Origin of the sequence: Kamptonema sp. UHCC 0994 (assembly GCF_029167235.1) — a bacterium.
Lineage (GTDB): Bacteria > Cyanobacteriota > Cyanobacteriia > Cyanobacteriales > Microcoleaceae > Kamptonema.
Window position 1 is genome coordinate 1 of sequence record NZ_JARFTR010000221.1, and the last position, 57671, is coordinate 57671.

At 43.9% G+C, this 57671-nt stretch carries 45 protein-coding genes (1 of these 45 running past the window's edge); 22 read left to right on the forward strand and 23 right to left on the reverse strand.

What is annotated here, in order from left to right:
* Positions 1-189: 189 nt before the first annotated feature.
* On the reverse strand, positions 190-1392 hold the full coding sequence (locus PY364_RS19625) for a helix-turn-helix domain-containing protein (protein WP_275525030.1): 1203 nt from the start codon (positions 1390-1392) through the stop codon (positions 190-192).
* A 442-nt stretch (positions 1393-1834) separates the two neighbouring features.
* Here PY364_RS19625 and PY364_RS19630 point away from each other — a divergent pair, with 442 nt between their 5' ends.
* From PY364_RS19630 to PY364_RS19640, 3 genes are all read left to right on the forward strand, one after another.
* Positions 1835-3151 carry a GNAT family N-acetyltransferase gene (locus PY364_RS19630; protein ID WP_275525032.1) on the forward strand — a complete coding sequence of 439 codons (1317 nt, stop codon included), beginning with the start codon at positions 1835-1837 and terminating at the stop codon, positions 3149-3151.
* A gap of 1 nt (position 3152) precedes the next feature.
* Positions 3153-3599: a Holliday junction resolvase RuvX gene (ruvX, locus tag PY364_RS19635; protein ID WP_275525034.1), complete on the forward strand. Its 447-nt coding sequence runs from the start codon at positions 3153-3155 to the stop codon at positions 3597-3599.
* Between the two features lie 110 nt (positions 3600-3709).
* Positions 3710-4288, forward strand: coding sequence for a DUF3727 domain-containing protein (locus PY364_RS19640; protein WP_275525036.1), 579 nt, complete (start codon positions 3710-3712; stop codon positions 4286-4288).
* A 75-nt stretch (positions 4289-4363) separates the two neighbouring features.
* On the opposite strand, the gene PY364_RS19645 is transcribed toward PY364_RS19640, so the two are convergent.
* Complete coding sequence (locus PY364_RS19645; protein ID WP_275525038.1) at positions 4364-4531, reverse strand: hypothetical protein; 168 nt, start codon at positions 4529-4531, stop codon at positions 4364-4366.
* A gap of 6 nt (positions 4532-4537) precedes the next feature.
* On the opposite strand from PY364_RS19645, the gene mltG reads away from it, so the two are divergent.
* The 3 genes from mltG (at position 4538) to proB (ending at position 7446) form a co-directional block, all read left to right on the forward strand.
* Positions 4538-5662, forward strand: a complete 1125-nt coding sequence (gene mltG / locus PY364_RS19650; RefSeq protein WP_275525040.1) for an endolytic transglycosylase MltG — start codon at positions 4538-4540, stop codon at positions 5660-5662.
* Between the two features lie 77 nt (positions 5663-5739).
* Positions 5740-6261 carry a YqeG family HAD IIIA-type phosphatase gene (locus PY364_RS19655; RefSeq protein WP_275525042.1) on the forward strand — a complete coding sequence of 174 codons (522 nt, stop codon included), beginning with the start codon at positions 5740-5742 and terminating at the stop codon, positions 6259-6261.
* 75 nt (positions 6262-6336) lie between these two features.
* Positions 6337-7446: a glutamate 5-kinase gene (gene proB, locus PY364_RS19660; RefSeq protein WP_275525044.1), complete on the forward strand. Its 1110-nt coding sequence runs from the start codon at positions 6337-6339 to the stop codon at positions 7444-7446.
* A gap of 18 nt (positions 7447-7464) precedes the next feature.
* On the opposite strand, the gene PY364_RS19665 is transcribed toward proB, so the two are convergent.
* Positions 7465-7839 (reverse strand): hypothetical protein, encoded by a 375-nt coding sequence (locus PY364_RS19665; RefSeq protein WP_275525046.1) that lies wholly within the window; start codon positions 7837-7839, stop codon positions 7465-7467.
* A 328-nt stretch (positions 7840-8167) separates the two neighbouring features.
* Here PY364_RS19665 and PY364_RS19670 point away from each other — a divergent pair, with 328 nt between their 5' ends.
* Together PY364_RS19670 and PY364_RS19675 are read left to right on the forward strand one after the other, a co-directional pair.
* Positions 8168-9523 carry an ATP-binding protein gene (locus PY364_RS19670; protein WP_275525048.1) on the forward strand — a complete coding sequence of 452 codons (1356 nt, stop codon included), beginning with the start codon at positions 8168-8170 and terminating at the stop codon, positions 9521-9523.
* A gap of 358 nt (positions 9524-9881) precedes the next feature.
* Entirely contained in the window at positions 9882-10454 is a 573-nt protein-coding gene (locus PY364_RS19675; RefSeq protein WP_275525050.1) for a hypothetical protein, read from the forward strand.
* A gap of 212 nt (positions 10455-10666) precedes the next feature.
* Here PY364_RS19675 and cruF read toward each other — a convergent pair whose 3' ends face one another.
* Positions 10667-11605: a gamma-carotene 1'-hydroxylase CruF gene (gene cruF, locus PY364_RS19680; RefSeq protein WP_275525051.1), complete on the reverse strand. Its 939-nt coding sequence runs from the start codon at positions 11603-11605 to the stop codon at positions 10667-10669.
* 428 nt (positions 11606-12033) lie between these two features.
* Here cruF and PY364_RS19685 point away from each other — a divergent pair, with 428 nt between their 5' ends.
* Complete coding sequence (locus PY364_RS19685) at positions 12034-12294, forward strand: hypothetical protein (protein WP_275525053.1); 261 nt, start codon at positions 12034-12036, stop codon at positions 12292-12294.
* A 660-nt stretch (positions 12295-12954) separates the two neighbouring features.
* Positions 12955-13572 (forward strand): ATP-binding protein, encoded by a 618-nt coding sequence (locus PY364_RS19690; protein ID WP_275525055.1) that lies wholly within the window; start codon positions 12955-12957, stop codon positions 13570-13572.
* A gap of 140 nt (positions 13573-13712) precedes the next feature.
* On the opposite strand, the gene PY364_RS19695 is transcribed toward PY364_RS19690, so the two are convergent.
* Positions 13713-17297 carry a response regulator gene (locus PY364_RS19695; protein WP_275525057.1) on the reverse strand — a complete coding sequence of 1195 codons (3585 nt, stop codon included), beginning with the start codon at positions 17295-17297 and terminating at the stop codon, positions 13713-13715.
* A gap of 54 nt (positions 17298-17351) precedes the next feature.
* On the opposite strand from PY364_RS19695, the gene PY364_RS19700 reads away from it, so the two are divergent.
* Both PY364_RS19700 and PY364_RS19705 read left to right on the forward strand, forming a co-directional pair.
* Positions 17352-20948 carry a response regulator gene (locus PY364_RS19700; RefSeq protein WP_275525059.1) on the forward strand — a complete coding sequence of 1199 codons (3597 nt, stop codon included), beginning with the start codon at positions 17352-17354 and terminating at the stop codon, positions 20946-20948.
* A 49-nt stretch (positions 20949-20997) separates the two neighbouring features.
* Positions 20998-22212: a hybrid sensor histidine kinase/response regulator gene (locus PY364_RS19705; RefSeq protein WP_275525061.1), complete on the forward strand. Its 1215-nt coding sequence runs from the start codon at positions 20998-21000 to the stop codon at positions 22210-22212.
* A 29-nt stretch (positions 22213-22241) separates the two neighbouring features.
* Here the strand turns inward: PY364_RS19705 and PY364_RS19710 are convergent, their stop codons facing one another.
* Positions 22242-23816 carry a GMC family oxidoreductase gene (locus PY364_RS19710; protein WP_275525063.1) on the reverse strand — a complete coding sequence of 525 codons (1575 nt, stop codon included), beginning with the start codon at positions 23814-23816 and terminating at the stop codon, positions 22242-22244.
* A 392-nt stretch (positions 23817-24208) separates the two neighbouring features.
* Between PY364_RS19710 and PY364_RS19715 the strand changes: the two genes are divergently transcribed.
* Positions 24209-25114: an SMP-30/gluconolactonase/LRE family protein gene (locus tag PY364_RS19715; RefSeq protein WP_275525066.1), complete on the forward strand. Its 906-nt coding sequence runs from the start codon at positions 24209-24211 to the stop codon at positions 25112-25114.
* On the forward strand, positions 25111-25662 hold the full coding sequence (locus tag PY364_RS19720) for a DoxX family protein (RefSeq protein WP_275525068.1): 552 nt from the start codon (positions 25111-25113) through the stop codon (positions 25660-25662). Before PY364_RS19715 ends, PY364_RS19720 begins: the two co-directional genes overlap by 4 nt.
* A 15-nt stretch (positions 25663-25677) precedes the next feature.
* On the opposite strand, the gene PY364_RS19725 is transcribed toward PY364_RS19720, so the two are convergent.
* From PY364_RS19725 to PY364_RS19765, 9 genes are all read right to left on the reverse strand, one after another.
* Positions 25678-26520, reverse strand: coding sequence for a hypothetical protein (locus PY364_RS19725; RefSeq protein WP_275525070.1), 843 nt, complete (start codon positions 26518-26520; stop codon positions 25678-25680).
* Between the two features lie 194 nt (positions 26521-26714).
* The gene (locus PY364_RS19730) at positions 26715-28010 is read right to left on the reverse strand and encodes a transposase (RefSeq protein WP_275525072.1); all 1296 of its coding nucleotides are present in this window, start codon (positions 28008-28010) and stop codon (positions 26715-26717) included.
* Positions 28011-28308: 298 nt separating this feature from the next.
* Positions 28309-29769, reverse strand: a complete 1461-nt coding sequence (locus PY364_RS19735; RefSeq protein WP_275525074.1) for an NAD(P)/FAD-dependent oxidoreductase — start codon at positions 29767-29769, stop codon at positions 28309-28311.
* Positions 29770-29780: 11 nt separating this feature from the next.
* Complete coding sequence (locus tag PY364_RS19740) at positions 29781-30023, reverse strand: hypothetical protein (protein ID WP_275525076.1); 243 nt, start codon at positions 30021-30023, stop codon at positions 29781-29783.
* A 179-nt stretch (positions 30024-30202) separates the two neighbouring features.
* Complete coding sequence (locus PY364_RS19745) at positions 30203-30868, reverse strand: heme-copper oxidase subunit III (RefSeq protein ID WP_275525078.1); 666 nt, start codon at positions 30866-30868, stop codon at positions 30203-30205.
* A gap of 68 nt (positions 30869-30936) precedes the next feature.
* On the reverse strand, positions 30937-32598 hold the full coding sequence (ctaD, locus tag PY364_RS19750; protein ID WP_275525080.1) for a cytochrome c oxidase subunit I: 1662 nt from the start codon (positions 32596-32598) through the stop codon (positions 30937-30939).
* A 7-nt stretch (positions 32599-32605) separates the two neighbouring features.
* Positions 32606-33391, reverse strand: a complete 786-nt coding sequence (locus tag PY364_RS19755; protein ID WP_275525082.1) for a cytochrome c oxidase subunit II — start codon at positions 33389-33391, stop codon at positions 32606-32608.
* Between the two features lie 181 nt (positions 33392-33572).
* Positions 33573-34178, reverse strand: coding sequence for a DUF2231 domain-containing protein (locus PY364_RS19760; RefSeq protein WP_275525084.1), 606 nt, complete (start codon positions 34176-34178; stop codon positions 33573-33575).
* A complete protein-coding gene (locus tag PY364_RS19765) occupies positions 34178-34666 on the reverse strand; it encodes a DUF2231 domain-containing protein (RefSeq protein ID WP_275525086.1) in 489 nt (162 codons plus the stop codon). Before PY364_RS19765 ends, PY364_RS19760 begins: the two co-directional genes overlap by 1 nt.
* A gap of 488 nt (positions 34667-35154) precedes the next feature.
* Here PY364_RS19765 and PY364_RS19770 point away from each other — a divergent pair, with 488 nt between their 5' ends.
* The 7 genes from PY364_RS19770 to PY364_RS19800 all read left to right on the forward strand — a co-directional run bounded on the left by PY364_RS19770 (position 35155) and on the right by PY364_RS19800 (position 44414).
* On the forward strand, positions 35155-35967 hold the full coding sequence (locus PY364_RS19770) for an SDR family oxidoreductase (protein WP_275525088.1): 813 nt from the start codon (positions 35155-35157) through the stop codon (positions 35965-35967).
* 217 nt (positions 35968-36184) lie between these two features.
* The gene (locus tag PY364_RS19775) at positions 36185-37174 is read left to right on the forward strand and encodes a mechanosensitive ion channel family protein (RefSeq protein WP_275525090.1); all 990 of its coding nucleotides are present in this window, start codon (positions 36185-36187) and stop codon (positions 37172-37174) included.
* Between the two features lie 54 nt (positions 37175-37228).
* Positions 37229-38512: a DUF389 domain-containing protein gene (locus PY364_RS19780; protein ID WP_275525092.1), complete on the forward strand. Its 1284-nt coding sequence runs from the start codon at positions 37229-37231 to the stop codon at positions 38510-38512.
* Positions 38513-38559: 47 nt separating this feature from the next.
* A complete protein-coding gene (locus PY364_RS19785; RefSeq protein WP_275525094.1) occupies positions 38560-41190 on the forward strand; it encodes a glucosidase in 2631 nt (876 codons plus the stop codon).
* Positions 41191-41495: 305 nt separating this feature from the next.
* Positions 41496-42707 (forward strand): hypothetical protein, encoded by a 1212-nt coding sequence (locus tag PY364_RS19790; RefSeq protein WP_275525095.1) that lies wholly within the window; start codon positions 41496-41498, stop codon positions 42705-42707.
* Between the two features lie 227 nt (positions 42708-42934).
* Entirely contained in the window at positions 42935-43435 is a 501-nt protein-coding gene (locus PY364_RS19795) for a cupin domain-containing protein (RefSeq protein WP_275525096.1), read from the forward strand.
* A 13-nt stretch (positions 43436-43448) separates the two neighbouring features.
* The gene (locus tag PY364_RS19800) at positions 43449-44414 is read left to right on the forward strand and encodes a VOC family protein (protein WP_275525098.1); all 966 of its coding nucleotides are present in this window, start codon (positions 43449-43451) and stop codon (positions 44412-44414) included.
* 130 nt (positions 44415-44544) lie between these two features.
* Here PY364_RS19800 and PY364_RS19805 read toward each other — a convergent pair whose 3' ends face one another.
* The 7 genes from PY364_RS19805 to trpB all read right to left on the reverse strand — a co-directional run bounded on the left by PY364_RS19805 (position 44545) and on the right by trpB (position 56305).
* On the reverse strand, positions 44545-45105 hold the full coding sequence (locus PY364_RS19805; RefSeq protein WP_275525100.1) for a hypothetical protein: 561 nt from the start codon (positions 45103-45105) through the stop codon (positions 44545-44547).
* Positions 45106-45470: 365 nt separating this feature from the next.
* A complete protein-coding gene (locus tag PY364_RS19810; RefSeq protein WP_275525102.1) occupies positions 45471-49238 on the reverse strand; it encodes a DNA polymerase III subunit alpha in 3768 nt (1255 codons plus the stop codon).
* Positions 49239-49550: 312 nt separating this feature from the next.
* Positions 49551-50750: a tetratricopeptide repeat-containing serine protease family protein gene (locus PY364_RS19815; RefSeq protein WP_275525104.1), complete on the reverse strand. Its 1200-nt coding sequence runs from the start codon at positions 50748-50750 to the stop codon at positions 49551-49553.
* Positions 50751-50825: 75 nt separating this feature from the next.
* Positions 50826-52025, reverse strand: coding sequence for a tetratricopeptide repeat-containing serine protease family protein (locus PY364_RS19820; protein ID WP_275525106.1), 1200 nt, complete (start codon positions 52023-52025; stop codon positions 50826-50828).
* Positions 52026-52367: 342 nt separating this feature from the next.
* Positions 52368-53975: a uroporphyrinogen-III C-methyltransferase gene (gene cobA / locus PY364_RS19825; protein WP_275525108.1), complete on the reverse strand. Its 1608-nt coding sequence runs from the start codon at positions 53973-53975 to the stop codon at positions 52368-52370.
* A gap of 498 nt (positions 53976-54473) precedes the next feature.
* Positions 54474-54995: a CAP domain-containing protein gene (locus PY364_RS19830; RefSeq protein ID WP_275525110.1), complete on the reverse strand. Its 522-nt coding sequence runs from the start codon at positions 54993-54995 to the stop codon at positions 54474-54476.
* Positions 54996-55057: 62 nt separating this feature from the next.
* Complete coding sequence (gene trpB, locus PY364_RS19835; RefSeq protein ID WP_275525111.1) at positions 55058-56305, reverse strand: tryptophan synthase subunit beta; 1248 nt, start codon at positions 56303-56305, stop codon at positions 55058-55060.
* 90 nt (positions 56306-56395) lie between these two features.
* On the opposite strand from trpB, the gene PY364_RS19840 reads away from it, so the two are divergent.
* Positions 56396-56650 carry a hypothetical protein gene (locus PY364_RS19840; RefSeq protein ID WP_275525112.1) on the forward strand — a complete coding sequence of 85 codons (255 nt, stop codon included), beginning with the start codon at positions 56396-56398 and terminating at the stop codon, positions 56648-56650.
* 115 nt (positions 56651-56765) lie between these two features.
* On the opposite strand, the gene PY364_RS19845 is transcribed toward PY364_RS19840, so the two are convergent.
* Positions 56766-57671, reverse strand: partial view of a phosphoribulokinase gene (locus tag PY364_RS19845; protein ID WP_275525114.1) — the 3' portion only. Its footprint extends 99 nt past the window's final position; only the last 906 of its 1005 coding nucleotides appear in the window; the start codon falls outside the window, past its right edge — the gene reads right to left on this strand; its stop codon occupies positions 56766-56768.

Below are 57671 nucleotides of genomic sequence, written 5' to 3' on the forward strand. Positions count from 1 at the left end.
GCCATCTTGGCGGTCAAGTCACCGCCAAGATGGCGGCGTTACTTGGAATGGTACATAATCCTATATATTAAGACTTCCGCACTGTAAAGCAAGGCTTTGAGATTGCTTCGCTGGGCTCGCAATGACAGAAAATTGTAGTAATTGCGTAAGTCCTAATATATGTTAAATCTGTATTCAAATAATAGCTTCCTAAGCCAAAATCATTTCCGGCGGAGCCATATCAGACCCCACAATAATACCTCCGTGACTTGACTTTTTAATCCCAGGTTTCGGCGTTGGAGCTTGACGCTTCTGAGAAGGCGAAACAGAAGCCGGTGAAGGAATAGGCTTATTAGGAACCGCAGTCGCCCCTGGTATAGATTGCTGAGATAACCAAGCAATACCACCCACAGCCCCGGCCATTAAAGCAGTATAGCCGACGTATAAATGAACTGGGCGTAAATCAAATCCTACCATCTCCGTTTCCGGCAAAGACCAAGACGGTATCATAGTTTTGCTAGCATCGGGTACAGGTAAAGAATTAGCCATAGCATTACCATCAAGACCTAAAGCATTTCCGAGGCGGCGAATAAACCCTCGAATATAAATATCTTCCGGTAATTTTTCAACCTGACCTTTTTCTAGAGATTCCAAGTGATGCAAAGGCACTAAAGTTTGACTATGAAGTTGCTGGAGAGAGAGAGAGCGCACTTGTCTAGCTTTTCGCAATTCAAGACCTAATTCTCGCAATCGATCTTCTCTTTGTTGAACAGCCAAAGCCGCTTTTTCAGTCTTAGAAAGCCTTTTTTTTCTAGGAAAATCAGGCATTATCAGTGAAAATTTGCTATCAGTAGGAGCTGGTGCAGCTATCCCGATTGCAGGAGGATGTACAACGTCTTTAAACTCCTCTTGGGGAGGTTGATTATCTCGCTCGGAAGTATCAATATCTGTGTCAGAATTGCCCGAATCAGGTTTGGCAATTGTGGTAGTTGAAGTATCTTCTAAAGTTTGACGCTGATACATAATAGATACAGGTAGCAGCGGCGGTGGCGGAGCCGGCCGATCGGAGACGCGGGAGCGATTAGGAGTTGCTGTTATTTCCTCAATACCGGTATTGGAGATATTTGTAGACGAATTTCTCGCGTCAAGAATTTGCTTTTGAGCTTTGTTTTGTTTCGGTGCTCGTTGGAATGCGAGTCGCAAAGCTTCGCGGCTAACAGCCTTGATCAATATCTCCGCAGAGGAAGCTGCTTCGCCTAACATTGTTTGTAAACTAGCTAAAGCACGGCTGTAGATTTCGCTACAGTGGAGTTCAGCTTCTATTTGTCCGAGAATAGAGCGAAAGCTTTCTTGTGAAATTTCAACAGTAGTGTTTTCAGAAGCGCCGAAGTAGGTCACAGGTTTCAGTACCATGATTGTTATCCTCTTTTGTTGCGAGGTATCTCTGTAACTTCTTCTACAAATCGGTACTGATTCCGGATGCAGGAGAGAGGGAGAGCATAGAGCCCATGAGTAGCGAGGGGCTAAGGGATCGAAATCTTGCGATCGCGCTCAGGGTGAAGCTTTGTCTTACGTTTAATTAGGTGGATTTACTTAAATCAGCTTGGGAGTAAGCGACGTGGAGAATACCCAGAAAACCCTAACAGGCTTGAATCTCTAAATTAAGAAACAAAAGGGTATTTGTTCGCACTGTGAGCTATAATTTTATGAGTAGAGACATTTTAGAAGTCCCTCGCATCTTGCCAACTGCATTAGAAGGCAAGAATGTATATTCCCACCTTCAACTGTCACATTAAGTATTGTCACGACACAAAGACGGCATTAGACGGATTCCTCCCTTCCCCCCGCTTTCGATATGAACCCATTTCTGTCCCAAAACCAAAATCAAGTTGTCATCCGCCCGTTTCAATACCGCGATCTTGATGCCATTGAGCAGTTGTGCGTCCAGACAGCCGATTTACAACAAGATAATAAGGTCGCAAGTAGCGATTTGGGACTCAGCAGAAAGTTACAGCAGATTCGTCGCTGGTGTTGGCTGCTGAAATTTTTGAGCCTATTTCCTAACCCTTGCCAGTACCTTTTCCGCGCCCACGTTGCTGAAGAAAGCGGTCAAGTTAGGGGCGTTGTTCAGGTTTCGCCCTTCAACCGTACCCGTAGCACTTGGCGAATTGATAGAGCTTTCGTAGACGCAGAAGCTCGGAGCAAAGGTATCGGCTCCTTACTATTACGCTATTGCTTTGAAAGCATCTGGGAAGCCCGCACTTGGCTGCTAGAGGTGAATGTTAATGACAAAACAACTCTGGCACTTTATCGGCAAAATGGCTTTCAACCTCTGGCTCAGATGACTTACTGGGCGATTGAGCAACAGCGCCTCAAAGAATTAGCCGAAGCAACACCGGATTTACCCAACCTCTTGCCTGTCAGCAACGCTGATGCTCAGCTACTCTATCAATTAGATACTGCATCAATGCCGCCCTTGGTGCGCCAAGTCTTCGATCGCCACATTCAAGACTTCAAATCCAGCTTTGTAAGAGCTTTAATTGAAGGTGTCAGACAGTGGGCTGAACATACTGAGGTAGTGAGCGGCTACGTATTTGAACCCCAGCGGAAAGCCGCGATCGGCTATTTTCAGGTGCAATTATCCCGCGATGGCGATCGCCCCCACGTCGCCCAATTGACAGTACACCCAGCCTATACCTGGCTTTACCCAGAGCTACTTGCCCAAATGGCCCGTCTCGCCCAGGATTTTCCAGCCCAAACCCTACACCTCGCCTCCGCTGACTATCAGCCAGAGCGAGAAGCCTATTTAGAGCAAGTCGGAGCCAACCGCATCGAAAATACTTTGCTAATGTCCCGTTCAGTTTGGCACAAGCTCCGAGAATCTAAGTCAGTTTCTCTCGAAGGGCTCCAGCTATCGGAAATGCTGCAAAGCTTCCAGCCAGCTCGTAAACCCGTACCGAGCCGAATGTCTTGGTTAGGCCCGATGGAAGAGCCACCAAATGGGACACCGGGAACTCAATCAGATCAGCCAAAATTGTTAGAAGGCTTAGGTTCCCAACCTAGTGCAGTATCGGAAATCCCAGCACCTGATGCTAAAAGCATTTCGCCGCTAAAATCAGATGTTCCTTCTAATCTTCCTAATCTTAATCAGTTAGGAGAATCTAATTCTTGAGATGGATTATGAGTCTAGAATTTCAGCACTGGGATTAGATATCGGTCAAAAGCGTATTGGCGTAGCTGGATGCGATGGCACGGGTTTAATTGCTACTGGTTTGGGAACGATCGCACGTTCGTCCTTTGATAAAGATGTAGCTCAATTCCGGCAGCTTGTGACAGAACGAGGCGTACAAGTTCTAGTCTCTGGCTTACCCTATAACATGAACGGCACTCTTGGTTTCCAAGCTCGACAGGTGCAAAAATACGCCTCCCGCCTAGCATCAGCCCTTTCTTTGCCTTTAGAGTACGTAGACGAGCGGCTGACTTCCGTGCAAGCAGAGCAATTAATGCTAACAGAAAATATCTCACCTTCGAGAAACAAAGCTTTAATCGATCGCAAGGCGGCGGCCATAATTTTACAGCAATGGTTAGACGAGCGGCGGGACTTGCCAACCGCTACGTGATATCCTGATTGTGCAAAGAAAGGTTCGCAGGTCGTTTCCGAGCTGTTGCCAAAAGCGAGAAAATTTCCCAGTACCTTTGCGTACTGTGGAGTGCAAACAACATATACGCAATGTTCTCATCCCCATCCTCCAAACGGAATGGACATTCCGACGAAGATTCCGTCGTCACCCTGACTGATGAAGCAGGGCGATCGCTGACTTGCAGCATTGAACATTCTATGGACGTAGAAGACCAAGAATACGTCCTGCTGCTTCCCGTTGACTCGCCAGTAGAAATTTTTACTTGGCAAGGAGACGATGCGGACGAAGCAGCCATCCCCGTAGAAGACGAGGCCGAAATCGATCTAATTTTCGACACTGCTAAAGTTGTCCTGCAAGAGCATAACTTAAAGCTCCTGCGGACGGCTGTAACGCTAACTGTGGTCGGAGAGTTGCCAGAATTTTCCGAAGAGGATGCGGCAGAAGATTCCGAAAGCGAAGATGAGTCGGATTTTGAGGAACTTATGTGGTTAGCTAGCTTCTATCACGAAGAACAGGAGTATGCTATCTACACGCCTCTCGATCCGTTCTTTATCTTGGCGCGGATGAATGAAGCAGGCAAACCGGAACTGCTATCAGCAGAAGAGTTTGAGAAGTTAGAACCGCTGTTGCCGATGCTGGAAGACCAATTCTTTGATGAACTGGAATAGAGCAAGCACGCGCCAGCCGATTTTAGATTTGAGATTTTACAGCGACTCAATATCTAAAATCGGCGATTCTTTGATCTAAATTTTTTCTGCCATTAGTTTTCCTGCCATTAAGTAAATCCACCTAATTAAACATAAGATAATAATGGCTAAAAAGCTGAATGTATAAACATTCTTCCTTCTTCCTTCTTCCTTCTTCCTTCTACTTAGTAAAGTGCCAAAAATCTCGACAATTGACTTCGACAATTGACAATGAATACAGAATCACAGACAAAAGGCAACGAGCGAAATGGGACGAAAAAACGCCGCGGGCGTTTTTCTAAGGCGCTATTTTATCTGATCTTGCTGCCTGTAACCTGGGGCTTTTTTGCTTGGCAGGGCTGGGCTTGGTGGAGTTGGGTTAGTTCCCCACCGAAAACGGCAGGGGCAAATGCAGAACCTAAGCAAAGTGCTGTTTCGATCGCCATTCCTCCTGGTACTTCGAGTCAGCAAATCGGCAAAGATTTAGAGGCTGCGGGCCTGATTCGTTCTGCTACTGGCTGGAATTTGTGGGCCCGGTGGTTGACTTTGCAAAACCGTGAGGGTGGTTTTAAGGCGGGGACTTATGAATTGTCACCAACTGTACCGCTGACTGCGATCGCTGACAAAATCTGGAAGGGAGAGGTGATGCAGTTAAGCTTCACTATTCCAGAGGGTTGGTCTTTGCAGGATATGGCGAGTTATTTTGAGGCCCAAGGCTTTTTCCCGGCTAAAGACTTTCTGGCGGCGGCGAGTCAAGTTCCTTATGGTTATTATCCCTGGTTGCCGAGTGGTTTGCCTCATTTGGAAGGATTTTTATATCCTGATACTTACCAAATAGAAGGCGATCGCGTTAATGCCGAAGCTGTGGTTAAACAAATGCTCAGCCGTTTTGAGCAAGTAGCTCTCCCCCTCTATCAAAAAGATCAAAAGCAAACTAAGCTGGATTTGAAAGACTGGGTAACTCTAGCGAGTATTGTGGAAAAAGAAGCTGTGATTGCCTCTGAACGCAAACGTATTGCAGGCGTATTTAGTAAGCGACTGCAACAACGGATGAATTTGGGAGCCGATCCAACAGTTGAGTATGCCCTCGGCATCCGCCAAACTCGCGAAACGCCTCTAACTTTTAAGCAGGTAGAAACTCCCTCTCCTTACAATACCTATATCAATCCCGGTTTGCCGCCAACACCGATAGCTGCTCCGGGAATAGCAAGTTTAGAGGCAGCTCTTTATCCTGAAGATACAGAATATCTGTATTTTATGGCTCGTTACGACGGCACTCACATTTTCAGCAAGACGGCGGCTGAGCACGAAGCGGCGATCGCTCAAGTGGATAAGCAGCAGCGCAAATCTCAATAAATGGCTAATAGGTAATCGCTAATAGTAGAAAAAACAATTAGCAATTAGTAATTAGTAATTAGTAATTAGCAATTATTATGTCTTGGGGCAAACTTCTAGAGCCTGACTTAGTTCTCGGCAATTCAGTAGTGCATCTCACTCCTGATATCCTTCAGGAAAATCAACTCAGGGGATTAGTTTTAGATGTAGATGAAACTCTTGTGCCGATGAGGGCGACTAACGCTTCTGCGGAACTGTTAGGCTGGGTGGAGGAAATTAAACCAACAGTAACTATTTGGTTGGTTAGCAATAACGTGAGTCAGCCTCGAATTGGTCGCATTGCTGAGTCTTTGAATTTGCCTTACATTACTGGGGCTGTTAAGCCTTCCCGCCGCAAGTTGAGACGGGCAGTGGAAGCGATGAATTTGCCTGTGGAACAGGTGGCGATGGTGGGCGATCGCCTTTTCACTGATGTTTTGGCCGGGAATCGTTTGGGTATGTTTACTATTCTAGTGGAACCAATGGTTAATATTGGTGAAGCAGTCCGAAAATATCCTATGCGTTCTTTTGAAGTATGGGTTTCTCAAGCTTTAGGAGCATCTTTAACAATTAAAAGTTAAAAATTAACAATTAAAAAATTAAAGATATAATTAATTAGGAATTACCAATTACCAATTACCAATTACCAATTACCAATGCCTCAAACTATTGTTATTAAAATTGGTACTTCTAGTCTCACACAGCCAGAAACAGGACATTTGGCTCTTTCAACTATTGCTAGTTTAGTTGAGACTGTGGCTAATTTACGCTATCAAGGTCATAGAGTTGTTTTAGTTTCCTCTGGGGCTGTGGGAGTTGGTTGTGCTCGCTTAGGCTTGACGGATCGCCCTCGTAATATTGCCCTAAAACAAGCTGTTGCGGCTGTTGGTCAAGGACGGTTGATGCGGGTATATGATGACTTATTTACAACACTACAACAGGCGATCGCGCAAGTTTTATTAACTCGAAGCGACTTAGTACAACGTCATAGTTATGTGAATGTTTATAACACTTTTCAACAATTACTAAAGTTAGGTGTTATTCCCATAGTAAATGAAAATGACACTGTTGCCATAGATGAACTTAAGTTTGGTGACAATGACAACCTTTCAGCTTTGGTAGCTAGTTTAGTAGAGGCTGACTGGCTATTTTTGCTCACAGATGTAGACCGACTTTACTCAGCAGATCCTCGCAGTAATCCTGATGCTAAACCAATTAGTTTGATAGAAAATATGGAACAGTTAGCAACACTACAAGTGCAAACTGGAAACTCAAAAAGCGGTTGGGGAACTGGAGGAATGGTAACAAAAATTGAGGCGGCGAGAATTGCGACGGCTTCAGGAGTTCGCACTGTAATTACTCAAGGGCGTTTTCCCCGCAATATTGAGAAAATACTTAAGGGAGAGATAATTGGTACTCAGTTTGAACCTCAGCCTCGCCCAGTTAATGCTCGAAAACATTGGATCGCAAATGTTCTCATGCCTGCTGGTAAGCTTTACTTAGATGCGGGTGCTGTTAAGGCAATTTCTCAGGCTGGCAAATCGCTTTTAGCTGCTGGTATTACTCAAATTGAGGGAGAGTTTCAAAGCGAGGATGCAGTACAATTATGCAATGCTCAAGGTAAGGAAGTTGCCAGAGGACTTGTTAATTATAGCAGTTTTGAACTCAGACAAATTCAGGGCTGCCATTCCGAGAAAATTGCTAATATTTTGGGCTATGCTGGTGCTGAAACTGTCGTACATCGAGATAATTTGGTGATTACCTAAGTAAGTAGTTTTACTCACTTAGACATCGGACAAGACTTTCTGAGCAGCTTGATATCCATCCCTGTTATTTTGTTTTAAGTATTGTGAGGCTGCTTGTTTCAAATCTGCGATCGCACCTTCTCGTTGACCTAATTGTAGTTTAGCTTGACCCCGTATAAAATAGGCTTCAGCTTGGTTGGGATTTAAGTCAATAGCTTTGTTTGCTTGATAAAGGGCATTACGGTAGTCTTTAACTTCCATCGCATTTGCGGCTAAAGCCACAAAATCATCAGCTACAATTATAGAGTCAGAGGGAAGTGAGAGACGTTCTTCAGCTAGGGTGACAGTAGGTGCAGCGAGAGCAACCGTCAGGGCTATGCTTAAGAATCCTAAAGTTTTGTAAAAAGCTTTCATGGCTTTTCTCCTAAATGCTCTACTTTATATAATAAGGTTAAAGATAATAGTATTGCTTCATCCAAATTAGGTATTTTTAGCTCATTCTTTTGGATGAGTTATAAAGAAGGGGCTAGGGGCTAGGGACTAGGGACTAGGGAAAGAGGAAGAGGAAGAGAGGAAGAGAGGAAGAGAGGGGGAGAGGGGGAGATGAGTAATTAGCAATTAGCCTAATGCCATTACCAATTAGCCATTACCAATTACCAATTACCAATTACCAATTACCAATTACCAATTACCAATTACCAATTACCAATTACCAATTACCAATTACCAATTACCAGGTGTTATGTTTCAAGCTACTCGCCGTCGCCTCGCTATTTGGTATACAGCCGTTACCGCCGTTCTCTTACTACTATTTGCCACAGGTTTCTATATCTACGTTCGTAGTACCTTAATTGAACGCATCGACGACACCCTCAACCACGTAGTAGAAGTAGTAGAAAGATCGCTAATTATCGAACCTGTAGAAACTCCCCCCGCTATGTCTCCCGCCGTTCTCAACGGCCAATTTCAAGTTAATGTTCTTGCTAGCTTTCGAGACAATGATGCTGACGTAGAAGACGATCATATTGACTTAGAATGGTTTAGTCCCACAGGAGAATTACTCTGGTCTACTCTCGCCGAACCCTTGGATATTCGCCTCAATCCTAACCATACTGGTGAGACAGTCTCTAAAAAAACAAAAGATTCATCTTACATCCTTCGACAGGTTACAGACCGTGTAGAAATTGGTCGCCAAGTGCTAGGATATTTGCGGGTTAGCCATCCCTGGTTTGAAGTTACCAAACCCATTCGTCAATTGATGCTAGATTTAAGTCTGGGTACTGGTTTAATGGTCATATCTGTTGCTGCTATTGGCTGGTTATTATCGGGGTTAGCGATGGAACCGGTACGAGAGTCTTACCAACATCTGAAACAATTTACGGCTGATGCTTCTCACGAACTTAGAAATCCGATCGCAACTATTCAAACTAACGTACAGGTAGCTTTAGCAGAACCAGATATCGAACCTCAACAACAACAACAGCTACTACTTATAGAAAGGCTGACTCGCAGGTTGGGAAAATTAGTTGATGATTTGCTATTCTTGGCTAGACAAGATAGCGGTATTGTACAGCCACAATTACTTCCAGTTCCCTTAGACGCTTTGTTAATGGAGGTAATTGCAGAACAAAAGGCGATCGCGATCGCAGCAGGTATCAATTTCTCACTAGAAATACTCGATCTGGACGAGGATAATTTTACGCTCTGTGGGGACTGGGATCAATTAGCTCGTTTGTTCACAAATCTTATCAGCAACGCACTGCATTACACCCCTTCTGGCGGTAAAGTTGACATCGAATTGCAACTTGCAGCCAAAGGTAAGAAGCATCACTCAGCGCTGAATGGGGCTTTACAGCTTAAAATTAAAGATACTGGTGTTGGTATTTCACCAGAAGCTATACCTCATTTGTTCGATCGCTTCTATCGTGCAGATCCCGCTCGTACTCATCGTACCGCTGCGGGGTCAGGATTGGGATTAGCGATCGCTCAAGCAATTGTACAAAACCATCACGGTGAAATTCGGATCGAAAGCCAACTCAACCAAGGTACTATCGTTACAGTTGTCTTACCTGCATACAGATCCGAAGAATCCCGTTAAATCAAGAATCGCAACTAGAACTCCCTAAGCAACAGTAAAATATCTTACCAGGAAAGGAGATAATTTTCATACTTTCATGCTCTAATATTTGAGTTGACAGATTAACTCTCTAAAAAGCGCACATTTTACGATACAAACGGATGGTGTTGAGCAATCTGAGTTCGATGAGGGCTAAAAGCATTGATTTTGCCTAGATCAGGCTTTGAGGCTGTTCAACGAAATAATCAAGGTTTCAATGATTTTTGTCCAACTCACATTGAGCAACAAATAACCTTTGTTCTACCAGAAAACACTGGTGAATACTTCACACCGTATAACGATTAGGCGCATAACTGCCATCGAAGCTTATAGGAGATATATGATTTCACAGAATAACCCTCTCAAAATAAATCTCAATTGGCTAGGAGCTCTCAGCGCTAGCTTACTTGTCAGTCTAAGTACAATTGCCCTCGCAGGTGGGCCCCCACCTCAAGAGAAACCGACAGCCCAGCCCGCTACTACTGAGCCTGCGACGGCCCAACCGGCTACCACCCAACCCAATGCTACCCCAGCCGCACCGCAGACAACCCCGCAGACAACCCCGCAGACAATGGCCCCGGCGCGATTCCCCTTACCTAGCGCCAGAGTTGAACCCTCAGAAGGCGTAGTCACAATCAAACTGGTAAATACTACCAATGCTGTGATTAGTTATCAAGTAGTTGGGGATACGCAACCGCGAACCCTAGGGGAACAGTCAGAAATTCAGCTTAAAGGCTTGAAAACCCCTGTTACTATCACTTACCAGCGCGAAGATGGGGGATTATTAATGGTGCGTCCCCAAGCAACCGCTACACCTGGATTCTTGCAAGTAAGTTTTAGCGCCACTACTGATTTGAGCGTTGATACAAAATCGATGAACGTTCAAGCAGAAGGCGGCGTATTTTTAAACTGAGAACCTGTCAGGGGTTTTAACCCCTGACTAATAGCTGAAGTCGTCTAAAGACGACTAAATATTAGTAGGACTACGATCTTTTTGGTCGGTTTTAACCGACTTTAGCTATGAGACAGGGGTTTTAACCCCTGACGGACTATAGTTTTAAAGAAAATGAAACATTCCTGCTTACTAAAGAAACAGGAAGTAATTGCTCGATCGCAATTTTTTCTTTATTTCGGCAATCCCACTGGCTGAGGTGCAATTTCAGCCTTGAGAGGGGATTGATCCTGATATGAGATTGTTTCAGCCCCTTCTTTAGTTTGAGGCTTGGCAATCCACGACAAAGCGACAGCCGGAACTACACCCAGAAATACGGCTAGTAATGTTGGGAACCAGAACCGCGAATCTAAGGAAGTGATGGTAATAATTGCTCCAAAAGCGAAGTTAATCAGATAAACAGCTAGGGGCAAACCCAATTGCGATCGCACTAATACATTGGGTGTCTTTCTCCAGAAAAATGCCGCCACACTTATAAACAGTGCTCCTGTACCCATCCACCCTGCTAGGTTACGGTAGGGCATTCCAAAGAAGGCTCCCGGCTCTTCAAACTCCCAGAAAGGCACGATCGTCTGGCTCATGGCGGGATCGAGAACAAAATCCCAAGATGTTAGTAGTAATGCACCAAGGGCGATCGCTGCGAGCTGACGTACCCAGTTGAGTTCGCCATCCCTACCAGCTACTCCCGCCCGCGCGATCGCGTAGCAAACCAATCCTAAATAAAACCATGACAGCGGAATTGTGAAAGGGACTAGCCCCGCAATCTTATAGCCCAAACCACTGAGATAGTGGTAGTGCCCAAAGGGAAAACCTGTACTCGTTCCTAGTAACTCGCTCCCCAATGATAAAAACACAGAGGGCAGCATAAAGCTCAAAGTCGCCCCTAGCCCTAATGTTCGATAGGCATAGAGAGCAACTGCTGCTGCACCGAAGATGATGTAGACTACTCCACCCCCAGCCATCCCCCACTGAAAGAGAACTTGTCCAGCAGGGGGCAAGCTCATAATCAATTCGGGGCGGGGTATAACCACCAACAACCCCGCCAGTCCAAAAGCCATTGAGGCGATGTGGGCAATGAGGCAGAAACGCTCGGCAATCACAAGTTGCTTCATGGGACTCCTTAAAAAAATATGATAGGCGTAAAGGACTCCCTAATAGTTTACAAATCTTTAAGAACAATCTGCCGATAAGTAATAGTTTGCGAAGGGATGATAAGTTTTGTTAATGCTTTTGTTAACAAATCTAGAACTTACGTATTACGGTACCGTCCCATCTCAGCATTATCCTTATCGCCAAAGGGCACTCGTACTGCGCTCCGTAAGTCTTTTTCCTTCGACCTTTTTCCTTCGACCTTCTGCCTTCGACCTTCGACCTCCTACCTCCTACCTCCTACCTCCTGCCTTCGACCTTCGACCTCCTGCCTCCTGCCTCCTCCCTCCTTCTAAGCAATTCAGCTTAGTCTTTTTAGGTCTAATACACAATGTATAGAAGAGAAAGTAGAAAGACAATTGAATAAGCAACAGAAAAGGAGTTGATTAAAATGATGTCCACCACAACCCACCTCCTCCCGCTACAAGAAGTAATCAACAAAATTTTAAGATCCCGCCAAGTTACAGGCATCGACTTCAACCTGTTGAGCTTAGTGTTGTTATCGGATGTCCTGGACGAAGAAGAGAAAAACTCAGTTCACAGAGTATTTTATGGTTTGCGGAGAGACTGGTTAGTTTTAATTGATATCTCAGATGAACAACTGGACTCTATCAAGTCTTGGCTCCAAAGTAATGTGTTTGTTAAAGCCTAGTTTTTAAGCGCTCTTAATTGACACCGCTCGATAACTTTATTTTTTATTTTAATAAAAAAAATTTACTCCTTGAAGGGTGGCGATCCCATCCCATCCCACCGCAGATATCTAGGTCTGTTGATGCTGACCTAGTTGGGGGCTGATGGGGGTGATTCCTCAGTGCTATTGTCCCCCAACCCATTTGACTATGCCAGTAGTATAATTTTAGACCAAATTTAAAGATATAGCAACCGCCAAGGTGGTTAGGACATTTTAGTTTCCTCAAACCCTTAATTCTCTTCCCTTCTTCCTCTTCTTTCCTGAGCATCGGAGCATCGTAGTCCCTCTTTTCCCCTTCTTCCTTTTCTTCCCCTAGCCCCTAGCCCCTAGCCCCTAACCGCCTTGGCGGTTGCTATACTGCTTTATTAGCGGCAAATACTCCTAAAACACTGCGATCGCGATCGCCAATGGTAGTGTATAAATATAGGGTGCGATTCGTTTCCTCGAAAGAGTAGAAATACTCAGGGATCGGAGGCTAAGTTCATAAAATTTTGACAACGTAGCAAGTAATTAGCACGAGCGGGCAAGCCCTGAGATTTATAAAGATTTGTAAAAAAAGAAGCCTCCGATGGAAACGTGAGTTTTAATCCAGCCAACACAATAAGATCAGGAGATTAAAAAATGTCGTTTAACATAAATGAAATCCCAGAAGGGGGAAGGGGTATAAAACTTATGTGGCAGCTAGCAGATGAGCTAAGTTATACCCGCATTGGGGCTAGTCGAAATTGTTTAATGATTAGAAAAACCTATGAAGAAATTCTTTCTTCGCCATCAAATATCGAAAAAGGGAAGATTTTAGAGCAGTTAATTGAGTTTATTTACCCCTGGAATTCTTTAAACGACAAAGACAATCCAGAACTTAGTGGCGACTTACTTATAAAAAAAATGCGCCTCCAAGTCAAGACTGAGCTGAGTGCTTTGAATGAAGTTTTGCAGTGGTACGATCGGTTGAGTAAGTTACCAATTCCTCAATTAGTTTTGTGGAAGTGCCAGCTAGCTCTAGCGGAAGGTTTTACTAATGCGGTGCGTTATGCTCATCAAGGTATGCCTTTAGAAACTCCGATCAAACTGGAAATCTGGGTATTTAATGGATGGTTAGAAATCAGAATTTGGGATTGGGGAAAGCCATTTGATCTTGAGGCTAAAGTTAGGGAAATTATAGAAAGAGAGCAAATAAGTTGCTTCGAGTCTGAAGGTTTAATCGGCGAAATGCTAGTACCGAGCACAGTAGAAAGTTAAAATTTAAAGTTTAAAAATAGCATCCCTCTGAGGAATGTTATGCAATTGTTCTGACGGAGAGGAAAGATATCCGTAACGCCGCCCTCTGGGCGGTAATTGGCCGCAGCGAGGGCAGCGTTACTATATCTTCCTTCTAGCTTCTACTGATTCCCCTGAATTAAATCTACGATCAAATCAAAACGAAAATTATTCACTAAATCCTCTATAGCGCTAATAACTTGTGGGTATTCCTCTCTAACTTGATTTAATAATATAAAAATCTGCTTTTCATCAAGTTCTGTAGCCGCTTGTTGCAGTTCTTCTGTCCATTTTTTCGGCATTGATGCCATAGCTTGCGGTGTCAAAACTTCTTGAATTTCTAACATTACTTGTCCTGATAATAGCACATCGCTTGATTCTGAATCTTGATAGAGATAGCGCACTTGTAGGTGTTTTGCCATCATTTCCAAGATAGCTTCATCTCGAAAAGGCTTGCGAACAAAATCATCGCAACCTGCGGACAAAGCCTGAGAACGCTCTTCTTCAAAAGCGCTAGCTGTGATGCCAATAATCGCTGTTTTCTGATTTTTTAAATGCTTCTTAATGTATTTGGTAGCTTCATAGCCGTCCATCACTGGCATTCTCATATCCATCCAGATTAAATGGGGCTCCCAACTCGACCACAAATCTATAGCTTCTCGACCATTTTCTGCTTCGCACACCTCGAAGCCAATGGCTCTGATTAAGGCAACTAATAACAGCCGATTTTCATGGCGATCTTCAACTACTAGAATCCGATAATTAGGTTGATTTGGCATTAAACCAATGACCTTTTGCTGGGGTTTAGAAGTTTGAATATCTCTTGCTTCTACAATTCCCACTGGGATATCAAATGTAAAAACTGTTCCCAGATCGAGAATGCTCCTAACGGCAATATCTCCTCCCATTAGTTGCACAAATTTCTGGCTAATAGGCAAACCTAATCCAGTTCCTTGTTGAGATTTTCTACCTGCTTCAGTTTGGGTGAAAGCTTGAAATAGTTGGTGGATTTCTGTAGAAGAAATACCGGGGCCCGTGTCTTGAACTTCAAACTGAAGGATGATGGATGATGGATTATAGATCGTGGATGGATAATTTATACTTTCTACCTGATTTTTCAATTCTATTTGCTCGGTAATGTTGCTATGGGTAGCAATTTCTTTGTTCTTTACTCGCAATGTTACACTACCTTTTTCTGTGAATTTTACGGCATTTCCCAAAATATTGATCAATATTTGTCGCAATTTACCTTCATCAGCTTGTACGTATTGAGGAACGTCAGGAGCGATGTCAAAAATTAAGTATAAACCCTTAGATTGGGCTTTTAATCGGAGCATTTCTTCCAAGCTGAAAAGCAAGCCAATTAAGTCAAAGTTGCTCAGATTCAGCTCTGCTTGCCCTGCTTCAATTTTAGACATTTCTAAAATGTCGTTGATTAAATTCAGTAGGTGTTCGCCAGCACGATTGATAATGCCTAAATTTTCTTGTTGCTGTTGGTTGAGGGCAGGATCTCGACTCATGACTTGAGTAAATCCTAAAATCGCATTCAGGGGAGTTCTTAATTCGTGGCTCATTGCTGCTAGAAATTCGCTTTTGGCGCGATTGGCGGTGTCGGCGGCGATGGCAGCTTGTTGCAATGCGGCTGACTGCTTTTGGGTCTGTGCTAGCAGTTCTGCTTGCTGCAAGACTACTCCTAATTGAGTTCCAAGTTGAATTACAGTATTAATTTCTGCTTCGTTCCAAATTCGGGGGCCTGAATTTTGATAGCTTGCCAGTAATCCCCAAAGATTTTGACCGCAAAAAATGGGGACAATTATGTATGCTCTGGCTTGGAAATACTCCAAAAGATTAAGGTGACAAGGTGTAAAATCTGCGGTATAAATATCTTCTATTGCTAGGAAATTAACTTTGTAAAAATTCGCTCCGCCATTGTTTTCTTGCAAATAAGGATCGGCTACGTTTTCAGAATTGCTAAGCAAGATTTTGAACGGCCAATTTTCGCGATCGAAATAACCATCTTTGAGATGGGGTTCGCCGTTTTGTTCCCGAAGTAGAGAAATCCAGCCGGGAGCGACAGACTCGGCGACAAAATTGCCGCTCCAGTCAGGGTTGAAGCGGAAGATGGCGGTGCGATCGCATTTAATTAGTTGTCGCAGCTCAACGGCTACGGCATTGAAGATAGTCTCAAAATCTAATGTCTGGCGCATTTTTTGGATAATTCTGGCGATCGCTTGCTCTCGCTGGGCATTCTCCTGCAATGCTGACTCTGCCTGTTTGCGATCGCTGATATCAGCAATCCGAACTAGATAGATTTTCTGACCCATGACATCAATTTGTTTGGCTGCCAAGTTGCCCCAAAACACTTTACCTTGTTTGGTTAAATATTCCAGTTCTCGAGTGCAAAAACCGTTAACATCGATGGTTTGCAAATCAGAATTAACGGCTTCTGGCGCATAAGTTTTGCGGTGAAGTCTATGCCCTTCAATGTTAAGCAATGCCTCTTTACTTTGGGCTTCAAACATTTCTACTGCCCGCTGATTGCAGTCGAAAATTAAGTTAGTTTCTGGATTTACTAGAAAAATAGCATCAGCGGCGGCTTCGACGAGGGCGCGATATTTGCTTTCGCTTTCCGTGAGGGCGATTTCTGCCGATCGCCGATCGCGGATTTCTGCTTGCAACTGGAGGTTTTGGCGGTTTTGTTCGATGCGGGCTTGTTTTTCTTGTTTTAGCAATTCTGCATGAGCAATCGCGATTCCCAGTTGAGCCGCGATCGCTTCTAAGAGTTCAATCTCTTCTGGCTCCCATTCCCGTTGGCGATCGCACTGATGCAATCCAATAATACCGTTGGGTTTGCCTTTGTAAGAGGTGCGGACGCTCAGCATCGATTTGAGGTTAAAATATTCGCAGAGCGCTTTAACTGGCTGCAAGAGCGGTTCCAGGCTAACATCATTGGTAGCGATCGCCCGTTCTTGAGACAATACCTGTTTGGCGTGGGGATTGCCAGCAATGGGAATCTCGACAAATTCGATCCCAGGGTAGCTGGGAGTCCAATATTCCGCCGCGCTCAGCAATTTTGGAGTTGGTAACTCTGTGTAGAAGAGAATTTGCGTCCGATCGCTGTTAAAAGCCTTGCCCACAACGGCAGCGGCAGTCTTGAAGATTTGCTCTGAATCGATGTGGGAGCGAATTTGCTCAGTTATTTCTCGGAGTAAGTTACTGCGGTGAAGTTGTTTAGAAAGAGCAGCTTCTGCGAGTTTGCGATCGCGAATCTCCTGAGAAAGTAACGCATTTTGCTGTGCTAATTGCTTTTGCAGCCTCGAAATTTTCAGTTGATTTTCCACCCGCACCAACACCTCTTCTGGCTGAAAGGGTTTCGTGATGTAGTCAGCACCGCCAGCAGCAAAAGCTTTCTCGCTATCTAACACTTCACTTTTAGCGGTGATAAATATAATGGGAATATCGCGAGTGCGATCGTCTGCTTTTAATTGAGCGCATATTTCCCAGCCGTCCGGGGGCGGCATCATTATATCCAGTAAGATCAGATCGGGCACTTGGGCACGCGCCGTTGCCACAGCCAAACGACTGTCAGACATTGACCTCACGATATACCCCCGATCGGTCAAAAAACGGTCGAACAAGTACACAACATCCTGGTTGTCGTCAACCACTAAAATATTTGCAGCCGCCGCAGTTTGATAGTCGCTCATTTTTTGATTTTGGCTCTTGGATTAAACTTAACTAAGAGAGAAGAAACAATTATCATGAACAGCCAGCAATCGGAAACCCCATTAGGATACATTTTAATAGTTGACGACCAACCAGATAACCTCCGGGTTTTATCCGCATTGTTAAGGAAACGGGGGTATGAATGCCGCCGCGCCATAAATGGGCAACTCGCACTTAGAGCTTGTAACTCTAACCTGCCGGATTTGATTCTACTCGACATAGTAATGCCTAATATAGACGGTTACGAAGTTTGCAAAAAACTCAAATCTAACGAGAAAACCTGCGACATTCCAGTAATTTTCTTAAGCGCCAAAGGTGAAGTATTTGAAAAAGTAAAAGCATTTACCGCAGGCGGAGCTGACTACATCAGCAAGCCTTTTCATTCCGAAGAAGTTTTAGCTCGTGTAGAACATCAATTAACAATGCGGAGGCTGCAAAAGCAGCTAAAAGAACAAAATCAACTTCTGCAAGCAGAAATTAAGACTCGCTTAGGATTTGAGAAAGTCCTGCAAGAGCAAAACAAAATCCTCCAAAAAGAAATCAGCGATCGCAAACAAGCAGAAGCAGCACGACGGGAAAGCGAGCGGTTTACCCAGCAGATTGCCGAAGCCAGCCCAAATATATTGTACATTTACGACCTAATCGAGCAGCGCAATATTTATATTAATCGCCAAATTCGCCAATTTCTGGGCTATAGCCCAGAAGAAATTCAAAATATGGGTTGTGAGTTGTTCTCAAATCTGATCCACCCACAAGATTTTACCCGACTAGAAGAATATCACCAAAAAATCAAGAACTGCTCCGACGGCGACATATGTGAATTTGATTATCGGATCAAGCATCAAGACGGTTCTTGGCGCTGGTTAAAAAGCCGAGATGCGATATTTACCAGAACTCCAGAAGGCAAAGTCAAACAAATTCTTGGTGCAGCAAGTGACATCACCGAACAAAAGCAAACTGAAGAAGAAATTCGTTTGCTGCTAGCAACAACTCAAGCAATTAATCGATCCCTAGACTTTCAAGATGCTTTAACAGTAATTCTCGGCTTATTTTGTACTAGCATCGGATGGGATTTTGCCGAAGCGTGGATTCCTGCGGGTAGAGACGGTACAGTTTTAGTTTGTAGTGAAGGTTGGTATGGCAGCGACTTATCACTTGAAGAATTTCGACGTTTTAGCAAAAGATTCACATTTGCATCCGGGATCGGATTACCAGGGCGTATTTGGTATTCTGGACAGCCCGAATGGATAGAAAATATTTCTGATTATAAGAATCCTATTTTTATAGGACGGACGCGCATTGCGGCGGCAATGGGATTAAAAGCCTGTTTTGGCGTACCAATTTGCGCTAACAGAGTGGTTTTAGCTGTTTTGGTTTTCTTTAAGCGGTCAAAAAGTCTCAAAGATTGGCGTTTACTTGAGCTAGTAAATGCTGTGGCGACTCAGCTAGGTTCTCACATTCAACGCAAACAAGCAGAAGAAGCATTGCAGCAGCAATTTTTGCGGGAGAGGCTAGTAGGAGCAAGTGTTGAGCGGATTCGTCAGTCTCTTAAACTGGAAGAAGTGCTGAAAACTGCTGTGGAAGAAGTGCGTTATTTTTTATCAACTGACCGCGTAGCAATTTACAACTTTAATTCTGATGGTATTGGCGGAATAGCTGTCGAGTCAGTGGGAGAGGAATGGATGCCTATTTGCGATAAAGATATTCATGACAACTGCTTTGTAGAAAATTATATTTCCCTTTACCAGGAAGGTCGGATTTGTGCAATTGAAGATATTTATACTGCTGGTTTAAAGCACTGCCATCTTGATTTTCTGAGTGAATTTCAAGTTAAAGCCAATTTAGTAGTCCCGATTTTGCAAAATAGTCATGAACCTGAATTGTCTGCTGCAAACCCCAAGTCAAAAATCAAAAATACACTATGGGGGCTATTGATTGTCCATCACTGTAAAGGCCCTCGTATTTGGCACTCATCAGAGATAGAATCCCTCAGACAGTTGTGCGTACAATTGGCAATTGCCATCCAGCAATCGACACTTTTTGAACAAGCCCAAATCGAAATCTCCGAGCGCAAGCAAGCAGAATTAGCCTTACAACAGGCGAAAGAAGCTGCCGAAGCTGCCAATAGTGCCAAAAGCGAATTTCTTGCCAATATGAGTCACGAGTTGCGAACACCTTTGAACGGCATTTTAGGCTATACCCAAATCCTAAAAATGCACGATAATTTAACTTCCCAGCAGCAGCAGAACCTCAGCACTATTCAAGACTGCGGCGGACACTTACTAACTCTTATTAATGACATTTTAGACATCTCCAAAATTGAAGCTCAGAAAATGGAACTCTACCCCACAGAGTTAAATTTTCCCAATTTTATTAAAAGTATTAGCGATCTTTTTCAGATGCGAGCCAGCCAAAAAAATATCGCCTTTACTTACGAACAACTATCACCATTACCTAGGAGCATTCAGGCTGATGAAAAAAGATTACGGCAAATTTTAATTAACTTACTAGGTAATGCAGTTAAGTTTACCAACAGCGGCGGCGTAACTTTTAAAGTCAGCTGTATAGAAGGTGCAGAATGGGAACTAGAAAATATCAGTAATAACGAACAACAAACAACTAATAATTATCAATTACCAATTATAAAAATCCGCTTTCAAGTAGAAGATACTGGCATCGGTATAGAAGCAAGTAAATTAGAAGAAATATTTTTCCCATTTCACCAAGTAAGCGAACCCCCTTATTCTAATGAAGGTACGGGACTGGGACTATCCATCAGCCAAAAATTAGTCAAGATGATGGGCGGCGAAATCGGCGTTAAAAGTGTCTTGGGGAAAGGTAGCATTTTCTGGGTGGATTTAAAGTTACCATTAGTCAAGAACAGTTTTCAACTGGTTGAAGGTAAAGAAGTACCCCAGATTGTCGGTTTCTTAGGTAATAAGCGCAAAGTTCTAGTCGTGGATGATAACCAGATAAATCGCGACATCTTGCGAAATCTGCTTGAACCTTTAGGCTTTAAAATTATTGAAGCTACTGATGGTAAAGAGTGCCTCAATAAGGCTCTAGAATTCAAGCCAGATGTGATTTTAATGGATTTAGTCATGCCAGTAATGGACGGCTTTGAGGCTACCAGGCGGTTGCGGCATTTGCCAGAGCTAAAAGATGTAGTTTTACTCGCTATTAGTGCTAGTGTTTTCGATAATGGTAAACTAGATAATTTATTGGGAGAGAGTGATAATTTTTTGCTGAAGCCAATCGAAGTAAAGCAGCTTTTAGACAGATTGCAGTTACGTTTAGGGATAGAATGGATTTACCAAAATCGAGATGAAAACAGAACGAATAAGAATGAATCGAGGAATTCTTTTCAGGATGCGAACAGTTTACAGAACGAGCTTTTTATCTTTCCATCAACGGGAACATCATCCTTACTTCCGCCTTCTAAAGAGTCAATTGCTGCTTTGTTAAGCTCAGCGGAAATCGGCGATATCGAAGAAATTTTGGAGGAAGCTGCTAGACTGGAAAATTCCGATCGTAAATTAGTACCCTTTGCGAGTCATCTGCGCCAACTAGCTAAAGGATTTCAGCTCTATAAAATTCAAAAATTACTCCAGGAATATCTGACACAATATTAATTAATCTTGTTAATTTTTTCTTTAATCTCAATTAGTAATCAACCTTGAAATGACAGATAAAACAATTAAAAAAAATATCATACTTATCGTAGATGACAATCAAAATAATTTGGATGTGCTTTTTGATTTATTAAAGAAGTCGGGCTTTAAAGTCTTAGTTGCTCTCAACGGCGAAAGTGCAATTAAGCAAATTGAACGCATTCATCCTACTCTGATTCTCTTGGATGTAATGATGCCAGGAATTGATGGGTTTGAGACTTGCCGTCGGCTGAAAACAAATCCAACTACCCAAGATATTCCAGTAATTTTTATGACTGCACTTTCTGAGACAGTCAATAAAGTCAATGGTTTTCAAGTGGGTGCTGTCGATTACATCACTAAACCTTTTCAGTATGAAGAGGTATTAAGCAGACTCAAAACCCATTTAACCATCCGCAATCTGCAAAATAAACTTCAGGAAAAAAATACAGAGCTTCTCCAGGCAAACGATAACTTAGAAAAACTTGTGGAACAAAAGACAAAACAACTGATTCAACAAGAAAAAACAGCTATCATCGGGCGCTTAACTCAAGGATTATTTCACAATTTAAGAAATCCAATTCAAGTTATTTTAACTACCCTTAGCCTGATTGAAATAAAAGCACAAGAAACTGGAGATACAGTTTATTTGAAGAATAGCGAGCATATTAGCACTGCTGTCAACCAAATCAATGATATAATAAACACACTAATGCTCAAAAGTAGAAGAGAGCAAGAAGAAGATTTACAACTTGTCAATATCAACGAACTTTTGCGCCGCGAGATTCAATTATTAGAAGCTGATTTTAATTTTAGCAACGCGATTAAAAAGAAATATATATTTGATGATGAAATAGTTAGTATTCCTTTGATATATTGTCATATTTCTCAGATATTTCATAGCTTAGCTGAGAATGCAATTGATGCAATGTCGGGAGGTATAGTTAAAGAACTGACTATTATTACTAGGCAAGATGAGCAACGAATATACATAGATGTTAAAGATACTGGTTGCGGAATATCACCTGAGAACTTGTCAAAAATTTTCGATCCTTTTTACACAACAAAATTAGCAAAATACGAAGATATGGAAACAGGAGTTACGACAAGAAATGGACTAGGACTTTATACTTGCATTGAACTTTTAAAACCGTTTGAAGGGGAAATTACAGTTACAAGTGACTGCGAAAATGGTAGCATATTTACAGTTATTTTACCCAAAAATATTAAAAGATTCCCGCTTTAGGTATTTTTTGTGACTATTGGAATCAGTTGCTACCTCAGCCTTTCAGCCAGAAGATCGCCCACACGCAAAGCATTCGCCATAATTGTCAGCGTTGGGTTAACTCCAGAATTGGAGGGGAAAAAACTACCATCGACAACATAAAGGTTATCGACATCGTGGGTGCGGCAATTGAGGTCTAATACTGATGTTTTGGAGTCGCTACCAAAGCGGCAAGTACCGCATTGATGACCTACAGCTTGCAAAGGAATATTATTGCGGGGATAGAGGCTAAAGGGGATGACGTGCATGGCATTTCGCTCGATTGATTTCAATACTGATGTCCAGCGATGAGCCAAGCGATCGGCAGCTTCAGTATTATTAACGGTGTAATCCAAATGCAACTTTTCGCCGACAACACGCACCCGATTGTTAGGATCGGGCAAATCTTCAGTTTGCAACCACCACCCTACAGATCGTTCAGCAATCAAGTGTAGTTCAAAGCCGGGAATAAATTTCACCAAGGGTGCTAAAAGCGGCGGTGCTTCTGCTGGAATCATATCTGCCAGTACATTTCCGCTATTTTGCACCATTCCCATTGGATAGGGAAAATCTGGTTCGCCCCAGTAGAAGTCGTTAACAGCGATCGTCTTTTGAAAGTTGGCTCGGTTGGGTTCAAGGTGGATGGATAATAGTGCGATCGCCTGATGCTTCATAAAATTGCGCCCCACGCGATCGGAACTATTCGCCAGTCCATTTGGATGCTTGTCATTAGCCGATCGCAGCAGCAAAGCAGCGGAGTTAATAGCCCCACAAGCCACTACGACAATATCAGCAGAGAACTGATATAACTCCCCATTAACATCAGTTTCAACTGCGGTGACATCTCGCCCAGACGCGCTAGTGTGCAGTTTCAGGACTTTGGCGTTTGTTATCAGCGTCAGGTTAGAATACGCCTCGCGGGTGGGACGAATCGCATTCACTTCAGCATCAGCTTTTGCACCCACCAGACAGGGATAGCCGTCAAAAGTATCGCAGCGAATGCAGGGACTTTTAGTGCGATCGCTCTCGTTCAACTTCAGTCCCAACGGTAAATTAAAAGGGTAATAGCCCAGCTTACGGATGCCATCGGCGATCGTCTGCATATCCGCCTCGTGACTCACCGCCGGATAGGGATAGGACTCGCTGCAAGGCGGTTCCGTAGGGTCTTTACCTCGCTCTCCATGTACATCGTACAGCTTTTCTGCCTGAGTGTAATAAGGCTCAAAATCCTGATACTTCAGTTCCCACTCAGGAGAAATGCCGCCCTTGTGGATTACCCGTTCAAAATCTCGCTCTCGCAGTCGTAGCAACGCTGCCCCATACAGTTTAGTATTTCCACCCACCCAGTAGCCCGTCTGCGGGCGAAACGCCTTACCGTCTTTGTCGTACCAGTGTTCGTCAGTGTGATAGCGTTCCTTTTGGTAAACTTCCTTAGCGTTCCAGTTGTCTTTTTCACGAGGCAGAAAATCACCTCGTTCCAGCACTAAAATCTTTTTACCTGTAGGTGCTAAGCGGTGAGCCAGTGTACCTCCACCTGCTCCTGTCCCGATGATGATGACATCATAGTGAGTTGTTGTCGTTTCCATTGCAATTTTTTCTGAAGTTATTCTCGTTTCGTTTTATTTATTAACTTATTGGAGTAGGATTGGGTTGGGTGATGTTAACCATCGCCATACCTCCTTTGGCATGACATTTTTGTGGGAATTGCTGTGAGCGATCCAAAGAGAGGTGATAATAGCTCCTAGGATAGATTGTTCGATCCAGGTTATAACTTTAAACTCAATAAAGTCATCTGTCTGATGGCTTAGTATTCATATCTACCTAACGAAAGATTCTGATTTTATCGACTACTTATACAAAAATAATTCGCTAATCTATAGCTGTGGTTTGAGGTGTAATTGACACTAATTAAACGACAATTACCCTGAACTTAAAGCTGCGATCGCAGCTCAATGTGCGTTAACTGGCAAGAAATACCATGCCTGAAACCATTGAAATCTATGACGATCGCCTGCGATCGCTTGTACGCCCAAATGCCTCCCTCCAAAAGCTTGCCAATGGTGCCATCCATAGCGAAGGCCCCCTTTACTTCCACGAAGACGACAGCGTTGTGTGGAGCGATGCTCATGGCAACCGCCTGTTGCGCTGGAGTAACCGTGATGGAGTCAGCGTTCTGCGCGATCCGTCCGACTATCAAAGCGGTAATTACCGCGACTTGGAGGGTCGTCTGGTTGCGTGTTCGTCGGGTTTACGTGCTATTATCAGACGCGATGATGACGGTCAGTGGCAGGTTTTAGTAGACCGTTATCAGGGTAAGCGCCTCAACAGCCCGAACGACCTGGTAGTGAAAAGTGACGGCACAATTTGGTTCACTGACCCACCCTACGGCATTACTGAGCCAAACCAAGGCTACGGCGGCGAACAGGAACAACGGGGATGTTTCGTGTACCGCTTTGACCCAGTGACGGGTGAGATCGATGCGATCGTCACGGATATGGTGCGCCCTAACGGACTCGCTTTCAGTCCAGACGAAAACCTGCTGTACGTATCCGATACCGCTGCTTTCAACATCCCCGATGGGCCTCATCATATCCGCGTGTACGAGGTTGTAAATGGTCGGCGTGTAACGAACGATCGCGTATTTGCAGCGATCGATCCGGGTCAACCCGATGGGTTGCGTGTGGACGAGTACGGCAATATCTTTACTAGCTCTCAGGATAGCGTGCAGGTATATGCGCCTGATGGCACTCGCTTAGGGAAAATTCTGGTGCCGGAGATTTGCGCTAATCTTACCTTTGGGGGAGTGGGACGCGATCGCCTTTTTATTACGGCAGGCACATCCTTATATGCGATCGACCTTAATACTCGTGGGGTGCAGAGATGATTTACAAATTTGCCATTGGCTTTGCGTTCACCTTTCTATTAGTTACTAACATTTCATCTAATCTGCCAGAGCTAGGTCTAAACCTATTCAGTTCGCTTAATACTGTTTTCCCCGCCGGACTTCAAGGCACGGTGCTTTTACTATTAAGAGTTAGTATCGGCCTATTGTTTCTGCTGCATGGCTATCCTAAAATAACGCACCTTCAACAGTGGGCTGATTTACTGAAAATGCCGATCTTTCTTTGCTTTTTATCAGCAGCGTCTATGTTAGGCGGCGGAATTTGCCTAATTTTGGGATTCCTGACACTTTTGGCGAGTCTACCAATTCTCGGCTCAATGGTATTTGCGGCATATTTAGACATCTCCCAAGGTAAGCCTTTTATGGCTCGCGATCCCTATTTAATTCCTGAAGAACAGTATCAGGGGCCTTTAGGAAAAGGCGAACCGCCAAGCTGGGAAAAAGCGTTTATGTATTGTGTAATGTTGATTGCGATCGCAGTTTTAGGGCCAGGTGCGTATTCGCTTGATGCTCTGATTTTTGGACGTTGAACCAGACTGGTTTTTCTATTTAAGAAGTTCCAGAGAGGCTTCGATCGCAGAATCTAAGAATGCTTCGACTTGCGCTTGTTGTTCCTCCCCTTGGCTGAGTTGAGAAGCCGTTAAAATCGCACCAACCCAACCTTCTGTATGCCAAATTCCACCGCCAGCCAGTTGGGTAAGGCTAGTAGGATCTGGATAGGGCCAAGGAGTAACATACCAGTACGGTCGATCGTAACTACCATCCCCAGGTGACATCCCTACACCAATAGAAACAGCTTCGTCCTTCTTGGTATAAGGGAGAGAAATGAGCATAGCAATATCAAAGTGATGAGGCCAAATATGTACGGAAGATGTACCTTCTGTTCTGGTTGATACAGCTTGTAAAATCGAGTTTGTATTGGCGAAGTAAGCTGTTAATTCCTGACGTTTTGCTTCATCGTTGCTGTTAAAAGTTGCACCTCTAGCAATAGCGCTATCAGGAAAGTCATCAGGATAGGTAACAAAATTCAGTTTAGCTAGATCTGCTCCCAAAGGCTCGATGGTTTGTTTAAGCCAATTCATCCCGTCATTCAGGTTTTTTTGTGGGAGAGAAAATTCTGCTAACTGATTTCCTTGGGCATCCAAAACCAAGGAAGTTAGACTAATAGGTTCAAGAGCAACGTAGAATGGTTGTTCGGCAGTCACAAGACTACTAACAAATACTTTTAATTCTGAATTCCAGGTCAAACTGGCATGGCTGTAATCGGGTTGAGGTTCGATTAAAAAATTACCGACGGCTGCCATAAACTGAATGGCATAGTGTAACTGTATTCGAGTTTCGGTTAAAGATTGAGGATCGATATTCCTTACTTTTTGCCAACCATTCATATTTTTTCTCCCTCAGCGAGTGTGCTAAATTAAAGCTGAATCAGCTATCACTTCAACTGACGATCTCTAAACTTTGTGTTCTGGATGTCGAATAACTTTGGTTTCAACGCCATTAGCTTCAAAAATGGCTTTAGCAATATCAATCACGCCTCTTGTATGAGTTGACACTCCCCGGTCTAAAGACACGGGGATTCTTAAGGACAAACTTTGGGGGATGAATCCCACCAAAGTTTAATTCTTAAAGGGTTAGTCAGCAACCCGCTACCCACTCGCTCAATAATTGAGTCTATGGCTACTTTTGATTTTCTAATGATATTTCCTGCGCCGTTAACATCTGCATTGATTAACAATCCAGTGCTAGAACGGTACAAACCTCGCTTAATTCTTTTACCTAATGGTTGCCAATTGTCGGGTTTTTCACCGACTTTCACTGGCAACAAATCTTGGTCTAAAAAACTAGCTTTTGATGTGTAAGATTCGTCTTGCTCTACAAATCGCCAGCCTCTTAAATCGCACTCTTGTTGCAATCTATCTTTAACTTTAGCGGTAGGGATTTGGACAAAGTTCTGATTGGTCACGACCCCCATATTAACTTCTTGCTTTTGTCCTTTGTTCCAACCAAAAACTATCACATTGATTTGGTGATTTTCGCAATAATCTACGATAGTTCTGACTGCCTTGTTGACCGCATCCCTCATCCTTCTGGCGCGAGTCTCTGACAACTGTTGCAGTCTCTTTGACAAAAAACCTTTGGGCAGTTTATGTGTAGCGTGTTCTGATTGAACTCTCGCTTTTTCCTTATTAAACCATTGGTTCCAAGACTTCAATTTGTGACCATCAATAATGAAAGGATTACCATTACTAGAAACACAAGTTAGCCAGTTATCAATCCCATGATCTATTCCTAAAACTCCTGTCACTTCGAGACTGCAACTAAGAGCTTGCTCAGTCAGAGACTCGTAAACATACTCAATCCAGACCTCACCATTTCTAGGGATTAGCCTAAGTTCTTTAATTTGGCAATCTTTCAAGCGTTCCGGTAATGTTACCCAGAGACAGTCTGTCCCGAAGTGTTCTTTGCCTTTGGTTCCCAAAGGCAATCTCACCCGATTACCCACTATTTTCAAGGCTTGTCCCGGATAGGAGACTTGGTACATACCGCCTTTGGTTCTATATTTGGGCAGTCTCGGTTTTTGATTAAGTTGCCCTTTCTTAGCAAGCCTTTCTAAGGCTCGAAAAGAGCTAAAAGATTCGGTAACAGATTTCAATGATTGTTGAGCTACTTGAGAGTAAAGTAGCCCGTAATTTTCGTTGCTCTTGGCAATCTTGTACAAGTCGGGGTATTTAATTGTGCCTTTGTCCTTAAAGTACCGTTGCCGACTTTCGTAAGTGCCGACATTAAACAGATTATTTGACCATCTCAACAGTTGCTCAACAATAGTTTTATCGAATCCTGTTAAATGCCAGATATCTTTTTGTACTGCATACATTAATTTCACCTCTTTTGATTTATTGTACTATACTTGGAAATATCTAACTGGTTTTATATTTATGAAAACAATTAACCTATAAAATATCATACTTCAAATCACAAGTCTTGAACTTTATCAAATTTTGATACAAAATTTTACATTAACCAATGGATTTAAAGTCAGTACGGGTTAAGTAAAAGGTTTAATTCCTGACCAAGGACGTGCATGGCATTTCGCTTTAAGAAGTTCCAGCGAGGATGCGATCGCAGAGTATAAAAACGCTTCGACTTGCACTTGTTATTACTCCCCTTGGCCGTCATGATTTCTGGTCTTTATCGTCATCACTTAGCATATTGAGCAATTTTTTGGCAACTATAGCGCCGACGACGACTCCACCAACCACTTGAGCAACCTTAACAGCTTGTGTTACCCCATCACCAGAATTGAGATGTTCGTGGAATATCTCATCTTTTAGCCAATCTGTAGTAACTTTAAAGTTATGAACCGGAGTTGGCAATAGCTCTAAATAAGTGCCTTGGCGAATCAGATGACCAACTTCGCCTGTCACTTCAAAAACATCGTAAATGTTAGCAGCACTATTTTCTAAACCTAGTTTGAGAAGGGTTCCGCGTAAGTTAACCTGAGCTGGTTTTGGCTCATGTCCTAAAGCGATCGCTTTCAGATTATGCGCGATCGCGGCTCCTTGCTGATAAGCTACTTGGGCAGTAGGAGGCAAAGGTTTAATATCATTGTGTTGTTCAGAAGAATTAGATATTAGCTCTTTATGCAGCTCTAGATGCTCGTACTCGCGACCCTCAACCGTTGATGATTGCACATCCACAGCACAATCACCCCCCGCAAACACTTCTGGAAAATCAGGTAACTGCAAAGTGGGAGTAACATGAACGCGACCATTTTTATCGCGGTGTTCGTCGGGAATTGACAAGTTTTTAATCAGTGGATGTGTAGCCGTTCCAGTTGTCCAAATTGTGGTAGATGCTGATAATATTTCAGACTTACCATCGCGCTTATATTCAACTGAATCTCGACGAATAGCCGTCGCTTCTGCTCCCGCGATTAACTCCACTGGTACGGCGCGTTTTTCCAATTCATGCTCCGCAGTTTCGCGGAGATGACTATTAATATCACCCTTGAGAATTTCGTTGCCGTGATTAATTAATACCACCCGAACTTCTTGAGGATTACCTCCCAAAGCTTCATACCAGTGAGGTAGCAAATCGGCTAAAGTAGCGGCCATTTCCACACCACTTGGCCCGCCACCGATCGCAGCTACAGTTAGCAGCCGACGACGTTGTTCGGGGTCTTCAATTTGAACGGCTCGTTGTAAGCAGTCGCGCAGGTGGCGATCAAGTGCAATCGCATTTTCTTGGGTGCGAAAATCAAACGCATATTCTTTAGCACCCTCAACGCCAAAATAGCCAGTAACGCTACCTAAAGCTAACACTAAGTTACTGTAGTTGTAGTTAGTTCCCGATGTTAATTTGACTTCCCGTTCATGCAGGTCAATCGATTGCACCGTATCTTGCACAAAAATGATGCCGCTATCCTTAAGCAGTTCATCAAAACGCGGTACTACCTGATTAGCATCCATCTCGCCACTGAAATACTCGTAAAGTAATGGCTTAAAACAAAAGCGTTCAGAGCTATCAATTAGGATGATGCTTCTTGGATAGTGTTCGTGTGCAAGATGCAAAGCTGTAAACAGACCAGTGAAACCACCACCAACGATTACAGTCTGATAAATTGGGTTATTCATGGGAATTTATGCTATTTAATTAAAAAGAGACCAATCAATACAAAGCTGAGAAAGATAGCGAGAAGGATAGCGTGTTCAACTCTGGGACTAATAATCTTGACAGTAATCACTAAAGTAATTGCTAGGAGGACAACGCCAACATCCACAGCAACCTGACCACCTCGATCGATCAATGGATCTTTTTGGAATGATCCAGCCAAACTGAAAAAGTAAATTGTGAGGATTGCTGGTAATTCTTGAGTTGGTAAATTCATAAAAAACCTCCTTGAAATTTATAAAGTAAGGTACGAGTACATTGGGTTATAGCTGCAACAAAGATTTCATCCATCGGCTTTTATTCCTAGTAGCGGGTCTACAAATTCAAATCTCTAATAAAGCAATGCTTAAGTATGATTTGGCTACAAATAACCATTCATCTTAATACTGCAAATTTCTAGGGCGGCCAGAGATAAATTAGTGAGAATAGGACAACCCAGATCGCATCAACAAAGTGCCAGAATAAAGTAGTTGCGCTGACACCAAAGTGCCCCTTGTTGTAATTGTTCCGAATAAAGGAACGGGAAAGCATGAGCAACTGTAAGAGAATGCCCGTAAGAACGTGCAGCCCGTGGAAGCCTGTCAGCAGGTAAAATGTGCCACCCATCAACCCTGTAGTCAGCCGGAAGTTAAGGTTACTCCACTCAATCCCCTGACCAACTAAGAAGTAAATTCCCATCCCAGAAGTTAAGGCCCAAAGCCAGCGAAATCTAATAATCTTATGGCGTTTGAGAGCGTTTTCTGCGGCTTGAATAACGAAGCTACTGGAAAGCAGCACCACAGTATTAATAATAATAAATTTAGATAATTCCGGCCCCTTAAAACCAGGCGGTAGCCAGTTGGAATGGGTCAATCGGAGAGCAATATAGGTAAATAAAAAGCTGATAAAAACTAGGCTTTCCGACATCAGGAATACGGTGACACCGAACATTGCTTTACCATGATGATCGTGAGCGATGCCGCCACCAATTGGCAAGAACCTTTGTAACCAATTAGGTAGAAACTGTACTAGGCGATCGAAACGGATTGGGCTTTCATCTATATGATGTGTAGGATTTGGCATAACTTCGATGATTTTTGATTTTGAATTTTAGATTGAATAAAACTCCTCAATTATTCCTCCTGGTCGATCTATTCTTGAGTAACAGCAGCCTCTGGTATCGCTTTAGAGTTATAATGATAAGGCGGATCATTGACAACAGGAATTTCCTCAAAGTTCTCCCTCGGTGGCGGTGAAGAGGTCTTCCATTCTAACCCTGTAGCGTGCCAAGGATTGTCAGGTGCTTTTTTACCTAATAGCAAAGAACCAACGATATTGGCAATAAAAGGTAGCGTAGACATCCCTAACAAAAACCCTCCCAAACTAGCAATAATATTCCACCCTTGGAATTGCGGATCGTAAGAGGAAACCCGGCGCACCATACCCTGTAAACCTAGTGGGTGCATGGGAAAAAAGGTAAGATTAGCGCCGATAAAAGTTAAAAAGAAATGCACTTTTCCCCAGCCTTCGGCGTACATTCGCCCGGTTATTTTTGGGAACCAAAAGTAAATCGCCGCAAAGATTGCCATCGTGATTGTATTGTAGACGATGTAGTGGAAGTGACCTACCACAAAGTAGGTGTTGTTGACATGAATATCAAACGGCACTGAACTAAGCATGATGCCAGTAATGCCACCGAAAATAAACATAAGTACACCTCCTAAAGCAAATAACATGGGAGTTAAAAGATGCAGTCTGCCATTCCAAACTGTGGCAGTCCAAGCAAATACTTTGACACCAGTAGGGACAGCTACTAACATTGAGGAAACCATAAATAGTATCCGCATCCAATTGGGTGTAGCACTGGCAAACATATGGTGTACCCAGACAAATATGCTGACTAAACCAATTCCGAAAGAAGCGATCGCAACCGATCGATAGCCAAACAAAGGATTGCGAGAAAAGGCGGGGAGAATTTCTGAAAAGATGCCAAAAGCAGGCAACGCCATCACATAAACTGCCGGATGGGAGTAGAACCAAAATAAGTGCTGATAGATAATTGGGTCGCCATTCTCCAGGGGTTTGAAGAAATTTGTCCCAAAAGTGAGGTCAAAAAATAATAGTACGATCGCGCCCGTTAGGGAAGGTAAACAAATTAGTTGTAGCAACTGGGCGCTGAGAACTGTCCAAACGAAAATTGGCATCCGAAAAAACGTCATCCCCGGTGCCCGCATCCAAACAATTGTAGTAATAAAGTTGACTCCTCCCATAATCGATGAAATACCCAGTAACATTACACTTAGTATCCAAATTGATTCGCCGTTAATGGGATAACCAGTTGGGTTTTGGAGGCTGATTGGTGGGTAAGACCACCAGCCAGCTTGTGCGGGCCCACCTTGTACTAAAAAGCTTGATAGTAGCAGGATACCTGCTGGGGGAATTATCCAAAAAGCGATCGCATTCAGAACTGGAAACGCCATATCTTTTGCCCCAATCATCAACGGTACTAAGTAGTTGGCAAGACCAGCATTGAATGGGATAATCCACAGGAAAATCATCACCGTGCCGTGTAGAGTAAATAAGCCATTATATAAAGAGCGATCGACCAAATCTGATTCGGGAGTAAGCAGTTCGCCCCGAATAATCATCGCCAACAGCCCGCCAATTAAAAAGAAAATAAAGGTCGTCACCATGTACTGAACACCGATAACTTTATGGTCGGTGCTAAAGCTGAAATACTCCCGCCAGTTGGTATCATTTTTACTGTTGGGATTTTCCGCTTCGTCAGTAATTGGGATAGAGTTATTTGTCATATATTTTTTATTTATGGGTAGCAGCTTGAGAAAGCCATTGACTATAAACTTCAGGCGATTCAACGTATACATCAGCCACCATCAAAGCAAAGTCGGTGCCGCTGAATTGAGAATCGCGCAGGTGATATTTGCCGATTTTGGTGGGTGTTAATACCAGGTTAATATTGCGGTTGGGGATGATATCTTGCTTTAACCGAAATTCCGGGACATAAAAGCCGTGGATCGCGTCTTCTGAATGCAAATTTAAGCGGGTACGTTCCTTTACTCTTAGGTGTAATTCGTTACTTATAGCATTATTTGGATAGCGGAAAGACCAAACCCATTGTTTAGCTATAACCTCAATATTTTCAGTAACAGGTTGATTAGTATTTGTGACCGTTGCAGCGGCAGCAGGTTCTTCCAATAGGTGCAGATGCACGATCGGTTGTAGCCCCTCAATATCTAGTTGTTGATAAATGCTGAAACTTTGAGCTGCAAGCCATAAAACTAGGACGGTTGGGGCGGCAGTCCAGAGGATTTCCAGCCTCACATCGCTTCTAGCAGGATGACCGTGACTCCAATCTCCCTTGGGCGCACGACGGGTCATAATTGAGTATCCGATCGTGCCTGCGATCGCCAAAAATATGAACGATCCCACCGAGGTTAAAAAGCTAAATATGCGATCGACTCGTTCCGCTTCTGCGGTGGCCTGAATCGGCATCCAAGAGTAGGCGCGATCGCCAATCCAGCGGGCTATTATCAGAATTACCGCGATAAAAACTATTAATAATAGTGTGTTGAAAATTCTCCTCATCGCATCCCCTGTAAAATCAATTCTTCTAGTATAGCGGTTCTCAAGTAAGTGAGGTACGTAGTTGGGCTTTAGCCCTCTTAATTGTGCTTATATAGTTAAGTGAGGTAAGCACCTAACAACTCCCATTACCAATTAATACTCATCCCTCATCTACCTGAGAAAGGCTATATATGTGTTGGCATCATTTGAGTAAAAAATTAGGATTTTTACCTTGTCGAATCAAGCCCGCCGCCGTATTATGTATCCCGAATTCATCTCCCATCTGCGCTCCTAATGTTCCGTGAACAAATAACAATCCCAACATGGCAATACCCACCAACAAATAGCTCCACTGCACTTGGATCGTGGCATCTTTACGCCAGCGGTAGCGTTGCAATCCCCTCCACACGGTCATGGCAACGATCGCTGCTAATAGTAAAATCCCACCGATACCGTGCAACAGCATTGTTGTACCAGCACCCAACCCCCAAGCACTCTTCATATTTGTGGGTGGGTTTGCCAACATAATCTCAAAAAAGCCCGCTGCGACGGTAAAAAATGTGATAACAGCACTCGCTAAAAGATTGTACCAACCAACATCAAAAAAGCTAGGACGAATAGCAGTTAGAGCTAAAAATTTGAGGATTGGTTTTTCAAAGCGAAACAGCGTTCCTGCAATATCAAAAATTATGGCAATAATGAATAAACCCAAAGTTAAATGCACTAGCTGCGGATGAATTGGAACTTCGTAGGGTAATCCGTTCGCACCTAGTTTGAACCACAACCGATCGATAAGTTGGGAGTTCATTATAAGACTCCATTTTTTGTTGCTTCAACTACGGGTTCTACGTGCAGCCCGTATACCCAAACTAACTGACTCCCTAAATATTGTTGAAAGCATACTAAACAAATTAAAAATGTTGCTACACCTAGATAAGCAACAGGTATCTTTAGTGGCGTGCGGGCGCGAATCGCAAATCGCCATGCGGTAATTGCCACAATAATTGCCGAAAGTGACCAGCCAGTAATTGTGTGCAAATTCAGCGTCGGCTTGACAGCTTCGTAAGGTTGGGCTAAACCAGCTTCAAACTGACCAAAGATGACGGCTAGGAAAATACTGACTGAAGCCACAAACATATTCCAGAAACTTACCTCAAACAAACGATGATTGCGGTTGAAATAGCCTACCACGTCGCAGAAGAAGGAAAAAAACACCATCGCGATCGCGAAATGGACGATGATGGGATGGAGCGGATCTGGGTAAGGTAGATTCGCATTATTGAGAGGCAGAGGCATCGCTTTCTCCTGTTTTACTGAACTTGTTCCCGGAGGCGAGCTGACAGGGAGTTCTCTAAATATAGATTGAGACTAATTCTAAATAAACATATCTATCTAAAGATTGATTTAAGCCTAAAAAACAACCATTGCTTCTAAAACTATTGGGTTGTCAACTCTCTAAAGTTTTAAGGCGATCGCGGTTGTCATATTTTTGACACAATAATGACATAAAGATTCCTTACTTATCACAAAAAGCATTGTTTGACAATTAAATTTATGTGTAAGTTTCTCGATCGGATAATTATAAAGTTCTACCCTCAGAAATAGATGCGAATTACCCCATTAGATAGACGTATTTAATTCTACAAATCCCTAAAGTTAGCGCAGAAACCTATAAATAAATCTTTAAGTAGTTACGTTAAGTAGGGTGCGTTAGCTCGATAAAATTAGTGAGGATCTACAAAATTTTAGGCCCTGACGCAAGGAAATCAAAACAAGGAAAAAATATGAGCTATTCCCCTAATCTTCTTAAAGGTCAAAAAGCACTCGTAACGGGTGCAAGTTCTGGTATTGGTGAAGGAGTCGCCCGCGCTTTGGCTGCATCGGGTGCTTCCGTTGTAGTCAACTACCATTCTGAACCGGAAGAAGCAGAGAAGATTGTCAGCGAGATTAAATCGGTTGGTGGGGAAGCGATCGCGATCGGTGCAAATGTCGCCAAGGAAGAAGAAGTTTTGTCAATGTTTGACCAAATGTACCAGCACTTTGGCACGATCGACATCTTAATCAACAACGCCGGAGTGCAAAAAGACTCAGCCTTTGTAGACATGACCCTTGACCATTGGAACTTGGTTATTAGCGTGAACCTAACCGGACAATTTCTCTGCGCCCGTGAAGCAGCAAAAGAATTTCTGAAGCGGGGCGTGAAGCCAGATATCTCCTGTGCCGCAGGCAAAATCATTTGTATGAGTTCGGTACACGAGGAGATACCTTGGGCGGGTCACGTCAACTACGCTACCAGTAAGGGCGGCATCCACATGATGATGCAGAGTATTGCCCAGGAACTCGCACCCCACAGAATTAGGGTCAATAGCATTGCACCTGGTGCTATTAAAACTCCCATCAATAAAGCAGCCTGGAATACACCAGAAGCTGAGGCAAAATTACTAAAACTCATTCCCGCAAACCGGGTCGGAGATGTGACAGACATCGCCAAAGCTGCTGTTTGGCTTGCCTCGGACGACTCAGATTATGTGAATGGTGAAACTCTTTTTGTAGACGGCGGTATGACTCTGTATCCAGGGTTCGCCACAGGGGGCTAGATGAACGTAGAACAGCAACAGCACAGTTTTTGACTTTTGATTACTAACCCAAGTTGCTAGTTATAAGATTAGTCTTATTCTTTGTACGTAGTTGGGCTTTAGCCCTCATAATGAAGCCTGCATAAGAGGGCTAAAGCCCAACTACGTACCTTTACTTAAATAACTAGCAACTTGCGTTACTATTAGCTAGCTAAATTGACGAGAACGAGGAAGGCGTATGAATTCTGAACCAGTATCAACGGCGTGGGGAAAAATACAGGCAATGACTAACAGCCTGATTACCCTACTGCCAAATATAGTCCTCGCCTTAATCGTCTTTGCCATCTTTTGGTTTGCCGCCAGGGCATTCAAGTCGGTAGTCAAACGCCTTACCAGCAGGCATCGACAGGCGCGGAATCTGGGACTGGTACTCGGACGTTTGTCACAAAGCGTTGTCATTTTAATCGGTTTATTTGTTGCCTTATCTATTGTCATCCCATCATTCAAGGCAGGAGATTTAGTTCAACTGTTGGGCATTAGCGGTGTAGCGATTGGCTTTGCGTTTCGTGATATTCTCCAAAACTTCCTAGCAGGTATCTTGATTCTCTTAACTGAGCCGTTCCAGATTAATGACCAAATTGTCTTCAAAAACTTTGAGGGAACGGTTGAAGAGATTCAGACTCGTGCCACAACCATTAGGACATACGATGGTCGTCGGGTTGTGATCCCGAATTCCGAGTTATTTACAAACTCGGTGATGGTTAATACCAGTTGGGAAAACCGCCGAGTACAGTACGACGTTGGTATCGGTTATGGGGATGACATTGAGCGGGTGAAGCAGTTGATAATGGAAGCGATCGCTAATTTAGAGGGCATTCTCAAAGAGCCTGCCCCAGATGTATTAGTAATGGAGTTGGCTGGAAGTACCGTGAACATTCGGGTGCGCTGGTGGATCGATCCACCGCGACGTGCGGAGGCTCTCGATACACGGGATAAGGTTCTCACTGCCATTAAGAACAAGCTGACTACCAATGGCATTGACCTACCTTTTCCGACACAGCAAATCTTGTTCCACGACCAAACCGAGGAGACAGATGGCGATCGCTCTCGTCAACGTGAAGGATGGCCCGCTGGGAACAAGGACGTGCCAAACTCAGGCAGCATTAGCGGTTCCTTGAGAAATCTGGCTCAGATGCGGACGCAAAAAGATGGGAACGGAAACGATTGAATCAGTCTCTAAGATTGGCATCGCAAGGCTGAGATTAATAGCACAGGGGGTGATATGCGTCAACTACTTGTCCAAGTTCCACGCGGCTGTGGGAAAAATGTCCTTGACATCGCTAAAGCTTGTGACGGACAGAATCTTGTCCAATTTGAAGCGACTGGGAGTGAAAAACCACTGGATGTGGTTATCGTTCACGTTCCCAACCAGAAAGTTGAGGAACTATTGGGGGAGTTGGAATCAGTTCCAGAACTCCACGTTACATTAATTCCGCGTGGAGTTATCGCTCTAGAACCACCAGCGTCTGAGGCACCCCAGCAAGTCAAGAACGTGGAAAATCGCAGCCCCATCGAGATATTCCTCGCTGGTTTGCAAAGTGTTGGTTCGTGGAAAGGCTTTCTAGGATATGCCGTGGCTGGGGCTATAGTGGTTTGGATCGGCTTGTTCACGAATACCAGCTATCTTCTGGTTGCGGCTATGCTGATCGCACCGTTTGCCGGGCCCGCCATGAACACAGCGATCGCAACAGCGCGGGGTGACGCACACTTGCTGCAACGTACTCTCTTACGATACTTCGCAGCCCTTGCCGTGACAATCCTAGTGGCATGGGTGCTGAGCCTGATCCTACAGCAAGAAGTGGTAACCTCCTCGATGAGCGCCACGAGTAACGTGTCGGCGGTGGCAGTGCTGCTGCCCCTAATTGCAGGAGCAGCGGGTGCTTTAAACCTCGTGCAATCTGAAAGAAGTAGCCTGGTGTCGGGTGCAGCCGTGGGGATGCTGGTTGCCGCTTCGCTGGCCCCACCTGCGGGAGTGGTGGGCATGGCGATCGCAATGGGTCGCTGGGACATGGCTGTGAACGGCTTGTTTGTGCTGTTGCTGCAACTGGTGGGAATCAATTTGTCAGCTTCTATTGTGTTCCGTATCTACGGTTTGTCTGCGCGTGGAGCGCGTTACGATCGCGGGAAAAAGTCGGTGTTTCCAGCTACCCTTGCCGTCACAATCTTCGCTCTGGGAGGCTTGCTGGCTTGGCAGTTTTCTACCTCCCCAGAGCTTCAGCGTAGCAGCCGTTCGCAACGAGCCACTGCTGAGATCCAGAAGGTGGTGAAAAATAGTAATCTCGCAGAACTGGTGGAGGCTGATGTTCGTTTTCCCAGCGCTAATATCAAAGGTCAGAATACGCTGCTCGGTACTGTCTACGTCCAGCGCCAACCAGGTGTCACCCAGTCAGATCGGGAAATCCGCGATCGCTTAACGAAGGATATTCAAACTAACTTACTCCAAGAAGGGTTTAACGTCACACCGTTAGTCGATGTCAGCGTTCTTGAGGCACCAACTATCAAATGAGTCCGCGTCATGCTTCGTAAAAGCCTTTCAAGGCGAATTGTTAACCAATGAACGCAGAACAGCAACGGTTAGAAGAGAATTGCGAACCGGATAAACATTGGTATCGTTGGGGTTCTTACCTGAGCGATCGCCAATGGGGTACAGTGCGAGAAGATTATTCACCTTATGGTTCAGCTTGGGAGTATTTTCCTCACGACCATGCGCGATCGCGCGTTTACCGTTGGGGTGAAGATGGATTGGGTGGATGGTGCGATCGCCACAGTCAACTCTGCTTTGGTTTAGCACTGTGGAATGGCCGCGATCCAATTTTAAAAGAACGCCTATTTGGGCTAACCAACGAACAGGGTAATCATGGTGAGGATGTCAAAGAATACTATTTCTACCTAGACAACACGCCTACCCATTCCTATATGCGCTGGTTGTACAAATATCCGCAACTGGAATTTCCCTACACTCAACTTGTTGAAGAGAATGCCGATCGCCACAAGGATCGGCCTGAATTTGAATTATTGGATACGGGCGTGTTTGACGATAATCGCTATTTCGATGTGGTTGCTGAATACGCCAAAGCCTCTACAGACGATATTTGTATTCGCATCAGTGTCACAAATCGGGGGGCGGAAACTGCCACAATTGACGTGCTACCTACCCTTTGGTTTCGCAATACCTGGATCTGGACGGGTAATAAACCGCAGTCACAGCTAACAAAAATTGCTGATGGTGTCATTAAGGCCAACAGTGAGAAATATGGGGATTATTGGTTATTTTGCGATGGGAATCATCAGCTTTTATTTACCGAAAATGAAACTAACAACCAACGCCTCTACGGAGTTGCTAATGCCTCGCCTTATGTTAAAGACGCTTTCCACGAGTATGTAATTCACAACAACCAGGAGGCAGTGAATCCAAATCGAATTGGGACAAAGGCAGCCGCTTGGTATCATTTGGAAATTGGGGCGGGACAGACAAATGTAATTCAATTACGATTCACCAACCAATATACAGAAACGCCATTTAATGCAGCATTTGCTGATACCTTCAGCCAGCGTCAAACAGAAGCAGACGAATTTTACGAAACGCTCACCCCTGGTCTAGATGAGGATTGCCGCAACATTCAACGACAAGCGTTTGCTGGACTGCTGTGGAGCAAACAGTTCTATAAATATGATGTTCGTACTTGGCTGCATGGAGATTCAGCGGAACCTACCCCGCCCAGTCAACGCCTCACTGGGCGTAATGCTGAGTGGTGGACGCTCTACGCAGAAGAAGTTATTTCTATGCCCGATAAGTGGGAGTATCCTTGGTTTGCTGCATGGGATTTGGCGTTCCACTGCATTGCTTTAGCATTAATCGATGGAAACTTTGCCAAACAGCAATTACTATTACTAACTAGCGATCGCACCATGCACCCCAACGGTCAATTACCCGCTTACGAGTGGGCGTTTGGCGATGTCAATCCTCCGGTACAAGCATGGGCGGCGTGGCGCGTCTACAAAATTGAACAGAAACGAGTTGGAAAGGGCGATCGCAAATTCTTGGAGCGGATGTTTCACCGCTTGATGATCTACTTTACCTGGTGGGTAAACCGCAAAGACCTACGAGGGCAAAACTTGTTTCAAGGAGGGTTTCTCGGACTAGATAACATTGGGGTATTTGACCGCAGCAAGTCATTACCAACGGGGGGATATTTAGAGCAGGCAGACGGCACAGCATGGATGAGTATGTTCTCACTAAATATGCTGGCGATCGCTCTGGAACTCTCCCGTGAGGACGAAAGCTACAGCGATATGACGTTGAAGTTTTTTGAACACTTTCTCTACATTGCTAACGCCATTAATCAGGTAGGGCCTGAAAAAATTGTCCTCTGGGACGACGAAGACGGCTTTTACTACGATGCCTTGCACTTACCCAATGGAGAGTATGTACGACTGAAAGTACGCTCAATGGTGGGACTGATACCGCTATTTGCTGTCGATACTATGGAGCCAGATTTGTTAGAAATTGTGCCGGGGTTAAAAGACAAAATTGAGTGGTTTCTCAACAACCGTCCCGAATTGGCAAAAAACATTGCTTGTATGACAATTGAGGGAGAAGGCGATCGCCGCCTGCTTGCCATTACTAGCCCCGAAGCGCTGCGTCGTATCCTGCGACGATTGTTGGATGAGGATGAATTTCTGTCACCCTATGGTATCCGATCGGTTTCCCGCTATCACCAAGAGCATCCCTTTATCTTCGATTGGGATAGCACTCGCTATCAAGTAGACTATGAGCCTGCTGAGTCTACTACCGGCCAATTTGGCGGTAACTCTAATTGGCGCGGGCCTGTCTGGTTTCCAGTTAACTTTCTATTAATTGAATCCTTGCAAAAGTTCCACCACTACTTAGGTGATGGCTTCACAGTGGAGTGTCCCACAGGTTCAGGAATAATGCTCAATCTCTGGGAGGTGGCGGCTTATTTGGAGCAACGATCTATGGCTATTTTCTTACAGAATCAAGATGGGCAACGTCCGGTTTATGGTGGTACGGCAAAATTTCAGCAAGACCCTCACTGGCGCGATTTGATTCTATTTTATGAATACTTTCATGGCGATAACGGGGCTGGATTGGGCGCAAGTCATCAAACCGGATGGACAGCACTAATTGCTAAGTTGATTCAGCAGGTAAATGATAAACCATGATCGCCTACTCCTAATACCAATTCTTGAAACTATGACTACAAATCTCTATCCCCTGGCTGCGCCGTCCCCCCTTGCGAAGCAGGGCGGTTTGATTCGACCGACCTCTGGGCGGTGCCAAGAGTACCTGCCCAGAGGTCGAAAACGCTCATTTGATGGTTGGTGACATCCTTACAAACCCGATTTCCGATCGCCTCCACTGTTTTCCAGGGACTAGCGAAAATTTAATAATTGCTACAGAAGATCGGCGATCGCTACTGAATTTTTAGTAGTATACTCATCCATAATCAGTTAAGGGTGTAGGAGACATGGTAGACTCGTACAGCGATATTTACCCATTTTTTGATGAAGGCGATTACTTAGCAGGCTATCCCGAAGTCGCTCAGGCCGTTAAAAATGGCCAATTCCAGTCGGGCCTAGAGCATTTCATTCTCTTTGGCCAATTTGAAAATCGCATTGCCACTTTTACGGGAACGACGGGTAACGATCTTATCCGAGGCTTTGGCAACAGTCGATATATTTTCCCAACCCCCTACGAAATTGTCAGTGCCGATCCCTATGATACTCGAGTAATCGGTACTGGCGCGGGAGAAATTGACACGCTTGTTGGTGCTTCAGGTACAGACTATTTCGCGCTCGCCGCTTACACCGTTCCTTCAACTCCCAATGCCGTCCAGCTCTATCTAGGCCAAGGAAACAACGACTACGCTCTAGTTCAAAACTTTCAATTTGCTGAAGATATCATTCAGCTAGCAGGAAGTCCGGCTGATTACTCCCAAGAAGTTACCAATGGAAATCTTTACATCTACAACAAAAATCCTAAAGATTTGGTGGCGATAGTAGAAGGAATGACGGAGCCACTGACTGTAGTTGACAGCCCCCTCTTTGGTGGCGCATTCAGTAAAGGGACTTTTTTCCTCGGTGATGTCAATTATTTCGACGAAGCCGATTATTTGGTCAGCAATCCAGATGTCAAGCAGGCGGTAGACGATGGCGTGTTTAAATCAGCTTTCGATCATTATCTCCGCTACGGTCAATTGGAGGGTCGTATTGTTACTCTCACGGGCACGACGGATAATGACCTTATCCGAGGTTTTGGCAACAGCAGTCGATATATTTTCCCAACCCCCTACCAAGTTGTCAGTTCCGAACCCTATGATACTCGGGTAATCGGCACTGGAGTGGGAGAACTTGATACGCTCATTGGTGCTGAAGGTGTAGATAATTTCGCGCTCGGCATTTACATCGTTCCTTCAACTCCCAATGCCATACAGATGTATGTGGGTCAGGGAAACAGCGACTACGCTCTAATCCAGAACTTTCAGAGAGGAGTCGATACCATAGAAGTAGCAGGCTCGATCTCCAACTTCACCCAGGAAATTGTAGGCGGATCTCTCAATATCTATGCCAATTCTCCGAGCAAAGACTTAGTGGCGATCTTAGAAGGGGTGAGTGCACCGCTCGCTCAGGTTGAAAGCGCCGTTTTTAATGCCCATGAAGGGACTATCTACTTAGGATAAAATCCCCTGACTCGGCAAAAAAATACTCCTCCATTTTGAAGAAGAAAAATTTGCCAAAAGGGTAGGTTGGCAAAGCCGACAGGAATCGCAATCATGGCGAGATCGGAGCGTTAGGCGCTATGCCTTAACGCCCCTACACGCATACATATATACACTGAGATGCTCCCAATTATTTAGGCTCGCTATATATAGTAATAATTACCCAATAGTTAAGGAAATTTATTTTTATGACTCATCCTTCATCCCACGAACAAACCGAATCGCAATCGAGCGATCGCGAACATCCAACACCCCCGACGATTGACTATTGGCACGTCTGGACTGACGAAGATGGAATCAGCCACCAGTCTCGTTGCCAAATTCAAGACTTCACTCTCAAGAGTATTTCACCACCTGCCTCTCCTCAGTGGCTTGAGCAAATGCAGCAAGTCGGTGCTACCGTCGTCTTTACAGTGCAACCTGTGGGCTGGATTGGCACTTGGCATGAAAATCCGAAACCCCAGTGGATTATTCCGCTATCGGGACGCTGGTTTGTGGAGACGATGGACGGGCAACGAGTGGAGATGGGTGTTGGTGAAATTTCGTTTGGAGAAGACCAGAATACGAAAGCCAACGCCCAGGGACAGAAGGGACATCTTTCTGGCACTGTCGGCGATGCGCCCGCAGTTCTGATGATTGTACAACTTGAAGAAACGCCGACGATCGCGCAGGCTTGCCGCTTTCGATAATCTCAAAATTTTTATGTTGAATCGCATTCAGGTACAACGGATTCGTGCTATTGGATTAACCGTGAGTGATGCCGATCGCTCTCAGGACTTCTATACGCAAGCACTAGGGTTTGAACCCGTTTCAGACATCACGGTTGAAACAGAGGATTACAGCGACTTAGTAGGCGTGGCTGAGGCAACAATTCGCATTGTCACTTTGCAGCTTGGAGATGAAGTTATTGAGCTGATGCAGTATCTCAATATTCAGGGAAAACCGATTCCCAAGGATTCGCAAAGTAATGATTTGTGGTTTCAACATTTGGCGATCGCAGTTAGTGATATGGATCGGGCTTATGCTCATTTGCGATCGTTTCCAATTGAACCGATTTCAGTTGCACCGCAGACGATACCACCTGATAATAAAGCATCTGCTGGTGTAAGAGCCTTCAAGTTCAAAGACTGCGATCGCCACCCTTTAGAGTTAATTTGGTTTCCTGCTGATAAAGGACAAGACAAGTGGCATCAGCAGAGCGATCGCTTGTTTCTAGGCATCGACCATAGTGCGATCGCAATTAGCAATACTGAAAACAGTCTAAAATTTTACCGCGACTTGCTGGGAATGCAGGTTGAGGGTGGCAGTTTCAACCAAGGTAAAACCCAAGCTCGACTTGATAATTTACCAGAAGAAGTTGAAGTCCAAATTACAGCACTGCGACCCGATCGAGGCGGTTTGGGTATTGAATTACTAGACTATATTGTGCCTCCAAATAGTCATCCTATGCCGAGTAACTGGAAAAGTTATGATATTGCTAATATGCAAATTGAGCTAGTTGTCAACAACATTGAGCAAGCTGTGGAAATGTTGCGGCAGAATGGGGTTGAGATTGTCTCGTCGCGGGTTGTGAAGTTTACAGAAAAATGGTATCCTTATCATCAAGGTTGCTTGGTTAAAGACCCTGACGGACATGGTATGTTACTGATAGTCCTTTCTACACAATAAAGCTATTTTATCAATGCGTAAGTTCTAGGAGGACTAAAAACATGGACGTTGAAGAACTATAAAAACCATTAACTCTGTTCCCCTTCTTCCCCTTCTTTCCTGAGCATCGGAGCATCGTAGCCCCTAGCCCCTAACCGACGAAAGCGGTTGCTATACCCGTGAAGTCCTCAGATGCGATCGCACCGCCTCCCCGCTCTTCTTTGCCTAAGAAACCTTCATTGCCATCAAAGGAACTATTAATAACAGTTAAGTTGCTGGTGAATCCTGTAAAAATTGCCCCGCCGCCGTAGGTAGCAGCATTGTTATTAAATTGGCAGTTTTCAACTGTTAAATTATTCCCCATATTGGTCTTAATTCCTGCTCCTGCACCATCTTCGCCCGTACCTGATGCCTTACCATTGGCGACAGTTAAGTTCCGCAGGGTGACGTTATAGGGGGCGCTTCTGGAACCTTCTGGCAGTTCAAAGACGCGGCTGGTATTATTGCCGCTAATCGCAATCCCAGGGGCAGCAGCACCGTCTATAATTAAGGTTTTATTAATATTAATTTGGCCGCTAGTTAAGGTAATCGTCTGACTAGCGAGGCTAGGGTCAAAGACAATTGTATCTCCAGCAGCAGCGGCAGAAATTGCAGCTCTCAGCGAACCGGAACCGCTATCTAGATTATTAGTGACAGTAAAAATATTAGACATCTTGAAACTCCAGGAGTGCGTTGATTATTCATACGCCGCTGGAGCAAGAAATCAGACAGATTTGCAAATTTTTTCTAGCATTAATTATAGTTAATAAATAGAATCCCCTTTTTTTATTGTACTAGAATCTCTTGGTTTCTCCATCCGCAAATATACGGAATTTTTAATCTAGGTAGATTTACCGTAGATTGGTGAAACCCAACTTTTTGTTAACAGTTAACTCTTAAGTAGGTGAACATAAATAAACGCTATAGTATATATGGCACTTACGCAAAAGTATGCGTAACGCCGCCATCTTGGCGGTATCTTCACCGCCAAGATGGCGGCGTTACGTGAGGGGTGCTCAAGTGCAATTACCAATTACCTCAATTAGCACTCAAAGAAGAAACTTGAGCATTAAATCCAGAAGACTGGAGACGGTTTACAGTTTCCTCAGCATTTTCTACCCAAAACTGGCTCCCAAACCGAACCAACTGACGATAATATTGACCTGCTACAATTACACCTACTGGCACTTTAGCATTTTCTCTGCGGTCTGAAAGTTCCTGCAAAAGTGCCTTTAAATGATTCAATTTTTCAGTATCTGCAACTTGCAATGGTGTCAATTTTAACATCACCATGTCTGATGCTTTCACAAATTTTACTTCCTCGGTAATTTGTAATACTTCCCTCGATTTTTCATCTTTCGATTTTACAAACTCTACAAGCTCAATTGTCTGTTCAACAACCTCTACAATTTCTATTAACTTTTCATCTTCGTCATTTTTTGCAACTTGTTCTACTCCAACTTCTTTAGCATCTTCTACAATTATCTGAAGACCATCATCGCGCTTGTCTACTTTACCACTAATCACCAGTAAAGCATTATCTTGCAACAGTGAGTGAACTTTTTCATAAGTTTTAGGGAAAACTACAGCTTCTAATTGACCTGTCAAATCTTCTACTTGCAAAATTGCCATGCGATCGTTTTTCTTAGTTGTTACTAGCTTAATTGCTGTTATCATCACAATCATTTTCAGGTCTTTACCCTTTTTTTCTGCTAACTGAGCAACAGTAACAGTATCTTCAATTTGGTTAGCTAGCAGTACCGATTTCAGAGGGTGATCTGAAACGTAGAAACCGAGTAATTCTTTTTCTAAACTCAACTTCTTTTGCTTATCAAAATCTGGTACAGGCTTATGCTTAGGAATAGAGTCATAGCTATTTGCTGTCTCTCCAAAGCTCATTCCTAGCAGGTCAAATAGATTACCCTGTCCGCTTTCTTGCTCTTTTTTACGGTCTTGTGCCCATTTAACTACGCCATCAAGATCGTGCATTAACTGATTGCGATTAGAGTTGAGATGATCCAAGGCTCCGCATTGAATTAATGCTTCTAAAGCGCGGCTATTAACAGCCTTCAGATCGACTCGTTCGCAAAAATCAGCCAGAGATTTAAAATTATTACCTTCTTCCCGTGCTTTCAAAATATTATCAATCGCACTTTCTCCTAAATTTTTAACAGCAGACATTCCAAACAAAATTTTATCTATTTCTGCACCTGTCACCTGTTTAGGTAGTGGAGTAAAAGTTACTTTTGAGCGATTAATATCTGGTGGCTCGATCTCAATACCCATCTTAATACAATTAGCAATGTATTTCTGTACCTTATCCTGGTCGCCACTATTAGCAGTTAACAGTGCAGCCATGTACTCTACCGGATAATTTGCCTTTAAATATGCCGTTTGATAGGTAACATAGGCGTAGGCCATTGAATGAGATTTGTTAAAGCAATATTCAGCGAATTGAAGCATCTGCTCGAATAACTTTTCAGCAATTCTTTGGCTAACTCCATTCTTAGTCGCACCATCGATAAATGTTTCTCGCTGCTTCTGCATTTCGTCAGCTTTTTTCTTCCCCATTGCGCGGCGCAACAAGTCAGCTTGACCCAAAGAATAGCCCGCTAAATCTTGAGCAACACGCATGATTTGCTCCTGAAAACAAAGAGTTCCATAAGTCTCTTTGAGAATCGGTTCTAACAGTGGATGATCGTATTCAACTAACTCTCTTCCATGCTTACGATCGATAAATTGGGGAATTAAACCTGCATCCAGAGGCCCCGGTCGATAAAGCGCTAAAATTGAAGAAATATCTTCTAAACAAGAAGGTTTCAGTTTCTTAACTACATCGAGCATCCCAGAAGATTCTAACTGGAAAATTCCTTCTAAATCGCCTTTTGCTAATAATTTATAGGTTTTAGCGACATCTTCTGGTAATTTTTTACAAGTGATAAAAGCATCTTGTGCTTTACGTTCTATATCAGAAGGTAGCGTTTCTGGGTCAATATCGAGATGGCTTGTTTGCTTAATATACTCAACAGTTTTTTGGAGCATAGTTAAGTTTTTTAACCCCAGAAAATCCATCTTTAAAAGACCGAGAGATTCCAAGTCTTCCATATAATACTGCGTAATTACAGCACCTTCATTATTCCTTTGTAGCGGTACAATTTCATCTAATGGTTGCGCGGAAATCACGACTCCAGCCGCATGAACGCCATAGGTTTTATTCGTTCCCTCAATCCGAATTGCCATATCAAGCCACTGGCGAACTGCAATCGTTTTTTCTTCAGTTCCATCGTTATTTTTAGCTTGAAGCGTCTCCTCTTCATAAGCTTGTCTAAACTCTGGTGCTGGCGTTTGTTCTGAAATCATTACCGCCAGTTTTTCCGGTTTTCCCCGCGATACAGGGATTAACTTTGCCATTTCATCAGCTCGTTTGTAAGGAACACCCAATACTCTGGCAACATCTTTCAATACAGATTTGGATGTCAGGCGGTTAAAAGTAATAATTTGAGCTACACGCTCAGCACCATATTTTTCAGTGACATATTTAATCATGTCATCTCGCCTTTCTATGCAGAAATCTGTATCAATATCTGGCATAGATTTACGTTCTGGGTTAAGAAATCTCTCAAATAGTAAGCCATGATGTACTGGGTCAATATTCGTAATTTTCATGGCGTAGGCAACTAAAGAACCCGCTGCTGAACCCCGTCCTGGCCCTACGGGAATATGATTTTTGCGAGCATAATCAATGTAGTCCCAAACTACTAAAAAATAGGTGGAAAAACCCATGTCCTGAATCATTTTCAATTCGTATTCCAGCCGTTCTTTATAAACTGGCTTGATTTCTTTACGCTCTTTCGCATTAAATCGTTCTAGTAGTCCTTGCCATGCAACGTACTCTACATAAGTATCCGCTGTGTGATCTGGGGGAATTTGATAGGTGGGAATGCGCGGCTCATCAAAAATGTCGTAATTTTTGATTTTATCAGCGACTTCTAAAGTATTAGCAATTGCCTCTTGGATTACATCATCTGGCAAATGATCTCTGAACAGTTGTGCCATCTCTTCAGCGGATTTTAGATACTCAGTTCCACTGTAGCGCATTCGCTTTTCATCCTCAATTAATTTGCCAGTTTGAATGCAAAGCAAAGCATCGTGAGCTTCGACATCACTACAAGCTGTAAAGTGAGAATCATTGGTAGCAACAATTTTAATGTCCAGTTCTTTACCAATTTTTACCAGCTCAATATTCACAATTCTGTCTTCCCAGAAACCATGATCTTGAATTTCTAAATAGTAATCATTGCCAAATAAATTCTTGTACCACTTGGCTACTTTCCGAGCCTCTTCTAGGTTGCCTAAATCGATCAGGCGGGGGACTTCACCGGCTCTACAACCACTGGTAACAATCAGACCTTCATGGTATTGTTCGAGCAGTTCTTTGTTAATGCAAGGACGGGCAAAAAGCCCCCTTTCCGGCATTCCTTGTAAGTGAGAGATTGTAGTTAACTTAACTAGATTTTTATAGCCTTGCGTATTCTTAGCTAAAACAACTTGATGGTATTTTTTTCTGCCTTTAACTTTTACAGAAATATCGCCATTAACCACATACATTTCATTGCCAATAATTGGTCTAATGTTCTTATTACGGCAAACTTTAATAAGTTCGATCGCGCCGTACATAACTCCGTGATCTGTAAGCGCAATCGCGGGCATCCCCAATTCCACCGCTCGGTCTATCAGCGGCGGTAGCTGAGATGCTCCATCAAGCAGGCTGTAGTCACTGTGAATGTGGAGGCCGACAAAAGACATGGCGATTTTAGATTTTAGATTTAGACTTTAGATTTTACAACATATATTGCATAAGTGGCTCTAGGGTCAGACATATATTCAACTGAGCCGAAGACTATCGCTCTAAAATTCTTCTATCTGAATTATACTTCCTTTCCTACTCCGATTTACCTAATACTCCTAGTAATACCAATTCTCCAAATTTATGCAACAGTAGAGGCAGAAGGCAGGAGGTTGATTGTATTGAAGTTAACTCAACACAGTTAACAGCTAACAGTTAACAGTTAACAGTTAACAGTTAACAGTTAACAGTTAACAGTTAACAGCTAACAATTACTGCAACTCTTTGATTTTCTTGAGTACCTGTTGATAATCATCTTTCCTTCCTAACTTCTGATAAAGTTCTGCGGCCTGCTGAAAATCTGCAACGGCTCCTGATTTATCATTATTTTGCAAATGTGCTACACCCCGGTTATAATAAGCATCAGCATAACCAGGATTAGCTTTAACTGCTAAAGTGTAACTGTCAATCGCTTGTTGCAATAGGTTGGAACGTATATCATTTTCTTTATAAATATACCCTTCGTAAGCATAAGCAACGCCTATGTTAAAATAAGCTTCAGAATTCTTGGGATTTAATTTCAAAGAACGGTTAAAATCTGCGATCGCATCTGTTAGATATCCCTTATCCAAATTGGAAAGACCCCGCAAATAGTAACCTTCAGCATCTTGGGGATTGCCCAAAGATACAGGATCTCGCGACGCTGGGGAATTGTTCACTTTCAACTCGGATTTATTCACTCCCGCATCGGCTAAACGTGCGATAAACATATTAATCGGAACTGCGGCGTTAAAGCCTGTTTTAATCGGGGCCACTTCTCCCGAACTGGTTTGAGCAAATCCAAATTCCCCTTGTCCGTGCAAACCTACCAGACGGCCATCGGCATCAAATACAGGCCCACCACTCATCCCACTCCAAGTCACTGCTTGATACCGTAAAGTATATCCCTCTGGGCGTGTTCGAGGGCGGCTGGTTACAAATCCACCAGAGAGTTCTGCTTCCCGTTCGGCCCCAAATAAACCTCCTGTAGCGGGATAGCCATAAACATAGATTTGGGCACCGATGGCTGCTTGGTCAGAATCTCCGACTATGGCAATTGGATATTCTTCAGAACTCTCAAATTTGACCACAGCTAAATCGGGATCGGTTTCGTTTTTTTGCAGTCGCGTGACGCTAGTTGCTTGATAGTTTTTTCCGGTGGAGGTGCGAATGGTGTATTTTACGTCAACGGTCTCAACTACATGATTCACGGTCAATACGGTATAAGTGTTGCCGCCTTTGGCGATGATTACGCCGGAACCGTCGCCGAGGGAACTGTTAACCTGAACTGTAATCGGCCCGGCAATTTCGGCAATTTCTTGGGCTGTTTTTGCGCTCGCGGCTGTGGCTTGGCTGACTACTATGACTATGGCGGGAATTGTTCCTGCTAGGAGGCAGGCAAGGGAGTTGAAACGAGAAAAACCTCTGCTCATATTTACACTCTTAGCAATAATATGCGGATTTTGTTGGTATTGTCTGTTGTTGGCCTTCTGCCACACAGTTAACCATTACTGCAACTCTTTGATTTTCTTGAGTGCCTGTTGATAATCATCTTTCCTTCCTAACTTCTGATAAAGTTCTGCGGCCTTCTGAAAATCTGTAACGGCTCCCGGCTTATCGTTATTTGCCAAATGTGCTAAACCCCGGTTATAGTAAGCATCAGCATAACCAGGATTAGCTTTAATTGCTAAGGTGTAATCTTCGATCGCTTGTTTCAAAGGGTCAGATACATTAGAACCGCCGCGTATAGTCTCTCCTTGGTAAGCATAAGCAACACCTCGGTTGAAATAAGCTTCAGAATTCTTGGGATTTAATTCCAAAGAACGGTTAAAATCTGCGATCGCCTCTTTTAGCTTTCCCTCATCCAAATTGGAAAGAGCCCGCAAATAATAACCTTGGGAATCTTGGGGATTGCCCAAAGATACAGGATCTCGCGAGGCTGGGGAATTGTTCACTTTCAGCTCGGATTTATTCACTCCCGCATCGGCTAAACGTGCGATAAACATATTAATCGGAACTGCGGCGTTAAAGCCTGTTTTAATCGGGGCCACTTCTCCCGAACTGGTTTGAGCAAATCCAAATTCCCCTTGTCCGTGCAAACCTACCAGGCGACCATCGGCATCAAATACAGGCCCACCACTCATCCCGCTCCAAGTCACTGCTTGATACCGTAAAGTATATCCCTCTGGGCGTGTTCGAGGGCGGCTGGTTACAAATCCACCAGATAGTTCTGCTTCTCGTTCGGCCCCAAATAAACCTCCTGTAGCGGGATAGCCATAAACATAGATTTGGGCACCGATGGCTGCTTGGTCAGAATCTCCGACTATGGCAATTGGATATTCTTCAGAACTCTCAAATTTGACTACAGCTAAATCGGGATCGGTTTCGTTTTTTTGCAGTCGCGTGACGCTGGTTGCTTGATAGTTTTTTCCTGTGGAGGTGCGAATGGTGTATTTTACGTCAACGGTCTCCACTACATGATTCACGGTTAATACGGTATAAGTATTGCCGCCTTTGGCGATGATTACGCCGGAACCGTCGCCGAGGGAACTGTTAACCTGAACTGTAATTGGCCCGGCAATTTCGGCAATTTCTTGGGCTGTTTTTGCGCTCGCGGCTGTGGCTTGGCTGACTACTATGACTATGGCGGGAATTGTTCCTGCTAGGAGGCAGGCAAGGGAGTTGAAACGAGAAAAACCTCTGCTCATATTTACACTCTTAGCAATAATATGCGGATTTTGTTGGTATTGTCTGTTGTTGCGATCGCAATTACTAACAGGCGATCGCGATTACTTTTTCCTAGTCTCTCACCCTGCCATTTTCCGTGACCGACTAAAAAAGGGGAACTGTTTAAAAACGAAGAAACCCTCAAAGCCCAATTTTTCAGGGGTTTGTCGAAACTCTTGTGCGTAATACCATTTCTGTGCGATCGTACACATCATCAATTACCCTCTCTGGTTCCCCTTGCTAAGGGGGATGGCGACGGCCGGGGGTTTAATTACGGTGTAACTTTACATTAAATTGGTATAAGTCCTATCTCTGTGATCGTGTTACTCGCTGTTTTGTTCCCCAGTTCCGGGATTAATACTCTCGGAATTTGCGATCGCCCATTCTACGATCGCGGCTCTTAATCCATCTAAAGTATATTCCTTTGCCTCAACATCTAACCTGCCCAACAAATTTTTGCAGGTTTTAGAAGTTTCTGGGCCGATAGAAGCGATACAAACATGATTTTGCAGATCGCTAGGTAAGGATAATTCTGGTTGAGTTGCTACTAAGTGACAAAAATTCTGTACTGTTTTGGAACTGGCAAAGGTAATCACATTCACCGATCGATTTTGGAGTGCAGCTAAGGCTGCTGGCGGGATACTATCAGGACAGCAGGATTGATAGGCGGGTACTTCTGTTACTTGTGCACCTTTGGCAGTTAATTCTTTTACCAAAGCTTCTCTTCCGCCGCTTTCTACTCTCGGAAAGAGAATTTTGCAGCCGTCTAAATTGTCGGGAAAATTGGCAGCAAGGGAATCTGCGATAAAGTCTGGGGGGATAAAGTCGGCGATCAGGGAGTGCGATCGTAGACTTTCGGCAGTTTTTTTACCAACTACAGCTATTTTAACCCCAGATAAGGCGCGAGTATCTTTACCGCTAGCTGCTAGTCTCTGAAAAAAGTAATCAGTACCGTTGGTGGATGTGAGTATTAACCAGTTGAAGGTTGACAGTTGTGCGATCGCACCATCGAGGGCCTCCCAACTCGCAGGCGGGCCAATCGCTAAGGCTGGCATTTCGATGACTTGTGCTCCTTCTAGCTGGAGGCGATCGCTAAATTCACTATTCTGACCCATTGAACGAGTCACTAAAATAGTTTTACCAGTAAGAGGTTTTGCAGAATTAGGAATTTTAACTTGAGAATCGTATAAATTTATCGCTGCTTCTTTCTGCATTAAATATTCACGTAGTCTCACCACTTCCCCAATTACAATTACACAAGGAGAAAGAGATTGACCTGCCGTTTTCTGTACGATGTCTGCTATTGTACCGATCCAAATCTGTTTGTTTTCTCGTCCACAATCGCGGATAATTGCTGTAGGTGTTTGGTGCGATCGCCCGTGTCTTTGCAGTTGCCGAAGTATTTCCTTTAAATTGCTGCCTCCCATTAAAATTACTAAAGTTTCAATTTGTACTAACGCCTCCCAATCCAGAGCATCTGTATCGTGGGCGCTCATTACCGCAAAACAGCGACTCATTACCGGATCTGTCAGAGGAATTCCTGCTAGTAAAGGTGCAGCTAAAGCTGAAGAAATTCCCGGTACTACTTCAAAATCGCAATCGGCATCTCTCAATGCTTGAATCTCGGAAGTTGAACGACCAAAAATAAATGGATCGCCGCTTTTTAATCTTACCACTAATTTCCCGTCTTGGCAGTATTTTACTAACAACTGGTTGATTTCTTGCTGTTGAAATGAGGGCTTTCCTCCCCGCTTTCCTACTTCTAGTCTCAGACAATTTCCCGATATTAATTTCAATTGCGGAATATCAACTAACGCATCATAAATTAATACCTCAGCTTGGGCTAAAATTTCCTGGGATCTGACAGTCATTAAACTGCAATCCCCTGGCCCCGCACCTACTAGATATACTTTTCCCCTGATTTCTTTCATAAAATTGTTAGTTGTTAGTTGGTAATTGCTAATTGCTAATTGCTAATTGCTAATTGGTAAGCTGTTACGCATCTAAAATGATTATTATTATCTATGACCTAACCGCCCATAGGCCGCCCTCTGGGGGGTCAATTACCGCCCAGAGGGCGGCGTTACGGATATCTGTCCTAACATTCTTAGCGGTTACTATATATTGTATGTCATTGCGAGTGAAACGAAGCAATCTCCCTAGTTGGGTTTTGTACCAATGACCCAACCTACGAGAGCTTTCTTAACTGTTACGTTAACATGACTTACCCTCATAAACCGGGTTTCTTAGAAAAATCTAAGATTCTCAACGAGATATCTAGATCGAAACCCGGTTTCTCGCCTCGACGCGCGTAAGTCCTAAAAGAATTGGGTTTCGTACCTCAACTCAACTTACAGAAGCTCTTTAATTTTATTAACTTGACTTACTTAATAACTAATAACTAACAACTAATAACTAATAACTAATAACTAACTACGAATAAAAATCTGAGTAAAATAGTATTCACCTTTCGCATTTTTGGCAATACCAATACCAGTCAAATTATAATCTCCTTCCATATTTTTACGATGACCGGGACTCTTAATCCAGCCTTCAACAGCATTGCGATCTGGTTCCTGAAACCCTAAATTATAAGCAACATTTTCCGCCGCACCCCGATAAGAAATTGACTTTCCAATCGCATCAACTCGCTGCTCAAATCCATTATGACTAAAAGGAACCTTACCATTAGCCATATTCTGACTGTGAATCCTTGCCTGTTCAATAATACGCGAATCGAGAGTCAAAGGCGGCAACTTGCGAGATACGCGATATTTATTCACCTGTTCGTGAACAGACTTTTCCAAAGCAGTCGGACTTAACATTTTAGAACTCGGTGTAGCCACAGGCTTAGCAGACAAAGGCGATATTCGATCTGCCAGATTTTGGAGATCGCATCCAGCAACAAACAATAACACTCCCAAAGACATTCCACAGAATATTTTTTGCATAATTAGCAGTTAATCGATCGGGGCAAGTACAATTAATATTATTACCGCCCCGAACCTAATTGCTAATCCTTCGATGGGTTGAGAAATTTGGCAACAGTCTGAACATCCTTATCGCCGCGCCCAGAACAATTAAGTACAATTCGGGGACTACCGCTTAACTGCGGACAAAGACTTTCCAAATAGGCGATCGCATGGGCCGTTTCCAAAGCCGGAATAATCCCCTCCAACTGAGAAAGCCGCCGAAATGCTGCCACAGCTTCATCATCAGTGACGCTGTAATATTCAGCTCTACCAATATCCTTCAAAAAGCTGTGTTCAGGCCCAACTCCCGGATAATCCAACCCCGCACTAATCGAGTGTGGCTCAATCACTTGTCCCTCATCATCTTGCAGCAAATAACTCATCGCCCCGTGCAAAACTCCGACTCTTCCTTTTGTCAAAGTAGCAGCGTGTTTTTCTGTATCTACCCCTTCACCGGCAGCTTCCACACCAATTAACCTGACTGTTTCTTCATTAACAAATTCGTGAAACAATCCCATCGCATTAGAGCCGCCACCAACACAAGCCAACAGAATATCAGGCAAACCGCCCCATTTTTCTAAACATTGAGAGCGCGTTTCTTGGCCAATAATTGCGTGAAAATCGCGTACCATCATCGGGTAAGGGTGAGGCCCCGCCACCGAACCCAGAATATAGTGAGTTGTCTCCACATTCGTTACCCAATCTCGAATTGCTTCCGAAGTCGCATCCTTGAGGGTTCCCGTACCCGCCGCCACTGGACGCACCTCCGCCCCCATCAGCCGCATTCTAAATACGTTCAAAGCTTGTCGTTCCATGTCGTGTACGCCCATGTAGACGACGCATTCCAAGCCAAAGCGAGCGCATACAGTCGCAGTAGCGACACCATGCTGACCCGCCCCTGTTTCCGCAATTACGCGCTGTTTGCCCATTCTCTTCGCTAATAGCGCTTGAGCCAGAGCATTATTAATTTTGTGAGCTCCGGTGTGGTTTAAGTCTTCCCGCTTGAGATAAATTTGCGGGCCAGAGCCGTTGGGTTTGCTATAGTGGGCACTCAGGCGTTCTGCGAAATATAAAGGGCTTGGCCGTCCCACATAATCCTTAAGCAGTTGTTGTAATTCTTGTTGAAAATTAGGGTCATTGCGGTATTGCTGGAAAGCCGCCTCTAGCTCAAATAGCGCAGGCATAAGGGTTTCAGGGACATATTTGCCGCCGAATTTGCCAAATCGACCCAGGGAATCAGGGCGTTGTACAGAGGTTTCAGTAGTAGGGCGTAGGGGAGTTGTGGTCACGAACTTGAGGGGATGACTGGACAAATTTCACTGTAGCAACTTTCCCCTCAAATTAATGACCCGCAGGCATGATTATTCTGTGGGTCATTTTTGTTATTCGTTGTTGGTGGAGTCAGTCGATGGTATGACGTGCGATCGCGCAGCATCGATGACCGCTGTTCTGTTCCCGATAATTCGCTAACACAGCCTGCTGGAACTGCCAAGGGTCGTCACCAATACTTCAGATTTTCATGGCGCGATCGCACCGGTGTAAATCATCAACACATCCCCGGCGGCAATTCCACTAACCCGATTGCATATTCCAGGGCGGCACAACTCAGAGAGGCGATCGCCAGAATCAGTTAATGACTAATTGATTAAAAATGGTTTTTTCTTACTTCTTCCTTCTTCCTTCTTCCTTCTTCCTTAAGATAAAAAAAAGAGGCGCGAACGCGCCCCTAAATTTTATCATTTCTTACCTTCAAACGCTAACAGCAACCTTAGCTTCCTTAGCAGTCAACCTCTCATAAGTCGCCCGCATCTTCAACCCTACCAACACCTGAAACAAACCAGTCCCATTATTAGAGCCTGGATACTCGCGGTGTTGTAACAACAAATGAGTCATCTCACCTTCATACTTAGTTGAAATTTTGCTCAAATGTCTTTCGATGTAGATCACTTCTTCCAAATCGTCGAACTGACCGTCTACTTCCAAAATAGAGACTTCGTTGCCATAATAAGCATCAGGCCCGTAGTACATCTTAATTCCAGGATAAGAACAAGTCAGCTTGCGACCGCAAGGAGTCCAGTGAATAGTTGAACCCTCATCAAACAAATAGGCAGATTCAAAATTAGCGATACCTTCGCGTTGAATCATCTGCACGCGCAAAACTTTACGCTCTTTATCTTCCTTAATCAAATTAGTCGGTAATACCTGAATTACCACATCTGCGTGCTGCTTTTGTGGGTCAATATAGGCCTGAAAATCTGGCTTACGAGCATTAATCGCAAACAAAACATCTTCATAACTGTGGCCGCGTTCCGACATATCCCGCTGAATTTTCCAGGCAATCTTCACCTCATCACTGATATCAAGATAGACACTGAAATCAAGCAGCGATCGCACCCGCTCATCATACAGAGGATGAAGCCCCTCAATCACGATCACATGATTCGGCTCAACGATCTCAGGCGGATCGAGCAAGCCGGTTTCGTGGTTGTAAATCGGCTTATTAATCGCCTGACCATTTTTGAGCGCCTTCATTTGCTCAGCCATTAGGTCAAAATTGTTGGCTCTGGGGTCAAGAGCAGTAATCCCCGTTTCCTTACGCTGCTTGCGATCCAGACAGTGATAGTCATCCAGACAAATCACCGTCACGAAATCTTC

Excerpts from the sequence above, each read along its gene's own strand:
- PY364_RS19775 (WP_275525090.1), top strand. The coding sequence starts at position 36,185 with ATGAATTCTGAACCAGTATCAACGGCGTGGGGAAAAATACAGGCAATG.
- PY364_RS19665 (WP_275525046.1), bottom strand. The coding sequence starts at position 7,839 with ATGAAAGCTTTTTACAAAACTTTAGGATTCTTAAGCATAGCCCTGACG.
- ruvX (WP_275525034.1), top strand. The coding sequence starts at position 3,153 with ATGGATTATGAGTCTAGAATTTCAGCACTGGGATTAGATATCGGTCAA.
- PY364_RS19690 (WP_275525055.1), top strand. The coding sequence starts at position 12,955 with ATGTCGTTTAACATAAATGAAATCCCAGAAGGGGGAAGGGGTATAAAA.
- cruF (WP_275525051.1), bottom strand. The coding sequence starts at position 11,605 with ATGAAGCAACTTGTGATTGCCGAGCGTTTCTGCCTCATTGCCCACATC.
- PY364_RS19720 (WP_275525068.1), top strand. The coding sequence starts at position 25,111 with ATGATTTACAAATTTGCCATTGGCTTTGCGTTCACCTTTCTATTAGTT.
- PY364_RS19820 (WP_275525106.1), bottom strand. The coding sequence starts at position 52,025 with ATGAGCAGAGGTTTTTCTCGTTTCAACTCCCTTGCCTGCCTCCTAGCA.
- PY364_RS19815 (WP_275525104.1), bottom strand. The coding sequence starts at position 50,750 with ATGAGCAGAGGTTTTTCTCGTTTCAACTCCCTTGCCTGCCTCCTAGCA.
- PY364_RS19760 (WP_275525084.1), bottom strand. The coding sequence starts at position 34,178 with ATGAACTCCCAACTTATCGATCGGTTGTGGTTCAAACTAGGTGCGAAC.
- PY364_RS19735 (WP_275525074.1), bottom strand. The coding sequence starts at position 29,769 with ATGAATAACCCAATTTATCAGACTGTAATCGTTGGTGGTGGTTTCACT.
- PY364_RS19685 (WP_275525053.1), top strand. The coding sequence starts at position 12,034 with ATGATGTCCACCACAACCCACCTCCTCCCGCTACAAGAAGTAATCAAC.
- proB (WP_275525044.1), top strand. The coding sequence starts at position 6,337 with ATGCCTCAAACTATTGTTATTAAAATTGGTACTTCTAGTCTCACACAG.
- PY364_RS19630 (WP_275525032.1), top strand. The coding sequence starts at position 1,835 with ATGAACCCATTTCTGTCCCAAAACCAAAATCAAGTTGTCATCCGCCCG.
- PY364_RS19800 (WP_275525098.1), top strand. The coding sequence starts at position 43,449 with ATGTTGAATCGCATTCAGGTACAACGGATTCGTGCTATTGGATTAACC.
- PY364_RS19700 (WP_275525059.1), top strand. The coding sequence starts at position 17,352 with ATGAACAGCCAGCAATCGGAAACCCCATTAGGATACATTTTAATAGTT.
- PY364_RS19770 (WP_275525088.1), top strand. The coding sequence starts at position 35,155 with ATGAGCTATTCCCCTAATCTTCTTAAAGGTCAAAAAGCACTCGTAACG.
- PY364_RS19710 (WP_275525063.1), bottom strand. The coding sequence starts at position 23,816 with ATGGAAACGACAACAACTCACTATGATGTCATCATCATCGGGACAGGA.
- PY364_RS19730 (WP_275525072.1), bottom strand. The coding sequence starts at position 28,010 with ATGTATGCAGTACAAAAAGATATCTGGCATTTAACAGGATTCGATAAA.
- PY364_RS19740 (WP_275525076.1), bottom strand. The coding sequence starts at position 30,023 with ATGAATTTACCAACTCAAGAATTACCAGCAATCCTCACAATTTACTTT.
- PY364_RS19695 (WP_275525057.1), bottom strand. The coding sequence starts at position 17,297 with ATGAGCGACTATCAAACTGCGGCGGCTGCAAATATTTTAGTGGTTGAC.
- PY364_RS19675 (WP_275525050.1), top strand. The coding sequence starts at position 9,882 with ATGATTTCACAGAATAACCCTCTCAAAATAAATCTCAATTGGCTAGGA.
- PY364_RS19640 (WP_275525036.1), top strand. The coding sequence starts at position 3,710 with ATGTTCTCATCCCCATCCTCCAAACGGAATGGACATTCCGACGAAGAT.
- PY364_RS19670 (WP_275525048.1), top strand. The coding sequence starts at position 8,168 with ATGTTTCAAGCTACTCGCCGTCGCCTCGCTATTTGGTATACAGCCGTT.
- ctaD (WP_275525080.1), bottom strand. The coding sequence starts at position 32,598 with ATGACAAATAACTCTATCCCAATTACTGACGAAGCGGAAAATCCCAAC.
- PY364_RS19785 (WP_275525094.1), top strand. The coding sequence starts at position 38,560 with ATGAACGCAGAACAGCAACGGTTAGAAGAGAATTGCGAACCGGATAAA.
- PY364_RS19755 (WP_275525082.1), bottom strand. The coding sequence starts at position 33,391 with ATGAGGAGAATTTTCAACACACTATTATTAATAGTTTTTATCGCGGTA.
- PY364_RS19715 (WP_275525066.1), top strand. The coding sequence starts at position 24,209 with ATGCCTGAAACCATTGAAATCTATGACGATCGCCTGCGATCGCTTGTA.
- PY364_RS19795 (WP_275525096.1), top strand. The coding sequence starts at position 42,935 with ATGACTCATCCTTCATCCCACGAACAAACCGAATCGCAATCGAGCGAT.
- PY364_RS19725 (WP_275525070.1), bottom strand. The coding sequence starts at position 26,520 with ATGAATGGTTGGCAAAAAGTAAGGAATATCGATCCTCAATCTTTAACC.
- mltG (WP_275525040.1), top strand. The coding sequence starts at position 4,538 with ATGAATACAGAATCACAGACAAAAGGCAACGAGCGAAATGGGACGAAA.
- PY364_RS19780 (WP_275525092.1), top strand. The coding sequence starts at position 37,229 with ATGCGTCAACTACTTGTCCAAGTTCCACGCGGCTGTGGGAAAAATGTC.
- PY364_RS19655 (WP_275525042.1), top strand. The coding sequence starts at position 5,740 with ATGTCTTGGGGCAAACTTCTAGAGCCTGACTTAGTTCTCGGCAATTCA.
- PY364_RS19705 (WP_275525061.1), top strand. The coding sequence starts at position 20,998 with ATGACAGATAAAACAATTAAAAAAAATATCATACTTATCGTAGATGAC.
- PY364_RS19765 (WP_275525086.1), bottom strand. The coding sequence starts at position 34,666 with ATGCCTCTGCCTCTCAATAATGCGAATCTACCTTACCCAGATCCGCTC.
- PY364_RS19805 (WP_275525100.1), bottom strand. The coding sequence starts at position 45,105 with ATGTCTAATATTTTTACTGTCACTAATAATCTAGATAGCGGTTCCGGT.
- PY364_RS19810 (WP_275525102.1), bottom strand. The coding sequence starts at position 49,238 with ATGTCTTTTGTCGGCCTCCACATTCACAGTGACTACAGCCTGCTTGAT.
- cobA (WP_275525108.1), bottom strand. The coding sequence starts at position 53,975 with ATGAAAGAAATCAGGGGAAAAGTATATCTAGTAGGTGCGGGGCCAGGG.
- PY364_RS19745 (WP_275525078.1), bottom strand. The coding sequence starts at position 30,868 with ATGCCAAATCCTACACATCATATAGATGAAAGCCCAATCCGTTTCGAT.
- PY364_RS19830 (WP_275525110.1), bottom strand. The coding sequence starts at position 54,995 with ATGCAAAAAATATTCTGTGGAATGTCTTTGGGAGTGTTATTGTTTGTT.
- PY364_RS19790 (WP_275525095.1), top strand. The coding sequence starts at position 41,496 with ATGGTAGACTCGTACAGCGATATTTACCCATTTTTTGATGAAGGCGAT.
- PY364_RS19625 (WP_275525030.1), bottom strand. The coding sequence starts at position 1,392 with ATGGTACTGAAACCTGTGACCTACTTCGGCGCTTCTGAAAACACTACT.